Origin of the sequence: Spiroplasma sp. ChiS (genome assembly GCF_002968355.1) — a bacterium.
Classification (GTDB): domain Bacteria; phylum Bacillota_I; class Bacilli_A; order Mycoplasmatales; family Mycoplasmataceae; genus Spiroplasma; species Spiroplasma citri.
The window spans coordinates 1-57671 of sequence record NZ_PUUH01000001.1; the positions used below are offsets into that span (position 1 = coordinate 1).

A 57671-nucleotide genomic window follows, 5' to 3' on the forward strand; every position below is an offset into this window, starting at 1 on the left:
TTCTGTTTTCTAGGAGATTTTATTTGATTTAGAGACATTAAGTTGTACAAAACTGAATAAGAAATTTTTATTTTTTCATTTTCAAGTAATTTTTCTTTAAAATGTATAAAATTAAAATCAATATATTTAGTTTTGTAAAGATTAAGAATATTTTCACAAATTTCTGGTTTTGTTTTGTTATATGCTGTTCTACCACGTGAATGATGGGCAAAGGAAGTCATATTTTGTGTATCATAAATTTTCATTAATTGTTCAATTCTACGAATAGAATGTATAAAATTAAAATCAATATATTTAGTTTTGTAAAGATTAAGAATATTTTCACAAATTTCTGGTTTTGTTTTGTTATATGCTGTTCTACCACGTGAATGATGGGCAAAGGAAGTCATATTTTGTGTATCATAAATTTTCATTAATTGTTCAATTCTACGAATAGACAAATCTAAAATTTTAGCAGCACGTTTTTTTGTTATTTCATTATTAATAACTTTTCCAATAGTTTTATATTTATGTTTTTCTGTCATTGTTAATTTTCTTTCCATAGTTATCACCAAATTAATAATATAAATAATTGCGAAATTTTTGCTAGATAACTATTACGAAATTATCACAAGATAATGATAATTTTTAATAAAAAGAATTGACTTTTGTCTCAAACCAATATAAAATTTATAAGCGTATATTGTGAAAAGTGAGGTTAATAATTAATGGCATTAAAAGAAAAAGAATTTGGGCATTACGCTAAAAGAATTGATTACACAAAAGTAAGTGGGAATTTAGATTTACCAAACTTAATTGAAATTCAAACTGAAACATATGATTGATTCAAAAAAACAGGGATTAGCGAAGTGTTCCGGGAGGTATTTCCGATTGTTGGGCATGAAGGAAATATTGTTTTAGAGATGTTAGATTGAGAATTTAGAGAGTCACGAAGAACAATTTCTCAAGCAAAAGATGAGTCAAAAATTTTTGAAGCACCAATTTATTCAAATTTAAAATTAACAATTAATTCAAAAGATGTAGAAGTTGAAAAAGCAATTGTTAAGGGAGAACCCGAATTAATTAAAGCGTGAATTGAAGAACGTGTTGGACATATGATTACAATTTTAAAAAAAACTACTGATGTTATTTATTATGATATTCATTCTGGCGATGAAATAGCAACATGTACAGTAACAATTAAAGAAAGATTAGATGATAAACTAATTGTTGATATTACAATTGAAAAAGAAGGTGAAGTCTTTTTTGGTGATTTTCCACTAATGACAAGAAAAGGAACTTTTATTGTTAATGGTTCAGAAAAAGTTGTTGTTTCACAATTAGTTCGCTCACCCGGAGCATATTATAAAATTGATTTAAATCGTAAAAATGGAGAAAATGTTTATTATGTTGATTTAATTCCGTCACGAGGAACATGGTTAGAATTTGAATCAGATCATAAAAAAATTAAAGTTGGAAAAGAAGAAAAATTTGAGAATGTTTTTTATGTAAAAATAGATAAATCTAGAAAAGTATCGGTTGCTAATTTCTTAACAGCGTTAGGAATTATTAAAGAATATGCCCTAGATATTTTTGGCGATAATAAATTAGTAAAAAGTACTTACGAATTAGATCCTTATACAGGTGATATTTTATATGACCAAAGTATTGCTGTTCAAGAAATTTATAAAAAAATTCGTTCAGGAGAAACGGCAACACCAGATGGTGCGACAAAATATTTATATGGATTATTATTTGATAAACGTAAATATGATTTAACAAAAGCAGGACGTTTTAAATTAATTCAAAAATTATCAGTTGAAAACCGAATTTATAACAAAATATTAGCTGAAGACATTAAAGATGTAAATGGTAAAGTTGTTTTTACCGAAGGAACTTTAATGGATAAAGAATCTATTAACAAGTTAAAAGGAATTTTAAAAGCAGGTGCTTGTTTACAAGAAGTTAAATTTAGTGATGAAATTATTTGTTCTAATAAAATTCAAAAAATTAAAGTATATGTTGATAATGAAGTTCGTTCTCGTGTGGCAAATATTATTGGAATTGATCCTAATGCAACTGATGAATATGTAACAGTTCCTGATGTCTTGGCAACATTTTCATATTTATTAAATTTAACAGATGGAATTGGGGAAGTTGATGATATTGATCATTTAGGAAATCGTCGTGTCCGAACAATTGGGGAATTATTACAAAATCAATTTCGAATTGGATTACTAAGAATTGAAAAAAATGTTAAAGAAAAAATGTCAACTTCAAATTTATTTAAAATGAAACCTTCAAATATTATTAATAATAAACCATTATCAGCGATTATTGGGGAATTTTTCAATTTATCACAGTTATCACAATTTATGGATCAAACAAATCCTTTAGCTGAATTAACAAATAAACGTCGATTAACAGCCCTAGGGCCAGGAGGACTATCAAGAGAACGTGCTGGATTAGAAGTCCGAGATGTTCACTACTCACATTATGGTCGTATTTGTCCAATTGAAACACCAGAAGGACCAAATATTGGATTAATTAATAACTTAGCAACATATGCCAAAATTAATTCATATGGTTTTATTGAAACACCATATCGCCGTGTTATTGGTTGCAAAGTTACCATGGAAAATGATTATTTAACAGCGGATGAAGAAAAAAATTATGTTGTTGCACAAGCTAATATTCGTTTAAGTGATAAGGGTGAAATTTTAGATGAACAAGTGGTTGCACGTTTCCAAGGAGAAAATATTATTGCCGGACGAAATGATGTTGACTATGTTGATGTTTCACCAAAACAAATTGTTTCAATTGCAACAAGTTGTATTCCATTTTTAGAAAATGATGATGCCAATCGTGCTTTGATGGGAGCCAATATGCAACGACAAGCAATTCCTTTAATTGCGCCAAATTCACCATATGTAGGAACAGGAGTTGAATATGCTGCTGCTCGTGACTCGGGATTAGCAATTGTTTCACAATATGATGGAATTATTGATTTTGTTGATGCAACAAGAATTGTTTTAAAAACAAAAGAAGGGTTAAAAAATTATAATTTAGACACTTTTGTTCGTAGTAACCAAGGGACATCATTAACTCATGTGCCATTAGTGCGTCAAGGACAAAAAGTTGAAAAAGGACAGGTTTTAGCTGATGGGCCATCAATTGATAAAGGGGAACTAGCCTTAGGACAAAATGTGGTAGTTGCTTTTACAACATGAAATGGTTACAACTATGAAGATGCTATTATTGTTTCAGAACGCTTAGTATCAGAAGATGTTTTTACATCAATTCATATTGAAGAATATACAATTGAACGTCGTCAAACAAAACAAGGGCCAGAAGAAATTACGCGTGAGATTCCTAATATTTCTGAAAATGCACGCAAATTTTTAGATGATGATGGATTAGTTATTATTGGGACAGAAGTTAAACCAGGTGATATTTTAGTTGGAAAAGTAACACCAAAAGGACAAACCCAATTATCACCAGAAGATAAATTATTGCAAGCAATTTTTGGTGAGAAATCAAAAAATGTTAAAGATAATTCATTACGAGTTCCAAATGGTGGTGAAGGAATTATTCAAGCAATTAAACGCTTTCCACGAGAAAAATATGAAGTATCAGCTGATGTTTTAGAAGTTATTAAGATTTATATTGTTCAAAAACGAAAAATCCAAGAAGGAGATAAAATGGCTGGTCGTCATGGAAACAAAGGGGTTATTTCGAAAATTTTACCATTGGAAGATATGCCACATATGGAAGATGGAACACCAGTTGATATTATGTTAAATCCATTGGGGGTACCATCACGGATGAATATTGGACAGGTGTTAGAAATTCACTTAGGAATGGCAGCAAAAAAGTTGGGACAAAAAATTTCAACGCCTGTTTTTGATGGAATGATAAATGAAGAATTAATTGAAATTATGGATAAAGCAGGAATGAAAAACTTTGGGAAAGAAGTTTTAATTGATGGTCGAACAGGTGAAAAATTTGATAATCCAGTTTCGGTAGGAGTAATGTATATGTTGAAATTATCACACATGGTTGATGATAAATTACATGCGCGAAATGTCGGACCATATTCATTAATTACGCAACAACCATTAGGAGGAAAAGCTCAAAATGGGGGACAGCGTTTTGGAGAAATGGAAGTATGAGCATTAGAAGCTTATGGTGCAGCCCATACATTGCGTGAAATTTTAACAATTAAGTCTGATGATATTAAAGGAAGAACACGTGCATATGAATCAATTGTTAAAGATAAAAAGATTCCAGAACCAGGGATTCCAGAATCATTTAATGTCCTAACTCGTGAAATCCAAGGGTTAGGATTTAATATTCATATGATTGATGAAAAAGGAAATATTAAAAATATTAAGAGTTATGATGAAGCAGATTATGTTGATGAAGATTTATTAACAGATTGTGATGAATTTGAAGATGAATTTGATATTGATAATTTTATTTTAAGTACTAATCGTGAACCACAAAAAAAAGAACATTTAGAGGACTTTGTTAAAGTTGAAGATAGTTTTGATTTGGTAGATAACTTAGATGATAATGAACTTGATGACATTGACAATGAGATTGATGAAATTAATGATCAAGATGAATTAGATTAAGGGGGAAGAAAAAAATGATTGAAAATAATGAAAAAAATAATCGTATGATTAAAATCGGCTTAGCAAACCCCGATGATATTCGCAGTTGGTCATTTGGGGAAGTAAAAAAACCAGAAACAATTAATTATAAAACATTAAAACCAGAACGTGATGGATTATTTGATGAAAAGATTTTTGGCCCAACCAAGAATTTTGAGTGTGCTTGTGGGAAGTACAAAAAATCAAAAAATAAGGGAAAAATTTGTGAACGTTGTGGTGTAGAAATTACTGAAGCGATTGTTCGTCGTGAACGAATGGGACATATTGAATTAGAAGAACCAGTGACACATATTTGAATGTTAAAAGCAGCACCAAGTCGGATTGCTTTAATTTTAGATATGAAGACAAAAGAACTTGAAGAAGTTGTTTACTTTGTTTCATATATTGTGTTAGATGCTGGTGATGCAAAATCATTAAAACAAAAAATGGTATTAGATTTAGGAAATGCTAAAACATCAGCCCAAACACGTCAACGATTAACAAAAACATTACGTGAAATTTTGGATACACTAGAACCTGACACAATTGCTTATGAAGTGGGAGAAACAATGATTGAAGATTTAAAAAATACTTCGTTACCATTTTCAATGGATGAATGTGCCCAATTCATTAATCGCCATACTAATGCACGCTTTGGAATTGGCGCAGAAGCGGTGGAAGTATTATTAAAAAACTTAAACATTGATGATGAAATTGAAAAAATTAAGCAAGATTTAAAAGATAAAAAAACACAATTGGATCAAAATAAATTAATGAAACGTTTAGAAGTTTTAGATTCGTTAAAAAAATCAGGTTCACGACCAGAATGAATGATCTTACGAGCAGTACCAGTAATTCCGCCTGATATTCGCCCAATTATTCAATTAGATGGTGGTCGTTTTACAACATCAGAGATTAATGATTTATATCGTCGAATTATTATTCGAAATGAACGATTAAAAAAAGTTAAAGCAATGGGAGCACCAAGTGTTATTGTTAATAATGAAAAAAGGATGCTACAAGAAGCCGTTGATGCTTTATTAGATAATGAACGCAAAGCGCGACCAGTAACTGGAAAAGATAAACGCCCATTAAAATCATTAACAAGTATTTTAAAAGGGAAACAAGGTCGTTTCCGTCAAAATTTATTAGGGAAACGAGTTGACTATTCAGGACGTTCAGTTATTGCAATTGGTCCTGACTTAAAAATGTATCAATGTGGATTACCACGTGATATGGCTATTACATTATTTAAACCATTTGTTATTAGCAAATTAGTTAAAGATGGTTTAGCAGCAAATATTAAAGTTGCGGAAAAACTAATTTTAAATCAAGACGATAAAGTATGAGAAGTTTTAGAAGAAGTTATTAAAAGTCGGCCAGTGTTATTAAACCGTGCACCAACTTTACACCGATTAGGAATTCAAGCATTTGAGCCAAAATTAGTAAAGGGGAAAGCAATTAGATTACATCCATTAGTAACAACTGCTTTTAATGCTGATTTTGATGGTGACCAAATGGCGGTTCATGTACCAATTACAGAAGAAGCAGTTGCTGAAGCACGAAGTTTAATGTTAGGAAGTCGAAATATTTTAGGTCCAAAAGATGGTAAGCCAATTGTTACACCAACCCAAGATATGGTTTTAGGGAATTACTATTTAACCTATGAAGAAAAAGGACAATTAGGAGAAGGAACAATCTTTAAAGATTTAAATGAAGCTGTTATTGCATATGAAACTGGAGCTGTCGCTTTGCATGCTTTAGTTCTCATCCCTGTTGCTGGTTTTGTAAATAAAAAATTCAATTCAGAACAAATGAAAGATTATATTATTACAACACCAGGAAAAATTATTTTTAATCAAATTTTTAAAGAAGAGTTTCCATACTTAAATGAACCTAATATTGAAAATTTAACAGCATTACCAGCGCGCTCATTAATTAAAGACAATGTTAACTTGGTTGAATACTTAGCTACTTGAAAAGTTAATTCACCGTTTAAGAAAAAAGATTTATCAAATATTATTGATCGCTACTTTAAACAATATGGAGCTAATAAGACGGCTGAAATGTTAGATAACATGAAAAACCTTGGTTTCAAATATTCAGGGAAATCGGGTGTAACAGTATCAGCAGGCGATGTTAAAGTATACGACAAAAAAAACGAAGAATTTAAAGCGGCAGATCAAAAAGTAAAAGAAATTAATGATTACTTTAAAATGGGAATGTTAACAAGTCGTGAAAAACAACACCGTATTATTAGTGTTTGATCAAAAGTTAAAGATAACATTCAAACTGAACTAGAACATGTTTTACGTGAAGACCCAAAAAATCCAATCTTTATGATGGCCGATTCAGGTGCACGGGGAAATGTCTCAAACTTTACCCAATTAGTTGGGATGCGGGGATTAATGAATAATCCAAAAGGAGATATTATTGAATTACCAATTAAGTCTTCTTTCCGTGAAGGCTTAACAGTGTCAGAATTCTTTATTTCAACCCATGGGGCGCGAAAAGGAATGGCGGATGTTGCTTTAAAAACAGCTGACTCGGGATATTTAACAAGACGATTAGTTGATGTTTCGCAAGAAATTATTATTACAATGAAGGACTGTAATGCTCGTCGTGGTTTTGTTGTATCAGATATTATTGAACAAAAACATGCTAATATTATTGTGCCATTATTTGACCGCTTAGTTGGTCGCTATAATTTAAAAGATATTAAATTAAAAAATGGTGAAGTTATTCTTGCTAATACATTATTGAGCGAAGAAGATAGTAGAAAAATTGTTGATAATGATATTAAGGAAGTTATTATTCGTTCTGTTTTAACTTGTGAAGCAGAAAAAGGTGTTTGTCAACGTTGTTATGGAAAAAACCTTGCAACAGGAATGGAAGTTGAAATTGGTGAAGCAGTTGGTACAATCGCTGCGCAATCAATTGGTGAACCAGGGACACAGTTAACAATGCGAACATTCCATACTGGTGGTGTGGCTGGGGGAACTGATATTACCCAAGGGTTACCACGGATTAAAGAATTATTAGATGTAACCACACCAAAAGGATCAATTGCTGTTATTTCTGAAATTGATGGAAAAATTAGTGACATTCGTGAAGAAGGTGGAATTCATACAATTTATGTTAAATCAGATAGTGATGAACGAAAATATAAAACACAATATAATGCTGTTTTAAGAATCAAAATTGGTGATAAAGTTGTTCGTGGTCAAAAATTGACTGAAGGTTCAATTAAAATTAAAGAATTATTAGAAGTTGCCAAAATTGAAGATGTTCATAATTATATTTTAAAAGAAGTGCAACGAGTTTACCGTTTACAAGGAATTGAAATTTCTGATAAATATATTGAAATTATTATTAAACAAATGTTGAATAAAGTTAAAATTATTGATGCTGGTGATACTGAATTATTACCAGGGGAAATTGTAACGGTTAAACGTTATCGCAATGAAACAATTAACGCTGTTCGTTCAATGAAAAAACCGCCAACGGCAAAACATGTTATTTTTGGAATTAAAAAAGCGCCATTAGAATCTGAATCATTCTTATCATCAGCGTCATTCCAAGATACAACACGAGTATTAGTTAAAGCAATTATTAAAGGCAAAGTTGATTGTTTAGAAGGATTAAAAGAAAACATTATGTTAGGACATTTAATTCCAGCTGGAACAGGGTTAAAAAATCCAAAAGATATTATTACGGCCGGAATTGCAGCGAAAGCTGAAGAATATTAAAAAGACCATATGGTCTTTTTTTCTTGGGAATATTGCGGATAAATATTGACTTAAATTTTTTTTTTATGTAATATTATATATGGATTGTATTCTTTGATACACTCGGGTATGTGAAACAGAAAGGAGAAAGTTTAATGCCAACAATTAATCAATTAGTGCGTAAACCACGTAAAGATAAAGTGTGAAAAACAAAAGCTCCTGCTTTAAACAGAGGGCTAAACTCTTTACAAAAAAAACCTACTAATGTTAAGGCACCACAAAAAAGAGGTGTTTGTACAAGGGTTGCAACAATGACTCCAAAAAAACCGAACTCAGCATTACGAAAATATGCTCGTGTTCGTTTAACAAACGGAATGGAAGTAACAGCATATATTCCTGGTGAAGGACATAACTTACAAGAACATAGTGTTGTATTAATCCGTGGGGGAAGGGTTAAAGACTTACCAGGGGTTCGTTACCATATTATTCGTGGTACTTTAGATACTGCTGGGGTTAATAAACGCCAACAAGGAAGATCATTATATGGAACAAAAAGACCAAAAGCTACAAAAGCTTAATTAAACAGAAAGGAGGATTATTACGATGCGTAAACACCAAGCAGAAAAAAGAGATGTTTTACCAGATCCAATTTATAGTTCAAAATTAGTAACGCGTGCAATTAATAAAATTATGATTGATGGAAAAAGAGGAGTTGCTCAAACAATTTTATATGGAGCATTTGATATTGTTAAAGAAAAAACAAAGACTGAACCGTTAGAAATTTTTAATAAAGCAATTGAAAATATTACTCCACATTTAGAGTTAAAAGTTCGCCGAATTGGAGGATCTAATTACCAAGTTCCAATCGAAGTAAATGAAGAGCGGAAAGTTACATTAGGATTAAGATGATTAATTAATTATGCAAGATTACGTAATGAAAAAAGTATGATTGATCGTTTAGCAAATGAAATTATTGATGCTTCAAATGGAATTGGGGGAGCAGTTAAGAAAAAAGATGATACTCATAAAATGGCGGAAGCTAATAAGGCTTTTGCTCATTATCGTTGATAAAAAATAGAAAGGAAAAGAAAAATGGCAAGAGAATATTCTCTAGAAAATACGAGAAATATTGGAATTATGGCACATATTGATGCTGGAAAAACAACAACAACAGAACGCATCTTGTTCCATACTGGTAAAATTCATAAAATTGGTGAAACCCATGATGGAGCTAGTCAAATGGATTGAATGGCTCAAGAACAAGAACGTGGAATTACAATTACTTCTGCAGCAACAACGGCGTTTTGAAAAAATATGCGTTTAAATATTATTGATACTCCAGGACACGTTGATTTTACTGTTGAAGTAGAAAGATCATTACGAGTATTAGATGGGGCAGTTGCTGTCCTTGATGGGCAATCAGGAGTTGAACCCCAAACAGAAACGGTTTGACGTCAAGCAACAACTTATGGTGTACCACGGATTGTCTTTGTTAATAAAATGGATAAAATTGGAGCTGACTTTTTATACTCAGTAAAAACAATTCATGACCGTTTACAAGCTAATGCCCATCCAGTTCAAATTCCAATTGGAGCTGAAGATCAGTTTACAGGAATTATTGATATCGTTGAACGAAAAGCTTATCATTATGATGGCGCAGCAGCAAACGAAGAAGCAAAAGAAATTCCAATTCCAGATGATTTAAAAGACTTAGTTGAAGAATACCGTATGAAATTGATTGAAGCAGCGGTTAACTTTAATGAAGAGTTAATGTTAAAATACTTGGATGGGAATGATATTTCGATTCCAGAAATTAAAAGTGCAATTCGTGATGCAACATTAACTGGTGATTTTTTCCCAGTCTTTTGTGGAAGTGCTTTTAAAAACAAAGGAGTTAAATTAATGCTGGATGGGGTAATTGATTATTTACCTTCACCACTTGATATTCCATCAATTAAAGGTGTTCTAGAAGATGGAACCGAAGTTGAACGTCATGCTGACGATAGTGAACCATTTTCAGCGTTAGCATTTAAAATTATGACAGACCCATTTGTTGGAAAATTAACATTCTTTCGTGTTTACTCAGGAGTGTTAAAAAAAGGAAGTTCTGTTTTAAACTCAACAAAAGATAAAACAGAGCGCATTGGTCGTTTGCTAAAAATGCATGCTAATAATCGTGAAGAAATTGAAGCAGTGTATGCTGGTGATATTGCAGCAGCAGTTGGTTTAAAATTAACAACAACGGGAGATACACTTTGTGATGAGAAAAACGAAGTCATCTTAGAATCAATGGTTTTCCCAGAACCAGTTATTAACTTAGCTTTAGAACCAAAAACAAAAGCTGACCAAGAAAAAATGAGTTTAGCATTACAAAAATTAGCAGAAGAAGATCCAACTTTCCGAACATGAACAGATGAAGAAACAGGACAGACAATTATTGCTGGAATGGGTGAGTTACACTTGGATATTTTAGTTGACCGAATGAAACGTGAATTTAAAGTGGAAACCAATGTTGGAGCACCGCAAGTCTCATATCGTGAAACATTTAAAGATAGTGCTGAAGTGGAAGGAAAATACATTAAACAATCAGGAGGACGTGGACAATACGGACACGTATGAATCAAGTTTGAACCAAATCATGATAAAGGATTTGAGTTTGTTGATGCAATTGTTGGTGGAAAAATTCCAAAAGAATTCATTGGTTCAGTTAAAAAAGGATTAGAAGAATCAATGCAAACAGGAAAATTAGCAGGATATCCAATGATTGATATTAAATCAACGTTATATGATGGGTCATACCATGATGTCGATTCATCACAAATGGCTTATGAGTTTGCTGCTAGTTTAGCATTAAAAGAAGCAGCTAAAAAATGTAAACCAGTTATTTTAGAACCAATTATGGCTGTTGAAGTTACTGTTCCAGAAGAATACTATGGGGATGTAATGGGAAACTTATCTTCACGTCGTGGTCAAATCGAAGGAAATGATCAACGTGGAAATGCCCAAGTTGTAAAGGCAAAAGTTCCATTATCAGAAATGTTTGGATATGCAACTGACTTACGAAGTTTTACCCAAGGACGTGGAACTTATACAATGTTGTTTTCACATTACCAAGAAGCGCCAAAGTCAATTACTGAAGAAATTATTAAAAAAATAGGAAAATCAACAGACTAATTATTACAAAATGGTTTAATCTACCATTACTAAAAAAAGATTGCAAAGTAAAAAGAATTAATTTACAATAGTTATGACATTTGTCTATTAATTAAAAATATAGGAGGAAAAGATTAAAATGGCAAAACAAAAATTTTATAGAAGTTTACCACACGTAAATGCTGGAACAATTGGTCACGTTGACCATGGTAAAACTACTTTAACAGCAGCTATTACAACTGTATTAGCTAAAAAAGGATTTGCAGAAGCCCAAAAATATGACAATATTGATAAAGCTCCTGAAGAAAAAGAGCGTGGAATTACAATTAATACTTCACACGTTGAATATCGTACTGATAAAAGACACTATGCGCATGTGGACTGTCCAGGACATGCCGATTATGTTAAAAACATGATTACTGGTGCTGCGCAAATGGATGGTGCAATTTTAGTTGTTGCGGCAACAGATGGTCCAATGCCTCAAACAAGAGAGCATATCTTATTATCAAGACAAGTTGGTGTACCAAAAATGGTTGTTTTCTTAAACAAATGTGATATGATGGATGGCGATACTGAAATGATGGATTTAATCGAAATGGAAGTTAGAGATCTATTAAGTGAATATGGTTTTGATGGAGAAAAAACACCAGTTATTAGAGGTTCAGCCTTAAAAGCTCTTGAAGGTGATGCTCAATGAGAAGAAAAAATTATGGAATTAATGGATGCAATTGATAAATGAATTCCTGAACCAGAAAGAGATACTGCAAAACCATTTATGATGCCAGTTGAAGATGTTTTCACAATTACAGGTCGTGGAACAGTGGCAACAGGTCGTGTTGAACGTGGAATTGTTAAAGTTAATGAAGAAGTTGAAATTGTTGGATTAAAAAGCGAAACTAAAAAAGTTGTTGCAACAGGTTTAGAAATGTTTAGAAAATTATTAGATGATGCTAAAGCTGGAGATAATGTTGGGGTTTTATTACGTGGAGTTGATCGTAGTGATGTTGAACGTGGACAAGTTATTGCTAAACCAGGTTCAGTTAAACCACATAAAGAATTTAAAGCACAAGTTTATGTTTTAACAAAAGAAGAAGGTGGACGTCATACACCATTCTTCGGAAACTACCGTCCACAATTTTACTTCCGTACAACTGATGTTACAGGTTCGATTAAATTACCAAGTGGTGTTGAAATGGTTATGCCAGGGGATAATGTTGAGATGACAGTTGCTTTAATTGCCCCAGTTGCAATTGAAGAAGGAACAAAATTCTCAATTCGTGAAGGTGGACGTACAATTGGTGCCGGAACAGTTGTTTCAATTAGTAAATAATAACATTAAAAAATAACTCGCTTTGAGTTATTTTTTTATTAATAGAATTAATCTCGTTTTTATATTTTTTTCTTATATAATATTAAGTAAGTTCTGAAAGGAGTACTAACAATGGGATATAATCCAACAGTTAATAATGCAGAAGTTCCAGCAACAAGTAGTTTTTGAGGAAAATTCTTTGTATACATTTCATTTATTTTAATTATCCCAATTTTCTTATTTATTTTATTAAGAAATAATTTAATTAGAAATAAAGAAAAAATTGAAGAAACAGCTTCTGATATTGATGTTCAATTAAAACGAAGAGTTGATATGTTAACAAAATTAATTGATAGCACAAAACAATATATGAAATATGAAAAAGATACTTTATCAGCAGTTGTAGAACTGCGTAGTCAAGCAAATAAAAACTTAAATGTTAAGGAATTAGATCAAATTAATAATGCTGTTACAAGCCAAGTAGGTAAAATTAATGTATTATTAGAAAATTATCCAGATTTAAAAGCTAATAACAGTGTAATTCAATTACAAGCAGGAATTAGAGATTGTGAAGATAATATTGCAGCTGCACGACGTTTTTATAATTCAGCAGTTCGTGACTTTAATGCTAGTTTAAAAACATGGCCATCAAATGTTACGGCAAGTTCATTAAAATTAAGTACATTCTTATACTTTGAAGCTAATGTTGCTGACCGCCAAGATGTTAAAATAGATTTAGGCCAATAATTATTTTGGTTTAATTCTATTTTTTAATTAATTAAAAAAATATAAAAGGATAAAATAAAAATAATTAAATCAGATTTAGAAACAATTGTTGAACATGATTTTCAATTATTAATGCAAAAACATAAATTAAAAAATCTTAATTTTAAATATTTTAAAAAACAATATATTTTTTTAAATTTTATATTAGTTGTTATTACTTTTTTTTATGATTTTTACTATTAGCAATAATTATGCAAATGCCACTTAGTTTTTTAAAAGGATTATTAGGAATAGGTTTTGTTGGTAAAATTATTTTAATTCTTAGTAGTTTAGTTACTTTAAGTTTAGGAATTTGGTTATTTACAAAGTATTATCAAGCAGCAAAATTACAAAAAATTATTATGCAGGAATTACCATTTGAGAAATTTTATCAAATTGGACTTAATGCTTTGACAAAAAAACAGTATCAAATTGCTACTATTACTCAAAAATTTAATCTTTTTCCACATATGGGAGTGCCCAATACGAAAGATATTAAAGAAGACTATGTCATTAATTTTTATGAAAATAATATTAATTACTCATTTGGAACATTAACACGGCGCGAAGTAATTGGTTGAGGGAAAGATGAAGAAATTATTTATACGCGATATCCATATTTAAAAATTGATGTTAAAGAAATGCCAGGATTAGTTGCTACAATTAAAGCAATGCAAACCTTCTTAAAAATTTTTAAAACAAGAGATAATACAACATTAGAGTCAACAGAATTTGAAAAGATGTTTGCTGTTAACGCAAATGACCAAATTTTAATATGAAAATTATTAACTCCAAAAGTAATAGTTAATTTAATTGAATTAGCAAAAGAAGAAAGAAAAATTCCAACGATGCACTTTGATGATGGATATTTAACAATTGTTTTTGATAATTATTTTGTTAATAGTTTTGATGATCCCAAAGGACGATTACTTGGATTTTATTTTATTGGAACTTATCAAGACATTTTGACAAATATTATTGAGGTTATTCAACAAGATGTTGAATTATTATTGACTGTTTTGCAATGAGTTTTAGTGTATGATTTTAAGCAGTAGATTTTTGTGGTGGAATTGGTTTATTTAAAATAATTAAATTAATGGTATTAAATCCACCAATAATTGCACAACTTCAGAGAGCATATCCTAAGCCAACATATCACAATTGCTTAATTACAAGACTAAAAGTTGTTTTTAAAATTAGTTGGATAGAAATTAAAGTTAAAAAGAAAAAAACAATTGTAATTATTAAAACAAAAAAATAAAAGTATAAACTCAAACGTAATCGATTTTTTTCATTGTCATAATAATAAATTTTTGAAAAAATAAGTCAATTAATTTTTTTAAGATAACTTCTAATACGAATAATTTCCATAACAACAAGAAAAATTGAACAATAAATTAACTTATCTTGTGATGAAATGTTTTTTAATGCTAAGAAAATAATTATAAAAATAATTGTTACAAGACCTAATGCAGCAAAAAGCCATAATAAATGTCAATTAATTTTTTTAAGATAACTTCTAATACGAATAATTTCCATTGTTGTCTCCAATCATTTTATTAGTTGAATGTATCTTACTATAAATTTTAATGATAATATTATTTTTTCATTTTTTATGGTTTAATATAATAGAAAAACTGAGGAGGGCATTTATGTATAAAGTAATTAAAGTGACACCATATTTTTCAGAACGTTTATGAGGAGGACGGAAATTAGCCGACTTTGGTTTTCAATTACCAACAGATGACTTGTATGGTGAAGCGTGAGTGATTAATGCATTAGACAATGGAATGAGTTATATTGCAAATGGTCCAGAAGCAGAAGTATCATTAAAAACATTTTTTGCAAATCATCCGGAATATTTTGGTACGACAGATAAAGAATTTCCTTTATTATCAAAAATTATCACAGCAAATGATTATTTATCCGTTTAAGTTCATCCTGATGATGAATATAGTTTAAAACATAATAAAAAGTTAGGTAAACCCGAATGTTTATATATTCTTGATTGTCTGACTGATTGATGCTAAAATGATTTATGGACATTATGCGCAAACAAAAGTTGAATTAATTCAATTGGTTGAAAAAAAGTCTGGGCACAATTATTTACAGAAGTAAAACTGCAAAAATGTGATTTTTTATATGTTCCTCCTGGCAAAGTTCATGCCATTACCCCAGGCGTAACAGTTTTTGAGTTACAACGTTCATCAGATATAACTTATCGTTTTTATGACTTTGATCGCGCTGATAAAGATGGAAACTTTCGCCCCCTTCATTTACAAGAATATTTTGATGTAACAACAGTTTCTGATACAACTGACCAAGTTATTCATCGAAATGAAGGAATTTTAATTGATAATGAATATTTTACATTACATTTATTAACAAAAACACAAGAACTTGATTTAACTAGTATAAAATGAGGGCAAATAACAGTTGTTGAAGGAAAAATAGCAATTGGAACAACAGAACTTTTGGCAGGAGAATCAGCAATAATTGTAGAATTAGCACAAAAGATAACAATAAATGTTGCTGGTAAAGCATTATTAAGTTATAAAAGATAAATTCAAGTTATGCCATTATTAGCAATTTTAATTTTTACTTCAAATTTAGATATCATTTATATTGTATTAATTATGCAATCAGTGGACAGTTTAAAAGCAATTTGAGCATTAATTATTTTAAAATGAAAAAAATGGGTAAAAAATTTAACAGAAACTAATCATATTACAGAATTTGATAATAAAGTAAAAAAAAATAAAAAGAAATGTGAAAGAAATGTAAAAATTTTGCATTTTTTTATTTTTTGTGTATAATATTATTTTTTATTTTGATACTAAAAAACAGGGAATGTATGATATAATTATTTTGTAATAAAACAGGTATAAAAGTGACTAAACTAAATTTAATAAAACATATTAAGTTTTTTTGAATGGGGTAATCAGAAACAATGGAAAAAATTAGAGTATTAACGCTAGAAAAGAAAGGAATTTTAAAAAAATTCTTGTATCAGAATGAAGAGGTTAAATTAGGTGATGAAATTGCTTTAATTGAAAATGAAAATGGTGAATCTATCATTACAGCCCCAATGGATGGAATTATTGTTAAGCCAATTAAAGAAGGTACTAAAATTAAACCCAATACTGTTATTGCTCATTTGTTAACAACTGAAGATGAAATTGAAAAGTATTATTTTAAACGTCTCGAAGATAACGAATTTACTCGCTTAAATAAAAAAGGGATAAAATTTTCAACAACAAAAAATGGTCAATATGGAACAAAATGAAAAGATGTTGAAGAAGATGATTATTCAGGAATTAGCATTGCGAGCGAAGATACTTTACATCCAACTTTTACGCCATCTTTATTGAATCAACATCAAGTTTACAATAATGAAAACATTATTAATTCAAGTGCTGTATTAATTAATGATCAGCAACCATATGATAATTCAATATTATCGCAAAACTTTAGTCAAAATAGTGCAGAACCTTTATTTGAAGAGAACACTATTAATAATATTCCTTATTTTTCAACAAATATTGAACAAAATCAGCCTATTAATTTTCAACAACAAAATAATATATCATCACAAGAACAACTTTTTGAAGAACCCACTAAAATAAAACAAGAAGAACACAAACGATGAGATGAAACAAAATTATCTTTTGGTCCTAAGAAAGCACGCAGATTATCATTTAAAAATTTAAAAATTGATGATAATGATATTATTAATAATCGGGAAAAAATCCCTTCAATTGATACAATTAAAAATCCAATGAATCAAGAAAGAAAAAGTGAGGCGAAGTCAACAATGGTTAATATTCCTAATTTAAATAGTAATATGTTTCAAGAAAATAACTTTGAATCACAAACAAATAGTTTAAATCATCCGCCATCGCTTCCTAACCAGAATATTGTAACAAATGCTGTTTCAATTGGCCAAGCAGAATTAATTGAAGAAAATCAAGCAAAAGAATATGCAAAATATTTAGTTAACACAACAAAACAACAAGATGAATCACCAATTAACGCAGCAGCATTTTTAGGAGGCCAAAATGAAAATACTAGTTTTCGTAATCTTGTAAATCAACGTCGTGAACAATTACATAATAATAATGATTTTCATGAGTTATCATTAGAAAGTGATAATTCTAAAAATTCAATGGATTTTTTAGCTGAAGATGGTCGTCCTAAAATTTTACGTAATATTATCCAAGGAAGAATGAATGATTTAATTAAAAGAAATGTATCACCAGAAGTACAAACTGGGTATAGTAGTTCTGCTTCTAATTATAATGATAATGTTAATACTTTTAAAACAAGTGAAAAAAAATTATCTGATGAAATTTATATTTCAGCTGATGGTTATACAATTGATCCAAATGAATCAAAAGAAGCGAAAGAAAAAAAACCAGGTTATTTTTCACCATTAAAATCTTATCGTGATCGTTTATATGAAAAATTAAATGATAATGGGCAACGAGAAAAAATTTTAAAAACAAGAAATCAACGAGAGTTAATTAAGAAAAGAATGGAACAAATTGCAAAAGGAAATGTTGAAGTTGATTCTGTTTTAGGAGAAATTAGTAATTATCAACGTCCTTCTTTTGAGAAAATTGAATCACAATATGAAATGTTAGATAATGAATATTATGATAATAATAATTCGCAACAGAAAAAACCAAATGATGATATAATTAAACCATCTTCACTAAACGAAAAACAACAATCATCTAAACAGTTAATTCAGCCTGAAAACCATGATGAAAGTAATCACGGTTCAAGAACAACATTATCATTACAACAAGGTGTAAATGATAATAATGTAATGATTGAATTGGCAATTTTAAAAGAGCGTTTAGCTAATCAAGAACAAAATAATCGTCAAAATGAATTATTACGAGAAATTCAAAGTTTACGTCAAGTAAATAATAATAATAATACAGATGGAACAAGCATTGAAAAAATGATGCAATATATGTTAATGCAACAAATGTTAAAAACAATGAATGAATCAGATCCTGTTTTAAAAGAAATGTTAAAAGAATTTAAATTTAATAATAAGAAGTGGAAGGAACTAAAAACTGAACATAATTGTGAAACACATAATTTACAAGTTAAAAAATTTAATTCCGAAGAAACTACTATTCCTAATACTTATGGAAACTTGGTACAACCATTAAATAACAATTTGAATATTATTAATACTAATAGTCAAATTGAATCACAGGGATTAGAAACAAGAGAAGAAATTAAATTGACAAGATATCCTGCGATTCAATCAATGATTATGTCTCAAGCACATGTGCCACCATTAACAATTAATAGTGAAATTGATATGTCAGCAATTATTGATCAACAACGAAAATTAAAAAATGCTAATGCTGACCATCGTGTTCGTTTTTCAACAATGAGTTTTTTAGTAAAAGCAGTTTCGTTAGTTCTAAGTGAATATCCAAAATTAAATTCATATTATGATTCTAAAACGAATCAAATTGTAATTAAAAATTCGCAACACATTGGTTTAGCAACAGAAACTAGCGAGGGATTAGTCATTCCAGTTATTAAATTTGCTGAACGAATGAGTTTAAAACAAATTGCAATTAACATTCAAGAAACAATTGAACGTTTACGTCAAGGTGAATTATATGATTATGAATTAAAAGGAAGTACTATTACTATTGCCAACTATGGAATCGTTGGAGCAGTTAATGCAACACCAACAATTTTTTATCCTAATTCAGCAGTAATTGGTGTTGGACGTATCGTTCGTAAACCAATTGTTATAAAAGGCGATAAACTAGTAATTCGTTCAATAATGAATCTTGCTTTAACAATTGATCAACGAATTATTGATGCTGCAGAAGCAGGGATTTTCTTAACACGATTAAAAGAAATTTTAGAGTCACCAGAATTAATTACATTATTATAATATTAATTTTATTTTTGTCTAAAAGTTCTCCTAAAAATACTTCATTTAATGGCCGTAATAAAATTCCAATTTTAATAATTAAATTATCTAATTCAATTAATACGCTGTTGTTACGATCAATAATTATAGTAAAAATTAAGTCACCACGATAAATTAATCTAGATATAATATTAATTTTATTTTTGTCTAAAAGTTCTCCTAAAAATACTTCATTTAATGGCCGTAATAAAATTCCAATTTTAATTTGTTCATTAATTTTTTCTAATTGAGCAGAATTTAAAATAATACGTGTAATTGTTGCATATCCATTTTTAATTCAATCTTCGGGTAAACTGTAAATTGGATTAAAATACCGAAGAACTAGAACAATAATATTTGTTATATTTTTTTCAATAATATTTTCTAAGATAGTTTTTCCTGCAATATGTCGTGTTTCGCCGTTATCAGTTTTGTAAATATTTTCACGACGATTTCCAATAACATATGCATACACATTATAATTTGCTTTTTTTATCTTTATACTTTTTTAAGAAGTTAATAACATCTGTTTCTGTTTGAACGTAACTAGCGAAACAAAGAAATTTAACATTACGAATTATTAATTCTTTAGTTAAAATTTTATTTTTCTTAATTATATACATTTTGTTATTCTTTTTCTATTTTTACTCCCTCAGGTACTACAGATTTGTACCTAGTACATTATATAATATAAAATTAATGATAAGATTTATTAACATAATAATCCTTTTTAAACTAATGCATTATTTGTTTTAATGTTCCAAAAAATATGTTTTTAAGATGTACAATTAATTCTATGTCAATATCTAGCTAAAATTTCGCAAATTTATTTAATTGATAATTGTTTCATAGTATATCTTTCAGTTCATGGATGATTTGATTTAGGTTTATGAGCTTTAGATTTTGGTAATGTTTTTTCTGTATTTTTAACTGTTGGAATATATTCTAATAGATTATAAATTTTGTTTTCATACTTAAGATACAATGTTTTATCAAATGCATTAATTATTGTAACATTTGTTTTTGAATTAAAAACTTTTAGTTTTTTATTATCATAAGCTAAGTACTTTTTATTTGCATAACTAATTGATAATCCTTTACCTGTTCTTCTTGTTGAAGTTATTGATAAAAGTAAATTAATTTTGTCACTTTCTGGTGCATCAACGAAAGCAGAATTGTTATAATCAATGGGAAGAGCAAAGTGTTTATTGAATTTAGGCAGAAATTTTTTTAAGAACTTATTTGCTTCTTCAAGAGTAGTTACTTTTGCAAGACTTAATTCATTTTTTAGACGATCTTGTAAAGTACCTCATAACCGTTCAATTCGACCTTTTGTTTGAGGAATTGAAGTAGTTATGATTTCGATACCTAATTCATTACAGCATCTGCTGAATTGAGTAAAAGTGTCTTTTTCTTCGTTTTTACTATTATTTTTTTGATAAGTAAAAATTGTTCGCTTATCTGTATAAAATGTCATAGGAATACCATAGTTTTTTAAAATTTGATATAAAACATTATAAAATAACCATTTAAGGTTTCTTGATAATTAAAATATAATCCAATAACTGTATTTGTTGCATCATCAATAGCACCATGTAAAAATATTTTAGGATGATTTATTCCTAGTCATAAATGTTCACTAGCATCAGCTTGTAATAATTTTCCAAAACATTTGTGGCGTTCTCTTAAAGGATGTGATTTATATTTTTTTCTTAATTTCTGTTTTCTAGGAGATTTTATTTGATTTAGAGACATTAAGTTGTATAAAACTGAATAAGAAATTTTTATTTTTTCATTTTCAAGTAATTTTTCTTTAAAATGTATAAAATTAAAATCAATATATTTAGTTTTGTAAAGATTAGGAATATTTTCACAAATTTCTGGTTTTGTTATATGCTGTTCTACCACGTGAATGATGGGCAAAGGAAGTCATATTTTGTGTATCATAAATTTTCATTAATTGTTCAATTTTACGAATAGACAAATCTAAAATTTTAGCAGCACGTTTTTTTGTTATTTCATTATTAATAAATTTTCCAATAGTTTTATATTTATGTTTTTCTGTCATTGTTAATTTTCTTTCCATAGTTATCACCAAATTAATAATATAAATAATTGCGAAATTTTTGCTAGATAACTATTACGAAATTATCACAAGATAAGAACAATGTACAATTAATTCTATTTACATTTTTTTGTTTTAAGTTATAATGAATAAGGTTATTTATATAATCAAATATGGCGGTTGTGGCGAAGAGGTTAACGCTCCGGATTGTGGCTCCGGCATTCGTGGGTTCAAGTCCCATCAGCCGCCCCATTTTTAACTACAAAAGTAGTTTTTTTATTTTTAAAAGAAAAAATATAATATAACATAATAAAAAAACCCCTATTAAAGTTGTTAAGCAAATAGGGGAGTTTTTTACTTAACTATAAGATATTGTGAAAAGCAATATATGAATTTATAATTTCCAAAATAATTTATTTCCGATAAAAAAATTTCTAATTAGTTAAGGCCTGTCTATTTACTTAATAAATACAACTGATATAATGAAAATGTTGACGTATTTAAAATAGCATTTTATTTTAAAGTAATTAATATCAAAATAAAATTATATATTATGGCAATTTAAATTTAATAATTTTACATAATTTTTTATTGTATTATTTTTATTTATTTTTTTGCTGTAATTTTAAAAAGTAAATTATGGGAGGTAACATTATGGACTCGTTACAAGTTGGAGATAGTGTCTTAGTACATGCTTATAAACATAATGGTTCAGTTTACCGTAGTTGAGAATCGGCGGTTGTTTTATTACTAGAAGAAGAATATATTGTTTTAGTAAATGAAGATGTCACTGTTACAGAATTGAATGGTAGAAAATGAAAAACAAATGAACCAGCAATTTGGATTTTTAATCGGAAAAATTGAAGTAATATTATTTGTATGCTTAAAGATACCGGGATAAATTACTATTGTAATATTGCATCTCCATTTATTATGGAACAAAAAACAATTAAATATATTGATTATGATTTAGACATTAAAGTTTTTGCTGATGGTAGTTATAAAATTTTAGATCTAAAAGAGTTTAATCGAAATCGTATTGCTTGAAAATATAGTCGTGATATTGTTAATGCAATTTGAACAGAAATTGATAATTTAAAATATTTAATTAAAAATAAACTTTTTATTTTTAAACATAGTCGTGCAGAAGCGTTATGACAACAATATTTAGCATTAAAATCTAAATTACTTAAATAAAGTTTTATTGTTTAATTCCTAAATAATAGATATTATAAAAGTGTTTTAGAGAGGAGATTTCTAATGGGGCAATATAATTTTTAAAAAAATTTTTTATGAGGTAGTGCTTTTTCTGGCCCTCAAACAGAAGGGACATTTTTGGAAGATGGAAAATCTGCATCAAATTGAGATCATTGATTTAGTTTAGAAAAATATCGTTTTTTTAATCAACAACGTTGTTTAAATGATTTTTACCATCGTTATCAAGAAGATATTAAAATTGCAAGGGAGTTAAATTTTAATTCATTACGAACATCAATTCAATGAAGTAGATTAATTCCTGATGGAAAAACAATTAATCCAAAAGGAGTTGAATTTTATAATAATGTAATTAATGAAATGTTAAAAAATAACTTTAAACCAATTATTAATTTATTTCATTTTGATATGCCATATTGAGCATAACAAAAAGGTGGCTGACTTTCACGAGAAGTAGTTGATGCTTTTGTTTTTTTATGCAAAAAATTGTTTTGAATTATTTGGTGATCGACTTGAAATGTTTACCACTTTTAATGAACCAATTGTTGAAATTGAAGGTAGTTATTGATATTATTGATATTTTTCAAATGTGGAGTTAATATGCAGCATGGTATGCAAGCTCAATGAAATAGTTTAATTGCCCATTTAAAAGCAGTTAAAGTATATCGACAATTAAAATTAAAACGAAAAATTGGATGCATTTTAAGCATTTCACCATCAATTCCTCGTAGTCAAAATAAGGCTGATTTAGAAGCAGCAAAATGACATGATTTGTTTACAATTAATTGTTTTTTAGACCCAATGGTTAAAAATACTTATCCATAAGAATTAAAAGAAGTTGCTAAGAAATATAATTTTATGTGACAAATTGTTGATGGAGATAAAGAATTAATTCAAGATAAAAACTTAAAAATTGATTTCTTAGGAGTTAATTTTTATCAACCAGCTCAAGTAAAAGACATTGATTTTATTCCAGATTTTACTAACGGAGCAATTACACCACATTATTTTTACCAGCGTTATGAAATGCCAGGGCGTCGAATTAATCCATACCGAGGATGAAAAATTTTTCCAAAGGCAATTTATATAACATTAATGAATTTAAAAGAACATTATAATAACATTCTGGTTTATATTTCAGAAAATGGAATGGGAGTTGAGAACGAAGAACGCTTTTTAGAACAGGGTATTATTAATGATCAATATCGCATTGATTTTGTTAAAGAACATTTGGCTTGAGTTCATCAAGCAATTAAGGATGGTTCAAATTGTTTTGGTTATCATTCTTGGGCTTACATTGACAATTGATCATGAATGAATGCATATAAAAATCGTTATGGATTTGTTCAATTAGATTTAACTAATAACGGTAAAAGGGTTTTAAAAAAATCAGCCGAATTTATTGCTAAAACTGCTAAAACAGGTGTGTTTGAATATGAAGCAGAATTAATTTAAGGATTTAAAATGAAAATTACAGATTCAGAACGGCTAATTGCCTTACGAAAAGAGTATGATGATAATCATAATAAATTTAATCAACAAGTGTATGTTTTGCGGTATAGTGAAGCATCACGAATTTTAAAGTTAATTCGGGTAATTAAAGTTAAAAAACCGTTGAATGAAACCTTTCATATGTTATTAACAATGCTGGCGCATGATATGAATGCTAACCTAACATATGATGATTTAGAAAATAATGCTTTTTACCGAGCAGGAACAAAGGATAAAAAACAAAAAATGAATTTAGCTTGCTTTAACGAGAATGAAGAAGTAACACTTGAATGATTCACATCAGAAGCTTGAATTAGTAAAAATTTTTGTTTTCTTAGTAAAAAAATGGACAAGAAACAAAGATTACTTATTTAGAAATTGTTAAAAGTTTAAAAGCAAAAACAGGTTATTTAGAACAAATTATGCGGAATAATTTTCTTAAAGCTGAAGTTATTCAATTTGATATGCAAATGTATGAGTTAAAACGAAATTTAGACTTATTATCGGCAAATAAAAGATTAAAAGAAAATATATTGTAATATATCTTCTTTTTTAATAAAATGTTATTACTAAATCATATTGTGGTTTAGTTTTTTATTAATTAAAGAACTATTAATTTTAAAATATGTAGCATTTAATCAGTATTAACCATCACGCTTTTACTTGCAAAAAATATCATAAAAAATAATTTATTTATGAAAATAGTTAAAATAAGAAGACAAAATTCACTTAAAACATTAATTAATTGTTAATTAAATAATGGTAAAAAATAATATTAGACAATAAAAGCAACAATAATAATTATTAAAACAGCTAAACTACAAATTGCCCCCGAAATTAAGAGAATATGGTTTTTATAGTATAAATAACGATGAAAACTCTTTTCAATAATACGAATTATTATTCAAGTAATAAAGAATATTCCAGCTGGAATAAAAGCAAAATAAATTATAAAAGATGGTACCATAGTATTTTTACCTTTTTCTTGGAAAATTATATCAGAAGGTGGCATGTTATGAAAAAGATTTTACTAGTATGTTCTGCTGGAATGAGTACTTCAATTTTAGTTAAAAAAATGGAAGAAGCAGCGGAAATAATGAATATTGATGTTCATGTTGAAACAAAAGCGATGGCTGAAGCACAATCTGTATTAGAAAATTATGATGTAATTTTGCTTGGTCCACAAGTAAAATATATTGAAAACAATATTAAAAGTATGACAGAGAAGCCTGTTTCAGTTATTCCAGCTAATGTTTATGCCTTAGGAAAGGGAAAAGAAGCTCTTGAATTAGCTTTACAATTAATTGGGTAATTTTGGGAAAATAAGTATTATTTTTAGAAAGGAATTCTCAAGATAATGAAAAAGAGTAATGATAAATTTAATCCAGAAAAGGGTAAAAAAACCAAGAGTATGGATTTTAAAACTTGATGAAATAATAAAGCATTACCAACAATGTCAAAATTAAGAAACCAACGTCATTTATCAGCAATTCGTGATGCATTTGGAACAATGATTCCATTAATTATTGTAGGAGGGATTGGTTTATTAATTGATGCAATTATCTTTGGGGGAGCTGGTTCTGGGAAAGTATCATTACTAGGGATTTTTGCCAAGGCAGCCGGATATAGTTGAGACTCAATAGGAGGTTTATTTGTTGATACATCAACTAGTTGAGGAAAAGCCTCATCAATTGGAGCTTTAGCTTTTAGGCAAATTTAAATTGCGACAATTGGAGCAATGTCATTGTATTTTGCGTTTTTATTAGGCTATTTCTTAGCTTTATCAAGAAATTATAAATCACCGGTTATTGCTGGTTTAGCCTCATTTGCAGGATTCATTATTGCAAGTATGGGACAAGTTTCCTTCTTTATGGATTCGAAAGGATTATTTACCGCTTTAATTATTGGGATAGCAACAACTGAACTATTTGTTTGGTTTGGAAATATGAAAAAATTAGAAATTCAATTACCCGCGGGTGTTCCACCAGCGGTGGGAAAATCATTTGCCGTATTTTTACCAATGGTTTTTACATTAAGTATTATTGGTATTTTTAATATTTTATTTTTAGCACCAGCCATTGCGTTACCAAATATTGGTTTTGAAGTTAAACAATTAAATACCTTTGTTTCATCAGGAAACTTATGAGATCCAAAATTAGGTGCAAATGTAACACTTAATAGTTTTGCAGATTTCTTATATTCTACATATGGTGTTAATATTTTTGCTAAACTTCCTAATGGTAGTTGAGACTTGGTAACAAAAGGGACTGGATGAACTATAATTTTTGGCCAAGCTGATTTAAAGGCAGTTGAAACTGCAATTAGTAATTTTGGAGTTGGAGATCAAAGTGCAATGGAAGCTTGATTTGCAAGTTTTGATCCAAAAAATGCTGATGGTTTAATGAACCAAACAGGTTGAAATTCATTAGGTCAATTTATTTTAGCCAAAGGTGGTAATTTTGGTGGAACTATTTCAGACAATAAAGGAATTGAATATTTATCAGCAAATATGTTTTTTTCAACTAATGCTGCTGGTGAAGCATTTTTAACAGTTTCTTTACGTTATGTCACAGTCCCAATTGCATTTAATGCATTTGGATTTGGGGCAGCCATTTACCGTTTCTTTACTTCTTGATTCATTGGGTTTGCCACAGGGAATGGTTGTTTAGGATTAGCAGTTCTTTATGTGTTCTTTATTTCATTCTTCTGATTCTTTGGAGTCCATGGTTCAAACATTATGGCCGCTATTTTTGAATCAATTTGATGAATGATTATTGGAGTTAATACTGCACTAATTTCTGCGGGATTATCACCACGAACAAATTTAAATGATCAAGTTGGAATCTTTGGAAAACAATTCTTTGATATTTATATGAATATTGGAGGATCAGGAGCTACATTAGGATTATTAATCATGGTTTTATTTTATCACGTCGTCGTGAATTAAAAGAGGTTTCAAAATATGCTCTACCGGCAGGGTGCTTTAATATTAATGAACCAGTTATTTTTGGATTTCCATTAGTATTAAACCCAACTTATATTGTGCCGTTTATTTTATCGCCAATGACTGCAATGTTAATTGGTTGAGTGGCAACAGGACCATTACATATTGTTAATCTTGTTTATGTAACGGTTCCTTTAACAACACCTTGATTTTTAGGAGCTATTTTAGCAACTGTTGACCCAATGGCCGTTCTGATTGCACTAATTTGTTTTGCTGTTTCAACAGCAATTTGGATTCCATTTATTTTATTAGATATTTATACTTATTATCGTAAATTGAAAAAAACAGATCCTGTTGCATATGAAGAAGAAATGAAATATTTGCATGATAAAGAATATTGTAACAAGGTTAAAGCAGAAGCAAAAACTGAAAAGCAAAAAGCAAAAGAAGAATTAAAAAAAGATCGTGAAGCAAAAAAAAGCATAACAACATGATGCTAAAAAATAAAAAATGCGCTTACTAATAAGTAATTAGTGGTCGGTGCTTTTCAATTTTTAATAAATTATTTTAAGCAAAAATAGTTACGGCTAAAATTAAGAGAATTAAAAAAATGCTTAAACAAACACTGTATGATACAATTAAAGCAATTTTATGTCATGCTGAATAGCGTTGTAATACTTTTGTTCTAAATCTAACAATTGTTCAAACAATAAATGGAATAATAAAGAAAATTACTGCTACTAGAATAATAATTTGTTGTGTTGCCATTTAAATCACCTTTCTTAATTTTAACGAAATATAATAGAGAAAAAAATAATAAAAATCAGAAAGAGGGAAATTATGATTGAAAAGAAATTTATTTTTCCAGCATCAATATGTGCATTTCAAATTGAAGGAGGTCGTAGTTTAGGCGGGCGAACAGAATCAATTTGAGATGAGTTTACAAAACGTAATTTTTCAATCCTGCCATTAGGAAAGGCAGAACGGGAAATTAATTCAATTGAAGTTGCAGCTGATTTTATAGTAAGTATAAAACTGACGCTCGAATTATGAAACGAATGGGATTACAAGGATTAGTTTATAATATGGATTGAACTCGAATTTTTCCAAAAAATAGTACTGATTTTAATCCAGAAGGGATTAAATTTTATGATGATGTTTTTAAAACATTAGTTGAAAATGGTATTAAACCAATTCCAATTTTATATCACTGAGATACGCCAATGTGAGCAGAAATTCAAAGTGGATTTGAGAACCATAATGTAATTGAATGATTCCGAAACTATGTCCGCGTTGTGTTTCAATACTTAGAGAAATAAAGTAATTTATGATTTGTTAATGATAAGAATTCTACTTTTACATTAGATGCTTATTTAAATGATTACTTACCACCAGCAAAAAATGATAAAACAGCATTTGCTAAAGCAATTCATCATTTAAACCTTAGTGCAGCAATTGCGAAAGAAGAATTTGATTTAGCTAAGTCAAAAGGTTATCTTGCTAACGATGCATTGTTAGGAATTGACCATGATTGAGCGCCACCGTATCAATTCCGAGAAGGTGACCAAGCAGCATTTGAAAATATAACGGATGATTTAAAAATTTCTTTTTAGACCCAAACTTAAAAGGAACTTATCCAGATGTTTTTTTTCAATGGTTAAAAGATGAAAAAATTAATTTTATGATTAGTGATGAAGATTTAAACTTATTAAAAAAACATCAATTGGATTTAATTGGTTGAAATTATTATCGCCCATGTTATATTACTGGGGATAATTATGTGGATAATTTAAAAGAATTGCACCAAAAAAGTCATACTTTTTTTGTACCGGGTTTTAAACAAGTATTTCCAAAAGGCATTGAATATACAAAATGAAATTGAATTATTGATCCAAAGATGTTAGCGACTGGAGCGGAAATATTATGAAAAGAATATCAAAAACCCTTAATGATTATTGAAAATGGAATGGGTGATTTTGATGATAAAGCAGCACCATTAATTTTAGATCAAGATCGAATTCGCTATTTAAGTTTACATTTAGCAGAAGTATTTAAAGCATTTGACCGTGGAGTTAATTTAATTGGTTATTCATTATAAATTTATTGTGATATTTTTTCGCCAAGCGGAGGATAGCGAAAAGATTATGGCTTGGTTTTTGTTGATTTTAATAGTAAAATTAAAACGCGAACACCAAAATTATCTTATGTTTGATATAAACAAGTAATTACAACAAATGGTAAAAATCTTGCATATGATGATATTGATGTTTTAACGAATTTATTAAAAACCGAATTAACAACATGAGACTTTTGATATCAATAAGGAGGCTGACATGAAAATTGTATTAATTGCAGCAGGACGAATTACAAAATGATTTTTAGATGATTTACAAAATACAAAATATAAAGATCAAATTACTTTATTTGGAATTTACAATTTAACTTATGTAAAAGCTTTACAATATAAAGATACTTACCAAATTCACAAAGTCTATCAATCATTAGATGAGTTAATTAAAGAAGCTGCAAGTTTTGATTTAGCATATATTGGGACAAGTGATGCAACTCATTATGAAATTGCTAAGCAATTATTATCACATAAAATAAATGTTTTTTGTGAAAAACCATTAACATTATCATACCAAACTGCACAAGAATTGTATGATTTAGCAGCAACAAACAATGTTTTATTATTTGATGGAATTAAAACTGGATTTTCACCAGTTTATCAAATGATGAAAGTAGATTTGGAAGCTGATTTAATTGGAACAATTGAATATTTGAGTGCTAGTCATGCGAAAGTTTCAACAAGTGGTAAAAAGACAGAACCAAAATCAAATGTTAAAAACTTTGTTGGGTTACATTTAGCTGGGGGAATGTATCCTTTATTTATTGGCCTTGATTTATTAGGGCCAGCTCAATTAGTAACACATTTAAATAATGCTTATGCAACCCATAAGGCAATTTCTACTTCTGTTTTAAATATTCGTCATAAAAATCAGGGCATTTCAACAATTATTGCTAGTGATAGTTTATCCATTGATTTATCAGCACAAATTTTAGGAACAAAAGGTTATATTAGAGTGGGGGTAATTTGCAAAAATACAATGCTGATTATCAAAAAGATTCTTGTCATATGGCATATACTTATCAAGTTTATGATTTACAAGGTAATTTAATTAAAACTGTTGATGAACCATTTACAACGGCTGGTGAAGGACTACGGTTTGAGATTAAGCATGTCTATGATTTATGAAAAAATAAAAAAAATGAGTCAAATGTTGTTACGAAAGCAATTTCATTAGAAATTATTAAAATTTTAGAATTAACAAATAATACTAATGATCATCAAATTATTGAATTATAGAGAGGAACAAAATTAATGAATGTTTTAGCAATTGACTTAGGTGGAACTAGTTCTAAGTGTGCTGTTTTTTCAGAAAAAAAAGTTATTCGTTGTGAATTTAAAGTTACAACAAATAAAGCAGCAATTTTACAAACCATAAAAGAAGAAATTGATCAACAATTAGAAAAACATCAAATTGATTGATCAACAATTAGTCAAATTGGTTTTGCAATTCCTGGTTTCTTAGATGAAAAAAATGGAATTGTTGCTTTAGCTGGCAATTTAAATTGACGTAATTTTAATATTAAAGGAGAAGCTGAGAAAATTTTTCAAAAACCAGTTCATATTATTAATGATGCTAATGCAGCTGCATTAGCAGAATATTGAGATCCTATCTATGATAAAAAAGAATCATTAGTTTTATATACATTAGGAACTGGAATTGGTGGAGGAATTGTTTTAAATGGTCAATTGTGAACAGGTGCAAATGGCTTTGCTGGTGAACTTGGTCATGGTGGTTGTTTTCAAACTTTATTTGCCTGTACTTGTGGATTAGAAAACTGCATTGAACCAGTTTCTTCAGCGACAGGTTTAACAAAATTAATTAACCAAACTGCTGATGAAAATCCGGGTAGTTTATTACACCAATTAAAAGAAAAAGAAAAACATGATTTAAAATTAGTTGATATTAAACCATTATTTGATAAAAATGATGAATTAACAATTGCAACAATTACTAGAGGATTAATTCCATTAGCATATCATATTGTAACAATGTTATATATTCTAAATCCAGAAGTAATTATTTTAGCTGGTGGTGTTACTAATTTAGGGGTAAAATTGAAAAATATATTACAAGAGTTAGTAAAAGCACGAATTGGTGATTTTATGTTAAAAACTTTTACAATTGAGATTTCAAATTTACAAGATAAGGCAGGAATGTATGGGACAGGGTATTATGCTCTTTCTAAAATGGATGAAACAAAATAAGAAATGGAGAACATAAAAATGAAAGAAATAAATTTTAAAGAAATATCATTTGGAATTATTACTTATGCTGGTATGGCAAAATCAAATGCATTAATTGCAATTAAGTCTGTAAAAGAAGGAAAAACTACTGATGCTAATAATTTAATTGCAGAAGCAGAACAAAATATTATTGAAGCAGAAAAGCAACATATGACGATTATTCAAGAAGAGGCACAAGGGACTAAACATCAAATTCCCGTGTTATTTATGCATGCCGAAGATCAAATGATGACAGCACAAATGGTTATTGAATTAGCAAAAGAATTTATTGAATTATATGATAAATTACTTGCAAAAAAAGTTTTGGATTAATTGTTATGAGTCTTGGTGTTAGTTTATATCCACATTTGTTTGCAGAAAACTATGATTTAGAGACATATTTAACAAAATGTGCAAAAGCTAAAATTAAGGTTATTTTTACTACCTTGATTAATGTTAAAAAAGTGATCAAAAGTTATTTAATCGCTTTTTACAATTAACAAAAACAACAAATAAACTAGGAATTGATGTTTATGGTGATGTGAATGGTGCTGTTTATGAGGAATTTAAATTAGATAAAAATAATCGTGAACAAGTTATGGATTTTTTTATGACTGAATTAGGATTAAAAGGAATTCGTTTTGATTAAGGAATTAGTGGTGAAGATGTTGCAAAATTAAAACATAATAAAGAAGATATTAAAATAATTTTAAATGCATCAAGTCCAACCCAAGAATTAGCATTTTTATTATCATTAAATGCAAATAAAAATAATTTGGTTGGATGTTGAAATTTTTATCCGCAACGTTATACAGCTAGTTCGTTAATGTATTTTATTGAAAAAAAATCTATTTATAAAAAATTAGGAATTCCATTACAATTTTTTGTTGCTTTACAACGAAATGATGCACAAGGACCTTGACAATATAATGATAAATTACCAAGCATTGAAATGCATCGTTATTTAACACATTGACCGCGTAAAATATTCGGTTGGTATAAATTTACCAAAAACTAAGAAAAAGATAGATATAAAATTCTATCTTTTTTAATTAGGTTAAAATTGTTGTTAACCTTGCTTAGTTTTAAAAAATAACAGCAAAACCAACCAAATAAAACTCTCCTACTTGGAATGTCGTAAAACCAAGCAAGCGAGGATAAACAATACAGGGGTGGCCGTACCGATACGAAATAATGCAGGCAATTCTTTTAGGCAATATAAAAGAGTTATCGTGGTTTGGGGATAAATCTTTAACCTGCAATGGTTAAAGGGTAAGTGTTCCACAATAAAAAAATTTAGAAATCTTACTATTTATAAGGAGGATTTGAAAGTGTCTTTAAAAGAACTCTGTTGAAAAGAGTTAAAAATTAAATTAGCAAATAAGACAGTATTAATTAATAAATGTCAGTGTTATATCAATGAGGACTTTACAAAATTAACCAAAAACAAAAAAGGTGGCTGATATTGTAAAAAGTATGCTCGGCATTGTTTAGCAAGATTAGAATTTATTAACAAACAAAAAATAATTTATAATCTTTGATTTTTGACTTTACAATGCAAAAATAATCACCAAATTATTAAAAAATTAATTTTTAAGAAAAATAAATGATGAATTATTAATATCAAAAATTAGAAAGGAGAAATTATATGGTTGAAAATAATATCAAAAATACAATTAGCGAGTTAATTAACGAGATTAAAACAACAACAGAAAACAATTTAAGCAATTTAGAACAAATTATGGAAGCTTTAATTGATAAAGTTAATAATATTGAAAATATTTTAAATTAAATACGATAAAAAAATTAAACCAACTATTTATTAAAATTAGTTGGTTTTTTATTTTTGATAAATAAAAAAAGAAAGGAGATAAAAATAATGAGGAAAAGTTGTCCTAAATGTAGATCAAAAATAGATGGTGATAATAAACATTTATGATGCACAAATGTTTATTGTATTTTTGCAAAAAACCCATATATTTTTAAAAAGAAAAAATAGATAAATATGTTTGTTTGTGACTCTCATTTTATTTTGTTTTTTATTTAAGTTTTTAGATGATCGCTTAGTTATTTAAAATGTTGTGAAATATTAGAAAATTTGGAGAAAATTTAATATGTTTGATAAAAAGCAATATAAAGAATGAAACATATTATCAAAATATTTAAGTTGATATGAAATATTTAGATATTTTAAAAGAGTTTATGATTATAAAAATGAAAAACAATTAAATCAAACACTTAATAATTATTTAAACAATTTACCAATTTAAGGGGCGTGGTGCAAAAATATATTGTAAAGAAACATTTAATAATATGTTAATTGCTTCAATGTTAAGACTTATAAGACTTAATAGCAGAATTAATGAAGTTAAAATTAATAAAAATAAAGAAAAAATTGAATTTAATATTTTTAAATTAAATCAATCTCAAAATCAATTTTTATCTTTATAAATAAAAAACTTTTTAAAATTAGTAATAACTTTAAAAAGTACTTTTTAGTTTGTCAAAATTCATAATTTTATAAAATTATTTATTCAATTAAAAATATAATTTTTAAAAAAGTTGAATTTTTTATAAATTTTGTTATCATTTATTCATAAGCGAGACATAATTTGTTTCTAATTACTTAATTTTATTAAAAACCTCAAAATAATATATACTACCGGTTAATTAATTTCTCTCTTTCTATCGATAAAAATAATGTAATAAAAATGCTGACAAATTATTTTAAGTAGTATAAAATTTTACTATCATGCAATGATGATTTAAAAAGAATATAAGTATATGTTAAATATTTTCAATACTATTAATTTTAGAGAAAAAGTAAATATTGATGTTAATGAAACAGGAAAAAGATTAATATTAGAAGAATGAGAAAAAATTGTAATGGCCAAAATGGCTATATTATGTAGGGTAAAAGATCTTTTACAGAAAAAACAGAGTATGGTCATATTACCTTTTTTAGAACATTATTTCGTTTTTTTAAATAAAGATACTAATAAATATCAATTTGTTTTCTTATTTTATAAGAAAGTCGGAAGAAAAAAACGAAGTAGAATTAGTATTTTTATTAAAATAGCAATTTTAAAATTAATGGATAGTACTAAAAGACAAAGAGATATTATGGATATGTACCCAAAATTAAATATATCAAAGATGACAATCACAAACATTAATAAGGAAATTGATTTTGCTAAATTATTTAAAGAACAATTAAAAGCAAAAAATGAAAAAATAATTGTTCAAACACCATATTTGTATGCTGGGGTTGACGATTCTTTTAGTAATTTAACAAAATATAGAAAAATAGAAAAAAATATTTTTAGAATAGCATATTTTCATACTGGGTATGATGAAATAAAAAGCACTAAAAATAAAAATGTTCTAAAAGATAAAAAAATTTTTATTATTATGAAATCAGTAAAAAATAAATACTATCTTATTAAAAAATATAAAAAAGAATTTTTACATTTTTTAAATCAAAATTTTAATATTGAAAATTGTAAATTAACGCTAGCAGGTGATGGAGCAAAATGAATCCAAAAATTTGCCAATGAAATTGGTGCAATTTTTATTTTAGATTATTTTTATTTGATGAAAGAATTAAAAACAATATTTCCTTATCGAATAAGAAAACTTACTAAAAATTTAACCGATAATGAAAAAATAAGAAAACAAATTTATTGAGATATGAATAAATTATTTAAAAATGGCGATCCTGATGAAGTAATAAAATATTTAAAAAAATTAATTACAAGAAAAAATATTAAAGAATATCCATTTTTAAAAGATAAAAAAGATAAAATCAATGGTTTCATTAAATATATCAAAAATAATTCTGAGGGTATTAAAGTTTATAAAGAAGATTGATATATGGGGTCTTGTACTGAACCACAAATTTCGCATAATGTAAAATGATTAAAAGAATATGGTGCTAAATCATATAGTGAAAAAGTTTTTAAAAATATGATTGCATTGAAAATGGCAAAAGAAAATGGTGTTAATTTAATTGAGTTTTATTTAATAAATTAAACAAAAAAAATGAAAAAGAATATAATTATTATTTTAAAAATGAAGATAAGCATAATCAGCAATTTTTAATAAATAAAAATGTTGCTCACCAAGCACAATGTTTTGTCTAAAATTTAAAGTAAAAATCAATAATTTAAAATAAATTTATTAAATAATTTGCGAATTATTATTTTTTGTATTGTAAATTATTACTTTTATGTTATAATTAAATTAATTAAAAAAGATAAATTTATCTTTTTCTTAGGAATTTTATTTTAATAGATAAATATTTATTAGAATAAGGTATCACCAACCGAATAATTTACTCCCTCTTTAACATTAGATTTTCAAGTTCGTCATTTTGTGGTCTTAGGTGTAGAAGACATTATTGTATCAAAGCAGTTTTTAAATGATGATGAGTTTACAACTTTGCAAAACATTAATTTACATTTAATTACATTAAACTTAAAAACAGATAGGGGATACTCCTTGATCAAACAATTCATTTTGTTCGCCCAGATTTAGCAGAGTATATGATTCGTAGTACGCTTGCTCGGATTAAATATCAAGATTGTGATTTGCCTGCTCGGCCTTTTAATGGTAAATATTTTGAAAAAGGTGATGTTGTGATTTTAAATAATAAGGCACAAAATTATAAAGGTGAAGTTCAAATTATAACAAAGCGGATTATAAACGATGGTATTCGTAATCTAGTTGGTCAATTAGATGAAAATGAACAAAAAATTGTTGATTGTTTATTACCAAATCGAGAATTTAAATTTAATTTAAGTTAAAAAAGCTGTAGTTAAAACCTATGGCTTTTTGATTTAAAATAACTTTTATAATCAAGTGTTATGAAATAATGCATTAAGAGGAACAAAAATTGACTATCAAACAGAAAAAAATTAATTTAACAGCATTAGGAATTAATAATTTAAATGACTTAAAAACATTCTCGGTAGTTAGTTTGTCTGACCTTGAAATGACAGTTTCTTTAATAATATCTTGTGTTTTTGAATGGATATTAACCCTGGGTTTTTATATTTAAAATTATTTTATAGTTTTGATATTATAAAAAAATGCTCATCTTATTATATTAATCTAAGATTAAAATTAGGTTCAATATTAGGAGCGGTAAAAAAATCATTAAAGATTAAAAAAGAAAATAAGTTTGAAATATTTATTGAATTATTTTTAAAAATCTAAGTAATTCCAAATTAAATCTTGGTATTATCTTTATAATTATGTTAAAATCTAATAAATTAAGGAGGAAACGTAATTAATGTCATTTACTGTAATAAAACACCCGTTAATTTTGGATAAATTAACAAGAATGCGCAAAAAAGAAAGTAATTCAAAGGTCTTTAAAGAAAATTTAGATGAAATTGCGCAATTAATGACGTATGAAATATTTCAAAATATTGAATTAAATGAATTTGAAATTGAAACACCAGTAGCAAAAACAAAGGGATATAAAATTGCAAATGATATTGTTTTATTTCCAATTTTAAGAGCAGGATTGGGGATGGTTAATGGAATTATTAATTTAGTCCCAAATGCTAAAATTGGACATATTGGATTATACCGAGATGAAAAAACCTTAGAACCACATGAATATTTTGCCAAAAAACCAGAAAATATTAATAAAGCAAATGTTTTAGTTTTAGATCCAATGTTAGCAACAGGGGGCAGTGCTAATCTTGCAATTCAAAAAGTTAAAGAATGAGGAGCAACTAATATTAAATTAGTATGTTTGGTAGCTGCACCTGAAGGAAAAAAATGCGTTGAAGAACATCATCCAGATGTTGATATTTATGTTGCTGCATTAGACGAACGCTTGGATGAACATGGTTATATTATTCCTGGCCTAGGTGATGCAGGAGACCGTATTTTTGGAACTAAATAAAAAAAATAAATTAAATTGAAAAAACCATTTTAAAGGTGTAGAATGTAAACTGTCAATAATAAGTTTAATAATCTTTTTGGGAATACTAATAGTATTGACGATGATATATTTGACATTAAAACGAGATTGAACTTTATACACAGGATTAGTCTTGGGGTATTTGTTTTCTCTTATAGGTTTCTTAATCATTTGTTTTTCTGGATGATTGTTAAGTATAAGTCTAAATAAGTACTTTTTTATCTTATTGTACCTAGTTCGCTTAGTTATTTATGCTATACCTATAGTTATTTATGCTGAGAATACTAGTTTTTTTAGTATCTACACAATAATTGTTGGAATTAGTTTATGCCCATTTTCATCGTTATTTGCAAATGTTAAATTTCCCATTCATCAACGCAGAAAGGAAGGAAAAAATGGCAATGAATAGTAGCTTTGGTAAATTTCTTGCAATGAATTTAATCCCTGAACCAAATAAAAGTGGAATGGATGCATGAAGTTATACAATTTTATTACCGCAATTAATAACGATAGTTATTACTACCTTTATTATTATGCTTTTATCAATTGGTTATTATAAACGCTTAAAAAAACTTGGTCCAACCGATGTTCCAACTGGTTTAGTACTTTTTGCTGAAATTACAATTAAGTGAGTTGAAAAACAAGTTGTTGATTTGATGGGACCAAAATATAAATTTTTAACAGTTTATGTTATGTACTTATTATTGTATATTGGGATTGGAAATTTAATGAGTGTTGTTGGGTTTGAATCACTTGCAACGGCTTATACTGTCCCATTATCAATGGGATTGGTTACTTTTCTTGGAATATATTATTTTGGGATTAAATATCAAAAACTAGTATATTTTAAAAAGTTTTTTATCAATCCGTTAGAATTATTAACACAATTTGTTCCTTTGATTTCAATTTCATTCCGTTTATTTGGAAATATTTTGGGAGGAACAGTTATTATTACCTTGTTCACATCTTTAATGAGCTTTATTTGAGGACATATTCCTTATATTGGGCCTGTTGATTTATTAGCTGGTGTATTTTTACCTTTTTTAAGTATTTATTTTGATGTTTTTGATGGTTTAATTCAAGCATATATTTTTGCAATTTTAACAATTGCTTATTGGGCAATGGAAATGAAAACAGAAACGAAAGAAAAAAAAGAAAAGATAATTAAGGTGAAAAAAGAACAAAAAGTTAAAAATGTTAATTTAAATGGCTAAAAAAGGATTAAAATAAAATTATATATTTGTTAAGGAAGAGGAGAATTATAATATGATAAATTTTATGACAATAGATTTGCTATCAAATATGATGACAATATGATTCATGGCTGGAATTGATGATGGATTTACAAAGGGAATGTCATTATTGGGAGCAGGATTAGCTGCCATTGGTTGTTGTGGTTCAGGAATTGGACAAGGGTATACTGGTGGAAAAGCTGTTGAAGCAATTGCTCGAAATCCAGAAGTTGAAAGTAAAGTTCGAACACAATATATTATTGCTGCTGCCATTACTGAATCAGGGTCAATTTATGCATTAGTTATTGCAATTATTTTAGCATTTGTTACTGGTTAATAAAAAGTAAAAATTGGAAAGAAAGAAGGTTTAGATGTCTATGACAATGTGATTAATGTCAAAACCAATTGAACCAGCAGAAATTATTAATCAATTATTTCCTAATTTATGGGTTTTTATTGCTCATGTTATTGCGACAGTTATTTTATTAATTTTGTTATCAAAATGAGTTTATAATCCATTTCGAAAAGCAATGCGTGCTCGTCGCAATAAAATTCGAGAATTAATTCAAGATGCTGCTGAAAAGCAAGCAAAAGCAACAATTGATCAAAAAGAAGCATCAAAATTATTAACAACGGCAAAAGTAGAAGCAAATAGTATTATTGTTGCAGCTCGAACTGAAGCAGAGGCAAAACGTCATCAAGTTTTGGAAACAGCAAAAGCTGAAGTTATGCAGTTAAACGAACAAGCCCATAAAGAAATTCAAAAAGAAAAAGAGCAATATTATGATGATATTCGAAAATCAATTATTAATGTTGCTTTTAATGCAGCTGAGCAATTATTAGGTAAAGAAATTAATAAAGAAAAAAATGAGAAATTAGTAGAAGAGTTCATTAAAGAATTAGAGTAGTAAGATTATGTTAATTAGTGAAAAATTTATTGATAATTATGCTGCTGCTTTAATGGACTTGGCTCTTGAAACAAAAAAAATTGATCATTTCTTAGAAGTTAGCAATATAATTGTGGAATTATTTAAACAGGAACCAGATTATATTAAATTAATGATGAATGCTGACATTCCAAAAGAAGAACGAAAGAATATTTTAGCAAAACCATTTCAAAAAGTTATTGATCCATTAATTTTAAATGCCCTTTTTTTATTAATTGATCGCGAAACTTTTTGCTATGTTAGAAGAATTTTTAAACGGTTAAGAAAACTAATTAATATTAGTTATGATGTTCAATATGGAAATATTTATTCAACACAACCATTAACAAAAAAACAAATTACAACAATTGAAACAAAATTAAGTAAAAAATTTGGTTATCATATTGAGTTAGTTAACAAAATTGATTCATCTTTATTAGGCGGAGTTCGAATTAAAATTAAGCACGAAATTATTGATGGTTCAATTGCAGGACAATTAGAAACAATGCGACAAAAAGCAATACATAATAAATAGAAGATGGGGTGAAAAAGTGGCTTTAAATGTAAATGAGATTTCCGAAATAATTAAAAAGCAAATTAAAGAATATGGTAAAAAAATTGAAATTCATGAAGAAGGAACTGTTGTTACGGTTGGAGATGGAATTGCTTTAATTGATGGTCTTGACAATGCAATGATGAGTGAATTGCTAATTTTTCCGAATGAAATTTATGGTATGGTATTAAACTTAGAAGAAGGAACTGTTGGAGCCGTTTTAATGGGGGATGATACAACTGTTCGTGAAGGTGATCAAGTTCGCCGATCAGGAAAAATTGTTGAAACTCCAGTTGGTGATGCGTTATTAGGGCGTGTTGTTAATGCATTAGGGCAACCAATTGATGGGAAAGGACCATTAAAAGCAAAAAAAACACGCCCTGTTGAGCGAATTGCGCCGGGAGTTATGACTAGAAAATCAGTTGATGAACCAATGGAAACAGGAATTATGACAATTGATGCAATGATTCCAATTGGAAAAGGACAACGAGAATTAATTATTGGTGATCGTCAGACAGGAAAAACAGCAATCGGAATTGATACCATCTTAAATCAAAAAGGGAAAAATGTAAAATGTATTTATGTTGCAATTGGGCAAAAAGCATCGACTGTTGCACAAATTGTGGAAAAATTACGTGCTGCTGGTGCATTAGAATATACGACAGTTGTTTCAGCCACAGCAAGTGAATTAGCACCATTACAATACTTAGCACCATATACAGGTGTTACTATTGGTGAAGAATGAATGGAATCTGGTGAAAATGTCATTATTATTTATGATGATCTTTCAAAACATGCTGTTGCTTATCGAACAATGGCACTATTATTACATCGCCCACCTGGCCGTGAAGCATATCCTGGTGATGTTTTCTATTTACATAGTCGTTTATTAGAACGCGCAGCACGAGTAACAAAAGAATATGGAGGCGGAAGTATTACTGCTTTGCCAATTATTGAAACACAAGCGGGTGATATTTCAGCATATATTCCAACTAATGTTATTTCAATTACTGATGGGCAAATTTTTTTAAATAATGATCAGTTTAATGCTGGGATTCGCCCAGCGGTTGATGCGGGATTATCAGTGTCACGGGTAGGTTCAACAGCACAAATTAAAGCAATAAAACAAGTTGCTGGTTCTTTAAAATTAGAATTAGCACAATATCGTGAACTACAAGCCTTTGCTCAATTTGGTTCTGATTTGGATGATGCGACAAAAGAAGTATTAGAACATGGGAAACGAGTGATTGAAATTTTAAAACAAAAACAATATTCACCTTTTTCACAAATTGACCAAGCAATAATTTTACTAGCAGTTAAGAAAAAAAGAATTCGTTGAATTCCAGTTGGTAAAATTCAAGAATTTAAAGAAGAAATAATTGAACATTTTAATACAAAGGCCAAAAAATATTATACTGAATTAGCAAAAGTGAAAGCCTATAGCGAAACATTAATGACTAATATTGATAATGAAATTATTAGTGTTGTTAAGAAAATTACCAATAAAATTGCTGATTATAAACCAGAAATGTTTGGGCAAATTGAAGAGTGAAACCAATTAGGACAATAAGGTAAAAAGAACCAAATGGCAGTCGGAACAGGTTTAAAAAAACAAATTACTTCAATTACTTCAACATCTAAAATAACACAAGCAATGAAATTGGTAGCAACAGCAAAATTAAAAAAAGTTGGTAAACTAATTTCTAATTCAAAACCATATTTTGCTGAAGTTTATACTGTTTTTAATGACATTATTAGTAAAGCAGATGATTCAATTTATCAAAAAAAAGATGGTACAAAAGTTAGTGAACGTACTTGTTGAATCATTGTTAATTCAAATTTAGGTTTATGCGGTGGTTATAATATTAATATTAATAAGTTAGTGTTACAACAATTAAGAAAAAATGATTGTATTATTGCGATTGGTTCTAAAGCAGAAACATTTTATGCTCATAAATGCTATGAAATTATGCAGACAAGAAAAGATATTGATATTAATTTTTCTTATGATGATGCTCGTGAGTTTGCACAAGAAATTTTATCTGGTTTTAATGGGAATACTTATGATGAAATTAAAATTGCTTATACAAAATTTATTAATAATGTAACTTTTGAACCAACAATTTTACAATTATTGCCAATCATTAAAGCAACGCAGCATGAAGAACCAAAGCACATTAATGTCATTACTGAATTTGAACCAGATCCAACAACAATTTTAGAAAATGCGGTACCAATGTATTTAAATACAATTTTATTTTCATCAATTGTTGAATCACAGGTTTCAGAACAAGCATCACGGCGAGTAGCAATGGAAAATGCAACAGATAATGCAAATGCGATGTTAGAAAAATTATCGTTATTATATAACCGTAAGCGACAAGCAGCAATTACACAGGAAATTACCGAAATTGTTGTTGGAGCTGGCGCACAAGAAAATTAAGAGGTGGTTAAAAAATGGAGAAAAATGGAAAAGTAGTACAAGTGTTAGGACCTGTTGTTGATGTACGATTTACCGAAGAGTATTTGCCTGAATTATATAATGCTATTACGGTTAATAATAATGGAACAAAGTTAGTTTTAGAAGTTGTTCAACATATTGGTGATGACACCGTACGGACAATTGCCCTAGGGCCAACAGAGGGAATGGTTCGGGGGATGGATGTTATTGATACAAAAGCTCCAATTACAGTCCCTGTTGGTGAAGAGGTTTTAGGACGAATGTTTAATGTTCTTGGAGAAGCAATTGATGAAAAACCACAACCAAAAACAAAGTTAATGCGTCCAATTCACCGCGAAGCACCATCATATGAAGAACAACAAACAACAGCGGCGATTTTAGAAACAGGAATTAAAGTTGTTGATTTATTAGTTCCCTTTGCAAAAGGAGGGAAAATTGGTTTGTTTGGTGGTGCTGGAGTTGGAAAAACAGTACTAGTGCAAGAACTAATTAATAATGTGGCAAAAGCACACGGAGGAATTTCTGTTTTTGCTGGTGTCGGTGAACGAACACGAGAAGGTAATGATTTATATTATGAAATGATTGAAGCTGGTGTTATTGATAAAACAGTCTTAGTTTTTGGCCAAATGAATGAAACACCAGGAGCTCGTATGCGAGTTGCCTTAACTGGATTAACAATTGCTGAATATTTCCGTGATGATAAGAACCAAGATGTTTTATTGTTTATTGATAACATTTTCCGTTTTACCCAAGCTGGTTCTGAAGTATCAGCCTTATTAGGACGAATGCCATCAGCAGTTGGTTATCAACCAACTTTAGCAACTGAAATGGGAGCTTTGCAAGAACGAATTACATCAACTAAAAAAGGAAGTATTACTTCTGTACAAGCAGTATATGTACCATCGGATGATTTAACCGACCCAGCGCCAGCAACAACATTTGCTCATTTAGATGCTAAGGTTGTTTTAGACCGGGAAATTGCAGCATTAGGAATTTATCCGGCAGTAGATCCACTAGGAAGTTCATCACGGTTATTAGACCCCTTAGTGGTTGGTGAAGAACATTATGAAGTAGCGCGAGGAGTACAAGAAATTTTACAAAAATTTAAAGAATTGCAATCAATTATTGCAATTTTAGGAATGGATGAATTATCAGATGAAGATAAATTAGCTGTTGCAAGAGCACGAAAAATTCGTAACTTTTTATCACAATCATTTTTTGTAGCTGAAAAGTTTTCTGGAAAAACAGGAAAATATGTCCCTGTGGTAGAAACAATTCGTACTTTTAAAGAAATCTTAACAGGAAAGTATGATGATTTACCAGAACAAGCATTCTTATATGTTGGAACAATTGATGAGGTTGTTAAAGCGGCTGAAGCTTTAAAACATAATTAAAATGGCAAATCAAATTAGTTTAAAAATTATTACACCACAAGGTGTGATTGTTAATTGCTTAGTTGATATTATAACAGTGAAAACAATTACGGGATATATGGGCATCTTATATGGACATATTCCTCTTGTTTCAACAATTGTTCCATCTGAAATGACATATAAAGTTAATAATAAAGAATATAAATTAAGTATTGCTGGTGGAATTTTACAAGTTCAGCAAGAATTTGTTAAAATTCTTGCTGACGAGGTTGAACCGATTAGTTAGATACGAAAATAGAAATCTCTTTTTGAGATTTTTTTGTTTTAATTTTCTTAATTATAAATACAAAATAAAACATGATAAAATAATAATATGTGAGACTACTTATATGATAAACTAAGTAATATTAAAAGAAAGTAGGCAATGCAATGATAGTAAAAATGATTGTGTGTGATATTGATGGAACATTAGTAACTGATAAAGAAAAAAAGATTCCGACTGCAAACATTGAGGTTTTAAAAAAGGCCCAAGCAATGGGTATTTTAGTAACTATTGCTTCAGGGCGGGTTCCTAGTAGTTTATCTGATTATGCAACAACATTAGGAATCCTTGAACATTGTCCATATGTTATTGGTGCTAATGGCGGGGCAGTTTTAAATTTAAAAACAAAAGAATATGTATATGATGAAATAATTTCATATCAAGATACATTATGGGCAATTAATATTGTACGAGAATTTGGTCATGACTTTTATTTAGCACCACTTAATGAACAAGAGGCTTATGTTTCACAAGCAAGTATTATTAAAGATGATCTTTTTTTATTTCGTAATACTGACATTAAAGCAATTGTTTTAGATTGAAACGAAATTCCTCAAATGCGTAAGGTTGTAATTTCTTGCCATGATGAACAAAAACAAAATTGATTACGACAACAAATTGCGGTTAGCAAAACATTAAGAACAGAAGTTACTGGGTATGGGTTTATTGAGATCATTCCTAAAAATGTTAATAAATGACAGGGAATTTTAAAATTAATTGAAGTGCTTAAGCATAAAGAAAATTGTCATCTTGATTCAGATGAAATTATGTGTTTTGGTGATCAAATGAATGACTATGAAATGATTAAAAATTCAAAATATGGAATTGCATTAGCTAATGCTACGCCGCAATTAAAAGAAGTTGCTTTTGCAGTTACGGCAAAAGATAATAATGCTGCAGGAATTGCTGATTATCTTTATAAAACAATATTAAAATAGAAGATGAGGTTGCAATGTTAAAAATTAATGGTAATCAAATTAAATTAATTGTTACTGATGTTGATGGTACATTGATTACTGATAATCAAGAGTTACCAGCCCTTGTTCAAAATAAATTACTTGCATTGCAAGAAAAAGGAATTGCTGTTTCAATTGCATCAGGACGAATGTCCCTTGGTTTTGATAATTACACAAAAGAATTAAAAATTAAGGATTATTGCCAGTATGTTATTGGTGCTAATGGTACTTTAGTGTATGATTCTAAAAATAATGAGCCAGTTTATAGTAATTTAATACCAATTTTGGATTTAGTTGTTGTAATTGAAATTTTATTAAAATATCAATGTGATTTTACAATTTCGTATCAAGATGATAATAATTTATATTGTGCTGGTGAAAAATTATTAGAAATTAAATCAAAACCAGGCGCATTTTTAGATGGAATGAAACAAGCAAAACCATTTTGTCGTGATGACATTAGAATAGTCAATAAAATTGTTGCAAAGCATTCATCTAAGATGATGTTTCAAGAAATGTATACTGTATTAAAACAAGTTTCAAATATTAATGTTGAGCCATTATCTGACTATGGGTGCGATATTGTCCATGTTAATTCAAATAAAGGACAAGCAATTTTAAATTTAATTGATATTTTAAATCAAAGACAAGGCCGAGAAATTAAATTAGAAAATGTTTTATATTTTGGTGATAATTATAATGATCGTTCTGTGTTTGAAATTTTACCTTATGCAATTGCAATGGAACATAGTCCAACTACAATTTTAGATTTAGCATACGATATAGCTAGCAGTAATAATACAGCAGGAATTTATCATTATTTAAATAGCCTTGAAAAAAATAATTAAAATTAATTTAAAATGCAATAATTTTGGTAATTTTATAGTATTATTAATAAGAACATAATTTAATTTAGAGAGGGATGTTTTAATGAACTTATCAAGTATGATGTTTTTAGCAATTGAACCACAAGTAGCCAATACAATTATTTATGTTTTTGAAATAATTGCTTTAATTATATCAATTATTATGATTATTGTTGGTTTATTACAAAACAAAAAAGCACAAACGGGATTAAGTGCTTTAAATGGTGGTAATGATGAATTATTTGCTAATAGTAAAGAACGTGGATTAGATCGAACATTGTCAATTTTTATGTTAGCATTTGGTTCAACATTATTAATTATTACATTATTGATAAATTTATTAACGAAAGTTCTATTGTAATAATTAAGTTTTTAAAAATATCATTAATTGAAAAGAGATTTAAAAATGTCTCTTTTTTCATTTAGGGGGAAAGGTATATGCACGAGCAAATTGTAGCCATTTTAAAAAAACAAACGAAACCAATTGATACGATTGAATTAGCACAGTTATTAAATATTAATAAAATTGATGATAATAAAATGTTGTTAAAGGCTTTAGTTGAATTAGAAAATGATAATATTATTGGAGTAACACAACAACATCGTTTTTACTATTTTGATCCAAAAATTTATTTACGAGGAGTTATTAGTATTAATAAAAAAGGTTTTGGTTTTATAAAAATTAATGAAAACCAAGAAGAATATTATGTTAAACAAGATGATTTAAATAATACCTTAGACCAAGATCAAGTTTTGTTTATTTTAAAAAAACAAAAAAATGATAATAATTCTAAAAAAGCAGAAGCACAAGTAATTAAAGTTTTGAAACGAAATAATGAATATGTCGTTGGGGTTATTAAAAAGAAACGTCATCAACAGAAATATTTAGAAATTTTAAATAATAAATTAACCCAATATCGTGCTGAAATCATTAATTTGACTGAGGCAATTGAAAATACAATTGTCAAGGGAATTATTACAAGTATTAATAGTAAAAACAATTTAATGCAAGTTAAAATCATTGAGATTATTGGTAATACTAATCAAGTCGGTGTTGATGTTTTAGCTATTTTACATGAATTTAATATTCGTACTAAATTTAATGAAGAGGCATTAACTGAGGCGAACCAAATTAACCAAAATGTTGATGTTGCAACGATGTTAGCAAATAAATCACGCCGTGATTTACAAACAGAAATGTTTGTTACAATTGATGGTAATGATTCAAAAGATTTTGATGATGCTATTTTAGTTAAAAAAAATCAAAATGGTAATTATTTATTATTAGTTGCAATTGCTGATGTTGCGCATTATGCTCCACATAATAGTTATCTTGATAAAGAAGCTTTTGAACGAGGGTGTTCAGTTTATTTAATTGATCGGGTTGTCCCAATGTTACCAGAAAAATTAAGTAATGGGATTTGTTCCTTAAATCCTTTTGAGCCACGATTAACATTAATTTGTGAAATGGAAATTGATCAACAGGGACATGTTGTTAATTCTAGTATTTATGAAGCCGTGATTATTTCAAAAGCACGATTAACTTATGATGAGGTTAATAAATTATTTTGCCAGGAAAAAAATCATATTTCAGCCGAAATTGCTCAGATGTTGTTTTTAGCGCAACAGTTATATCAAATTTTAGTTTGAAAAAAAGAACATGATGGGGTTGTTGATTTTGATTTAGATGAACCAAAGTTTATTGTTGATAAAAATGGTAAGATTAAAGACATTGTTGTATGAGAACGTGCTGACGCGGAAAAATTAATTGAGAGTTTTATGATTCGTGCTAATGAAACAGTAGCAGAAACAATTTATTGAATGGATTTACCATTTGTTTATCGAGTCCATGATAAGCCAAAGCCAAAAAAATTGTTTGACTTGTATATCCAATTATCTTATTTAGGTTTAAATATTAAAGGTAAGTTAGAAAATATTCATTCTAAAGATTTACAGCAAATTTTAAATAAGTTAAAGGATAAGGAAAATTTTAAAGTTATTTCAGCGTTAGTGTTACGAAGTATGGAAAAAGCTAAGTATAGTGCTATTAATGATGGCCATTTTGGTTTGGCATCTTGATGTTATACGCACTTTACTTCGCCAATTCGGCGCTATCCCGATTTAGTTGTTCATCGTTTATTAAAAGAGTATTTATTTCAAGGAAAAGTTAAAATTACTGATTTAGAACAAACGCGAGCTTTTGTTAGTCATGCTAGTCAACAGTCATCCCTTGCAGAATTACGTGCAATGGAATGTGAGCGAGAAGTTGATAAAATGAAAGAAGCCGAATATATGGAAGATAAAATTGGATATGAATATAATGGTATTATTGTAGGGGTTACTTCGTTTGGAATTTTTGTTGAATTACCAAATACAATTGAAGGGTTGGTTCATATTACTGATTTAAAAAATGACTATTACGTTTTTGATGAAAAAAGTTTAAAATTAATTGGAGAACGAAAACGGAAAGAATATTTTTTAGGAAAAAAAGTACGAATTAGAGTAAAGAAAGCAAGTAAAAAACTACGACAAATTGATTTTGAACTAGTTGATTAAGGAGTTGATATTAATGTTGACAATTACAGTTAATAAAAAAGCACGGTATAATTATGAAATTATTGAAACCTATGAAGCTGGCATTGTTTTGACAGGCAGTGAGATTAAGTCAATTCGTAATAATGATGTATCAATTAATGAGGCGTTTGTTATTATTCGAAAAAATGAGGCGTTTGTTATTAATATGATAATTGCTCAATATAAATTTTCAACAGCATACGTGCGAGACGCTGACCGTACTAGAAAATTGCTTTTACATAAAAAAGAAATTAAGAAAATTTTGCAACGAATTAAATTAGAACGTTTAACGTTAGTACCGTTAAAGTTATATCTTAAAAATAATTATGCTAAATTAGAAATTGCTTTAGTTCGTGGGAAGAAGAATTATGATAAACGTGAAACAATTAAACAACGGGATAATGAGCGTTTACGCCGGAAGTATTAATTCTTAAACTATGGTATAAATTTTAAATTAATAAGGTTCAACATCATAATCGCCTTTATTTTAAGGCTTTTTATGATATAATTAACTTAATTAATTGATAATAAGGGGTAAACAAATATGAAGTGAGAACCGCAACAAACGATTGAAATATTAAAAGAATATGTTTATAGTAAAAATAGACTTGATGAATATCGTAATCGTGTGGCGTTATCAAATTTACAATTACCACCTTTTTATTTAAAAGAAGATAAAAATCAATCTGTTTCTTCCGTTGTTGTTCGTTTTATTAATGAAAAAGAAATTAAAAAAGCATATGATAAGAATACTTATCAATGAATTATAAATAGTTTAGAAGAAACTATTTTAAGTTCGTTAAAAATGGGTGAAAATGTTATTGGAATTCATCGCCATGAAAATATTTATTTAGCATTATATGAAGATGATGGGGATTTAAATTATTTAATTGAAATTGCTAATTATATTAATACAACTGTTAAAATTATTAATTATACATTATATGAAAAATACCAAGTTGTTCGTGAAGTTAGAATTGGAATTGGAATTGCTAATGATCCATCAATTGAAAAAATTAATGATTTAGAGGATAGTTTTATTGTTCCATTTTATGAAGAAATTAAAGATAGTGTGCAATTAGCAGAAACATATGCGGCAGAAGTTATTATGTTTAATAATTTACCAGTTTGTACTGATGCCTGGGTTTTTATGAATTTAACTGATGAAAATCAAGAACTAATTCGAAAAAATTCACGTCAATATTTTAATTTAAGAACACCTCGCCAACGTTTATTTACGGATTTAGTTGAACCTAATGTTGCGGTGGAACTTGAACGAGGTACATTGCAAGTTGAAGAATAGGATAAAAATAATTAGTTTAAAGTTATTTGGTCTTGTTCTTTTTTTGTTTAACATCATTATTATTTCGGTATAATCATAAGTAGAAAGTGAAGTGGAAGAAAATGCAAGCATTAATTTTTAAAGGAAAAAAGAAGATTGAATAAACCGAAACTAACGAACCAATTATTAAAAAAGCAACAGATATTATTGTAAAAATTGAGGGGTTTACTTTTTCACATGCGGATTATCGCCCATATTTAGGGTATGATAATAGTGTTGTTCCTAACACAATTATGGGACACGAAGGAGTTGGAATTGTGACAGCAATTGGAGATGATGTTACAAAACTTAAAATCGGCGACCGTGTTGCGATTGGATGTGTTACTAACTGTAATATTTGCCAATGATGTGAACAAAAAGCATTTGCTAATTGTACAAATGGTGGTTTTATTTTGGGAACTAAAATCAATGGAACGCATGCTGAATATGTTCGTGTCCCTTATGGGGAGAATAGTGTTATTAAAATTCCAAAAACAATGAATTTAACTGATGCATTAATGTTAAGCGATGTGTTATCAACAGAATATGAAAATGTTATTAAAAAAATTGATTTAAAACAAATTAATAATGTTGCAATTATTGGTGATGAGCCAATTGGTTTAGGCATTTTATTGTTGTTAAATAAATATAATAAAAAAATTGATATTTATGGTCATCATAGTCAAAAATTAAATTATTTTAAAAAATGGGGGCGCATAAAATTTATGATAGTACTTTAACTACTTTTGATATTAAATATGATTTAGTAATTGAATGTGTAGGTAATGACCCAGGTACTTTTGAGCAGGCACAACAAATGATTAATTTTAATGGTACAATTATTACAATTGGTGTTTTCAAAAAACCAGTTGTATTTAACTTACAACAATTATGAAATTAAAATATTAATATTCATACCGGAATTTTAAATTGTTATACTTTAAAAGAACTTGTATTAAAAATTGAAAATAAAGAAATTATTCCAAAGTATTTAGTATCAAAAACTTTTAATAAAAATGAAGTGTTAAAAGCATATGAAACTTTTATGGAAACAGATATTTTTAAAGTTGTTGTCAAATTATAACAAGCAATAGAATAGGGTGAAGGAAAGAAATGGGTTTTTTTCAAAAATTAAAAGCAAAACGTGAAGAAAAGAAACAAATTAAATTAGAAAAGGCGTTACGCAAAACGCGCTTAACTTTTTCTAATGATATTAAAAAATTAGCACATAAGTATAAAAAATATGATGATCAATACTTAGAAGAATTAGAAGAAATTTTAATTGCAAGTGATATGGGAATGAATATGGTTTTACAAATTACTAATCAAATTCGAAAAAAAGTGCGAAAAGGTTGAAGTATTGAAGATACAAATGATTATTTAGTTGAAGTAATTATGGATTTATATAATGATCCAAAAAGTAAACAAAATAAATTAAATATCAAAGACCAACGATTAAATGTTATTTTAATGGTTGGTGTTAACGGTGCAGGTAAGACAACAACTATTGCTAAATTAGCAAAACAATTTCTTGACCAAAAGAAAAGTGTCCTATTAGTTGCTGGTGATACTTTTCGGGCAGGGGCTGTTGAACAGTTAAACCAATGAGCAGAACGTTTGCATGTCAATATTGTTAAACCATTAAAAGAAGGCCAAGATCCAGCTAGTGTTATTTATGATGGATTAGTTCAAGGAAAAAAAGAACAAGTTGATATTATTATCATTGATACAGCTGGGCGTTTACAAAATAAAGTTAATTTAATGAATGAATTAAATAAAATTAATCGTATTATTAAGCGAGAAATTCCTGATGCTCCACATGAAACATTATTAGTAATTGACGGGGTTACTGGTCAAAATGGTATTTCACAAGCAAAGAACTTTTCAGAGGTAACAGATGTTAGCGGTATTGTTTTAACAAAAATGGATGGTACGGCTAAAGGGGGCGTTGTTTTAGCAATTAAAGACCAATTAAATATTCCTGTTAAATTAATTGGTTTAGGTGAGCAACCAGTTGATTTACAAGAATTTGATATTGAACAATATATTTATAATTTGACGAAAGATTTATTTAACAAGAATGAAGTGGAAACAGAATAATGAAAGATTTGGAAAAATCAAATGAGTTAATTCTTTTATATGAATTATATTGGGAATTATTAACAACAAAGCAAAAAGAATATTTTGAGTTATATTTTTTTGATGATTATTCCTTAAGTGAAATTGCTGGTTTAAAAAATGTTTCTCGTAATGCTGTATATGATTCATTGATAAAAATTACAAATGCTTTGCATAAATTTGAAAATAACTTACAATTAGCATATAAGCAGCATCAGCGAGATATTCTTTATCAAGAATTTGAAAATATTAAGGAATGTGCTGGATTAATAAAAAAATTAAAAAAAATTGATAGTGATTAAGGAGAAACTAAAATGAATATTGTAATGATTGGTGATATTTATGCACAAGCCGGACGAATAGCTATTAATAAATATTTGCCACAAATAATAAAAAAATATAAGATTGATTTAATTATTGCAAATGGTGAAAATACTACCCATGGGAAATCGTTATCCAAGCATCATTATAATGAATTAAAAGAATTGGGGATTAATATTATTACTTCCGGGAATCATATTTTTCGTAATCCAGAAGTTTTAAATTATATTGAAGAAGTAAATGATTTATTAAAACCAGCAAATATGAACTCGTTTACGCCAGGAAACGGAACAGTTGTTGTTAAGATTAATAATAAAAAAGTTCGTGTTACTAATTTAATGGGGCGTAGTTTTATGGGCCCAGTTGATAATCCTTATACAATTTTTGAAGAGATTATTAATAATGATAATAGTGATCTTCATTTTATTGATTTTCATGCGGAAGCTAGTGCAGAAAAATTAGCTTTTGCTTGGAACTATGATGGTATTATTACTGGTTTTTTTGGAACACACACCCATGTTCAAACGGCAGATAATCGAATATTGCCCAAAGGAACAGCATATATCACTGATGTTGGGATGTGTGGTAGTTATAATTCAATTATTGGAGCAAATCCAGAGGAAATTATTATTAAAGAAAAAACTGGTTTACCAGTGCGTTTTGAACCAGCAACTGAAAATGATAAATTAATTTTTTCAGCAGTATGATTACAAGTAGATGATAAAACCAATCAAGCAGTGAAAATTGAACGAATTTTAATTCGTCCAGAAAATGAAACTGATTTTTTAGCATAGATAAAGGAGCAACTTAAATGACTAGTTTAATTAAAACGAATGTAATCATTATTGTTATTTGTATTATTCTAGGAATTTTTTTGTGTTGTTATTTTTTTCTACGTTGTTATCGTCTTTTAAATAAGAAAACAAAACGAGGAGAAATTCAATTGCCCGAATATATTGAAAATAGACACTTTATTACTTCTAATCAATATGAATTATCAACATTAGGAACAATTGATAAAACTGGTCAGGATATTATTTTAGCAGTTCATGATTTATATGGTAGTAAGGAAAATTTTGCTGGTTTAATTAATAATGCGACATGAGCTAAGCATAAAGTTTCAGTAATTGCTTTTAATCAACGAAATGTTGGGGATAATGTACCAACTAGGATTAAAAATGTTGGAATTTTAGTTAATGATATTATTGATGTAATTACAGCTTTAAAAAATAAATATGAACAACAAAGAATTGTTTTATTATTAGAAGGATTTTCATGTGGTTTAATTAATTTATTATTAGAACAAAAACCATTAATTGAAAAGGTTATTTTTGTTAATCCAATTACAAATTCAAATGGAATAAGATTTTCAATACTTAGTAAAATTGGAATTGGATTTGGATTTTTATTTAATTTAAACAAAATTCTTAAAATTCATATTGATTATCAACTTTTAAGTCAAAATGAAGCCTATAGTACTTTAAAGATGGAAAAAGAACAAACTTATTTTTTAAATCAAATTTTACAATTCAATTATCTTAATAAAAAGATAGTAAAACAAATTAATAATCTCAAAGTAAAGATTTTAATATTGCAAGCAGAGGCTGATAAATTTTATAATGCAAAACAAGTAGTTTTAATTACTAATCCACTGGTTAAAATAAAAAAAATTGAGACAGCAAAACATTATTTATTTACTAATCAAACTATTAGTGCTGAAATTTTTACTGAAATAATTAATTTAAATTAAAATTAACTAATTTTTAAGTTATAATATATTTGTTGTCAAGTAATAACATAAAAATTATTCAGAAGTGGTTAGTACGCTAAACAATGATCCACTAGCAACCCTATATTTAACTAGAAGGTGCTTTTAGCAGGGCAAAATGATATGCTACCAATAAGATTTATTAGTTATTGAATAGAACTTAACTATTAATTTATATGTAAACATATTGTTATTAATGCCACATTATTCTGATGTGGTTTTATTTATGATTAAGGAGAAGAAAAGATGGGAAAAGAACGAATTTTATTTACATCAGAATCAGTATCAGAAGGGCATCCGGATAAGATTTGTGATCAAATTTCAGATGCTGTTTTAGATGCATGTTTAAAAGAAGACCCCTTATCACGAGTGGCATGTGAATGTTTTATTACAACTAATGGGGTTATTATTGGTGGTGAAATTACGACAAAAGCAAAGGTTGATTATGCCAATGTAGCACGGAAAGTGTTAAAAGAAATTGGGTATAATAATGCAGAATGAGGAATTGATTGACAAAATTGTGAAGTTGAAATACTAGTTAAAACACAATCACCAGATATTTCTATTGGTGTTGATAAAGCCGGAGCTGGTGATCAAGGAATTATGTTTGGTTATGCAACAAATGAATCAGATAATTATATGCCGTTAGCAATTTCAATTGCTCATGCCTTAGTAAAGAGAGCAAGTATGCTACGCAAAAAAAGAATGTTTATTGGGGCACGACCAGATATGAAATCACAAGTAACATTAGATTTAACTAATGTTAAACATATTTATATTGATACAATCTTAATGTCAATTCAACATGATGAAGATATTGATGAAGATAAATTTAAGCATTTTGTTATTACAGAAATTATGGAACCAGTTGTGCAAGAATTTAAAATGAATTTAGATTTTAAAGTTTTAATTAATCCAACTGGTCGATTTGTAATTGGTGGGCCAAAAGGTGATGCTGGATTAACAGGACGAAAAAATATTGTTGATACATATGGTGGATATGCTCGTCATGGTGGTGGTGCTTTTTCGGGGAAAGATGGAACAAAAGTTGATCGTTCAGCAGCGTATATGGCGCGTTATGTCGCAAAAAATATTGTTGCAGCAGGACTAACTGAACGATGTGAGATTCAATTATCTTATGCAATTGGCGTCGCTGAACCAATTTCAATTTTTGTTGAAACATTTGGAACTAATTTTGTAACAAATGATATTATTTTGCAGGCAATTAAAGAAAATTTTGATTTTCGTCCACAAGCAATGATTGAAACATTAGATTTACAAAAACCAATTTATCAACAAACTGCAACTTATGGACATTTTGGTCGTTACCATACTGAACTACCATGAGAAAAATTAGATAAAGTTCAAAGTTTAATAAAATATTTACCAGTTGTTTAATTTTTAGATATAATTAACATAAAGAATAAGAGGAGAAAAACTAATGAAGTATAAGTTAATTGCTCTTGATTTGGATGGTACAACAGCAAGGAGAAATCGAATTTCAAAGCAAAATGTTACAGCCATTAAGTGAGCATTGGCAAATGGAATTAAAGTAATTATTGCAACTGGCCGTAGTATTGGTGCCATTAGAAAAGTAGCAAAAAAATTAGGCATTATTGAAAATAAAATGCCAGTAATTGCTTTTAATGGTGGATTAATTTATGATTTTGCGAAAGAAAAGATTATTCAACAAAATGTTTTTTCTAATGATGAATTAATTAATGTTTTTTATCTTGCTAATGAATGTAAAATTCAATTATGAGCATATTCAGTTAAAAATGAGCATTTAGCTTATGTTAATACTAAGCATAGTTTGATTATTAAATGAATGAGTTTTCACACAAAACGAAAAAGAATATTAGTGGGTGAACCTACTGCTTTGTATGATCAAGCTTACAAGTTTGTTGTTAGTGGTAAAAAAGAGAATGTGTTAAAATTTAAAGCAAAACTTTTAGTAAAATATGAATTTAATATTTTTGATTGGTCATATTTACCAAACCAAAGTTTAAATTTAGAAATTAGTCCAAAAGATAGTGACAAAAAAGATGCTTTAGAATATCTTGCTAAAATATATAATATTCAACCAGCAGAAATTATTGCAATGGGGGATGGTTCAAATGATTATGAAATGTTAAAATGAGTTGGTGTTGGAATTGCAATGGGGAATGCCAAAGCGGATATTAAAACTATTTCTGATGATACAACTGCCCATTATCGTCGCTCAGGAGTAGCAAAAGCAATTAATAAATATTTTAAAAAATAAAAAATATCATCAAAACTATTGATATTTTTTTTGTTTTTTTTATAATTAATGTGGTTGTAATTTAAAAACAAAAAGTTTAGTATAACTAAACAAAATTACTAAAGGAGGGGTGTCTATGCTACTAGGAGAAAAAATTAAACTATTACGTCAAAAAAATAATTTAACAATTGAAGAATTAGCAAATCGTTGTGAATTAACGAAAGGCTTTATTAGTCAACTTGAACGCGATATTTCTTCTCCGAGTATTGAAACACTAAAAAGTATTTTAGAAGTTTTAGGCACCAACTTAGCAGATTTTTTTAAACAAGAAAAAAATAGAAAATTCGTTTATGCAGCAGAAGAACATTATAAAGTTGAACAAAATAATTATCGTATTGAATGATTAGTTCCTAATGCACAAGTAAATGAATTAGAACCAATTTTAATTCAAATTAAACCCCAAGGAGAATCAGAACGCATATTACCATTTGAGGGTCAGATTTTTGGTTATGTTTTAAAAGGGACAGTGTTAGTTTATTCTGGACAAAAAGTACAAAAAGCACATACTCGTGATAGTTTTTATTTATATGGTAATAATCAACACTATTTAAAAAACGAAACAAATGAAATTGTTGAAGTATTATGAATATCAACACCACCAATATTTTAAAAGATTAGAAAAGGAGCAGGAGCTTTGGAAACAAATATTTTAGAGTTACGAAACATTTCAAAACAATATGATGGGAAAGTGGTTTTGAAAGGAATTAACTTAAACATTAAAGAAGGAGAATTTGTCACATTACTAGGACCATCAGGATGTGGGAAAACAACAACATTAAGAATTATTGCTGGATTTGAACAACCTAATAGTGGGGAATTATTATTTTTAGGGAAAGACTATTTAAAAACACCCGTTCATAAACGAGAAGTTAATACTGTTTTTCAAAATTATGCCTTATTTCCGCATTTAACTGTTTTTGATAATATTGCTTATGGATTAAAAGTTAAGCGTAATAAATATGATGTTATTGAAACTGAAGTAAAGAAATTTTTACAATTAGTAGGATTAGAAGGCTTTGAAGATAAATCAGT

Annotated in this window: 65 protein-coding genes, 1 tRNA gene and 4 pseudogenes (1 of these 70 running past the window's edge); 64 read left to right on the forward strand and 6 right to left on the reverse strand. The window is 28.2% G+C overall.

Features of this window, described 5'->3' with window-relative positions:
- Positions 1-542, reverse strand: a pseudogene (locus C6B38_RS00005) (hypothetical protein); the annotation flags it as partial.
- Between the two features lie 165 nt (positions 543-707).
- Between C6B38_RS00005 and rpoB the strand changes: the two are divergent.
- From rpoB to C6B38_RS00045, 8 genes are all read left to right on the forward strand, one after another.
- The gene (gene rpoB / locus C6B38_RS00010; protein WP_105298167.1) at positions 708-4616 is read left to right on the forward strand and encodes a DNA-directed RNA polymerase subunit beta; all 3909 of its coding nucleotides are present in this window, start codon (positions 708-710) and stop codon (positions 4614-4616) included.
- Positions 4617-4630: 14 nt separating this feature from the next.
- Positions 4631-8383, forward strand: a complete 3753-nt coding sequence (rpoC, locus tag C6B38_RS00015; RefSeq protein ID WP_105298168.1) for a DNA-directed RNA polymerase subunit beta' — start codon at positions 4631-4633, stop codon at positions 8381-8383.
- Between the two features lie 134 nt (positions 8384-8517).
- The gene (rpsL, locus tag C6B38_RS00020) at positions 8518-8940 is read left to right on the forward strand and encodes a 30S ribosomal protein S12 (protein WP_071890501.1); all 423 of its coding nucleotides are present in this window, start codon (positions 8518-8520) and stop codon (positions 8938-8940) included.
- 25 nt (positions 8941-8965) lie between these two features.
- Complete coding sequence (gene rpsG / locus C6B38_RS00025) at positions 8966-9433, forward strand: 30S ribosomal protein S7 (protein ID WP_105298169.1); 468 nt, start codon at positions 8966-8968, stop codon at positions 9431-9433.
- A gap of 21 nt (positions 9434-9454) precedes the next feature.
- Positions 9455-11536, forward strand: coding sequence for an elongation factor G (gene fusA, locus C6B38_RS00030; protein ID WP_105298170.1), 2082 nt, complete (start codon positions 9455-9457; stop codon positions 11534-11536).
- Positions 11537-11654: 118 nt separating this feature from the next.
- Entirely contained in the window at positions 11655-12845 is a 1191-nt protein-coding gene (gene tuf / locus C6B38_RS00035; RefSeq protein WP_105298171.1) for an elongation factor Tu, read from the forward strand.
- 111 nt (positions 12846-12956) lie between these two features.
- Positions 12957-13571, forward strand: coding sequence for a LemA family protein (locus C6B38_RS00040; protein ID WP_105298172.1), 615 nt, complete (start codon positions 12957-12959; stop codon positions 13569-13571).
- Between the two features lie 230 nt (positions 13572-13801).
- A complete protein-coding gene (locus tag C6B38_RS00045; RefSeq protein WP_233485413.1) occupies positions 13802-14644 on the forward strand; it encodes a DUF3137 domain-containing protein in 843 nt (280 codons plus the stop codon).
- Here C6B38_RS00045 and C6B38_RS00050 read toward each other — a convergent pair.
- Positions 14634-15128 (reverse strand): hypothetical protein, encoded by a 495-nt coding sequence (locus tag C6B38_RS00050; protein WP_105298173.1) that lies wholly within the window; start codon positions 15126-15128, stop codon positions 14634-14636. The genes C6B38_RS00045 and C6B38_RS00050 overlap by 11 nt on opposite strands.
- 113 nt (positions 15129-15241) lie before the next feature.
- Between C6B38_RS00050 and C6B38_RS10740 the strand changes: the two genes are divergently transcribed.
- The 3 genes from C6B38_RS10740 (at position 15242) to C6B38_RS00065 (ending at position 19524) form a co-directional block, all read left to right on the forward strand.
- On the forward strand, positions 15242-15523 hold the full coding sequence (locus C6B38_RS10740; RefSeq protein WP_233485414.1) for a type I phosphomannose isomerase catalytic subunit: 282 nt from the start codon (positions 15242-15244) through the stop codon (positions 15521-15523).
- Positions 15524-16162: 639 nt separating this feature from the next.
- Positions 16163-16405, forward strand: a complete 243-nt coding sequence (locus C6B38_RS00060) for a hypothetical protein (protein WP_233485415.1) — start codon at positions 16163-16165, stop codon at positions 16403-16405.
- 134 nt (positions 16406-16539) lie between these two features.
- Positions 16540-19524, forward strand: a complete 2985-nt coding sequence (locus tag C6B38_RS00065) for a 2-oxo acid dehydrogenase subunit E2 (protein WP_146693235.1) — start codon at positions 16540-16542, stop codon at positions 19522-19524.
- Here C6B38_RS00065 and C6B38_RS00070 read toward each other — a convergent pair.
- Positions 19511-20017, reverse strand: a complete 507-nt coding sequence (locus C6B38_RS00070) for a YigZ family protein (protein ID WP_233485416.1) — start codon at positions 20015-20017, stop codon at positions 19511-19513. The genes C6B38_RS00065 and C6B38_RS00070 overlap by 14 nt on opposite strands.
- A 351-nt stretch (positions 20018-20368) precedes the next feature.
- A pseudogene (locus C6B38_RS12245) lies at positions 20369-21617 on the reverse strand (ISNCY family transposase).
- Positions 21618-21783: 166 nt separating this feature from the next.
- Between C6B38_RS12245 and C6B38_RS00090 the strand changes: the two are divergent.
- The 6 genes from C6B38_RS00090 (at position 21784) to C6B38_RS00105 (ending at position 24688) form a co-directional block, all read left to right on the forward strand.
- Positions 21784-21859 (forward strand) — tRNA-His (locus C6B38_RS00090).
- A 402-nt stretch (positions 21860-22261) separates the two neighbouring features.
- Positions 22262-22804, forward strand: coding sequence for a DUF402 domain-containing protein (locus tag C6B38_RS00095; protein WP_105298177.1), 543 nt, complete (start codon positions 22262-22264; stop codon positions 22802-22804).
- A 93-nt stretch (positions 22805-22897) separates the two neighbouring features.
- Entirely contained in the window at positions 22898-23248 is a 351-nt protein-coding gene (locus tag C6B38_RS10745) for a family 1 glycosylhydrolase (RefSeq protein WP_255401044.1), read from the forward strand.
- 174 nt (positions 23249-23422) lie between these two features.
- Positions 23423-23647 carry a family 1 glycosylhydrolase gene (locus tag C6B38_RS10750; protein WP_233485418.1) on the forward strand — a complete coding sequence of 75 codons (225 nt, stop codon included), beginning with the start codon at positions 23423-23425 and terminating at the stop codon, positions 23645-23647.
- A 33-nt stretch (positions 23648-23680) separates the two neighbouring features.
- A complete protein-coding gene (locus C6B38_RS10755) occupies positions 23681-24277 on the forward strand; it encodes a family 1 glycosylhydrolase (RefSeq protein WP_233485419.1) in 597 nt (198 codons plus the stop codon).
- A gap of 9 nt (positions 24278-24286) precedes the next feature.
- Positions 24287-24688, forward strand: a complete 402-nt coding sequence (locus tag C6B38_RS00105; protein ID WP_105298178.1) for a hypothetical protein — start codon at positions 24287-24289, stop codon at positions 24686-24688.
- 400 nt (positions 24689-25088) lie between these two features.
- Here the strand turns inward: C6B38_RS00105 and C6B38_RS00110 are convergent, their stop codons facing one another.
- Positions 25089-25325, reverse strand: coding sequence for a hypothetical protein (locus C6B38_RS00110; protein WP_146693237.1), 237 nt, complete (start codon positions 25323-25325; stop codon positions 25089-25091).
- A gap of 3 nt (positions 25326-25328) precedes the next feature.
- Between C6B38_RS00110 and C6B38_RS00115 the strand changes: the two genes are divergently transcribed.
- From C6B38_RS00115 to C6B38_RS10775, 5 genes and pseudogenes are all read left to right on the forward strand, one after another.
- The gene (locus C6B38_RS00115; RefSeq protein ID WP_105298180.1) at positions 25329-25625 is read left to right on the forward strand and encodes a PTS sugar transporter subunit IIB; all 297 of its coding nucleotides are present in this window, start codon (positions 25329-25331) and stop codon (positions 25623-25625) included.
- A gap of 45 nt (positions 25626-25670) precedes the next feature.
- A complete protein-coding gene (locus tag C6B38_RS10760) occupies positions 25671-26033 on the forward strand; it encodes a hypothetical protein (protein WP_233485420.1) in 363 nt (120 codons plus the stop codon).
- Between the two features lie 24 nt (positions 26034-26057).
- A complete protein-coding gene (locus tag C6B38_RS10765) occupies positions 26058-27260 on the forward strand; it encodes a PTS transporter subunit EIIC (protein WP_233485421.1) in 1203 nt (400 codons plus the stop codon).
- Positions 27257-27316 (forward strand): annotated as a pseudogene (locus tag C6B38_RS12215) (hypothetical protein); the annotation flags it as partial. The gene C6B38_RS10765 and the pseudogene C6B38_RS12215, both read left to right, overlap by 4 nt.
- Before the next feature lie 39 nt (positions 27317-27355).
- Entirely contained in the window at positions 27356-27757 is a 402-nt protein-coding gene (locus C6B38_RS10775; RefSeq protein ID WP_233485422.1) for a hypothetical protein, read from the forward strand.
- 67 nt (positions 27758-27824) lie between these two features.
- Here the strand turns inward: C6B38_RS10775 and C6B38_RS00125 are convergent, their stop codons facing one another.
- A complete protein-coding gene (locus C6B38_RS00125) occupies positions 27825-28025 on the reverse strand; it encodes a hypothetical protein (protein WP_105298181.1) in 201 nt (66 codons plus the stop codon).
- 72 nt (positions 28026-28097) lie between these two features.
- Between C6B38_RS00125 and C6B38_RS10780 the strand changes: the two genes are divergently transcribed.
- The 42 genes and pseudogenes from C6B38_RS10780 to potA all read left to right on the forward strand — a co-directional run.
- Entirely contained in the window at positions 28098-28334 is a 237-nt protein-coding gene (locus C6B38_RS10780) for a family 1 glycosylhydrolase (protein ID WP_233485423.1), read from the forward strand.
- Positions 28307-28576 carry a family 1 glycosylhydrolase gene (locus C6B38_RS10785; RefSeq protein WP_233485424.1) on the forward strand — a complete coding sequence of 90 codons (270 nt, stop codon included), beginning with the start codon at positions 28307-28309 and terminating at the stop codon, positions 28574-28576. The genes C6B38_RS10780 and C6B38_RS10785 overlap by 28 nt, the downstream gene beginning before the upstream one ends.
- Before the next feature lie 212 nt (positions 28577-28788).
- The gene (locus C6B38_RS10790) at positions 28789-29355 is read left to right on the forward strand and encodes a family 1 glycosylhydrolase (RefSeq protein ID WP_233485425.1); all 567 of its coding nucleotides are present in this window, start codon (positions 28789-28791) and stop codon (positions 29353-29355) included.
- A gap of 51 nt (positions 29356-29406) precedes the next feature.
- Entirely contained in the window at positions 29407-29580 is a 174-nt protein-coding gene (locus C6B38_RS10795; RefSeq protein ID WP_233485426.1) for a hypothetical protein, read from the forward strand.
- A 10-nt stretch (positions 29581-29590) separates the two neighbouring features.
- Positions 29591-30436, forward strand: coding sequence for a Gfo/Idh/MocA family protein (locus tag C6B38_RS00135; protein ID WP_233485427.1), 846 nt, complete (start codon positions 29591-29593; stop codon positions 30434-30436).
- Complete coding sequence (locus tag C6B38_RS10800) at positions 30394-30624, forward strand: hypothetical protein (protein ID WP_233485428.1); 231 nt, start codon at positions 30394-30396, stop codon at positions 30622-30624. Before C6B38_RS00135 ends, C6B38_RS10800 begins: the two co-directional genes overlap by 43 nt.
- A 15-nt stretch (positions 30625-30639) precedes the next feature.
- Positions 30640-31593, forward strand: a complete 954-nt coding sequence (locus C6B38_RS00140; protein ID WP_105298182.1) for an ROK family protein — start codon at positions 30640-30642, stop codon at positions 31591-31593.
- Between the two features lie 18 nt (positions 31594-31611).
- Entirely contained in the window at positions 31612-31944 is a 333-nt protein-coding gene (locus C6B38_RS00145) for a PTS lactose/cellobiose transporter subunit IIA (RefSeq protein ID WP_105298183.1), read from the forward strand.
- 190 nt (positions 31945-32134) lie between these two features.
- Positions 32135-32629 (forward strand): annotated as a pseudogene (locus C6B38_RS00150) (MupG family TIM beta-alpha barrel fold protein).
- Between the two features lie 313 nt (positions 32630-32942).
- Positions 32943-33245 carry a hypothetical protein gene (locus C6B38_RS00155; protein WP_105298184.1) on the forward strand — a complete coding sequence of 101 codons (303 nt, stop codon included), beginning with the start codon at positions 32943-32945 and terminating at the stop codon, positions 33243-33245.
- 14 nt (positions 33246-33259) lie between these two features.
- On the forward strand, positions 33260-33403 hold the full coding sequence (locus C6B38_RS09460; protein ID WP_162475772.1) for a hypothetical protein: 144 nt from the start codon (positions 33260-33262) through the stop codon (positions 33401-33403).
- 322 nt (positions 33404-33725) lie between these two features.
- Positions 33726-33881 carry a hypothetical protein gene (locus C6B38_RS09465; RefSeq protein ID WP_162475773.1) on the forward strand — a complete coding sequence of 52 codons (156 nt, stop codon included), beginning with the start codon at positions 33726-33728 and terminating at the stop codon, positions 33879-33881.
- A 43-nt stretch (positions 33882-33924) separates the two neighbouring features.
- A complete protein-coding gene (locus C6B38_RS09470; RefSeq protein ID WP_162475774.1) occupies positions 33925-34062 on the forward strand; it encodes a hypothetical protein in 138 nt (45 codons plus the stop codon).
- 333 nt (positions 34063-34395) lie between these two features.
- The gene (locus C6B38_RS00160; protein ID WP_105298185.1) at positions 34396-35643 is read left to right on the forward strand and encodes an Mbov_0401 family ICE element transposase-like protein; all 1248 of its coding nucleotides are present in this window, start codon (positions 34396-34398) and stop codon (positions 35641-35643) included.
- A gap of 512 nt (positions 35644-36155) precedes the next feature.
- Positions 36156-36416: a phospho-sugar glycosidase domain-containing protein gene (locus C6B38_RS10805; RefSeq protein WP_233485429.1), complete on the forward strand. Its 261-nt coding sequence runs from the start codon at positions 36156-36158 to the stop codon at positions 36414-36416.
- A gap of 89 nt (positions 36417-36505) precedes the next feature.
- Positions 36506-36670 carry a hypothetical protein gene (locus C6B38_RS09475; RefSeq protein ID WP_162475775.1) on the forward strand — a complete coding sequence of 55 codons (165 nt, stop codon included), beginning with the start codon at positions 36506-36508 and terminating at the stop codon, positions 36668-36670.
- A 234-nt stretch (positions 36671-36904) separates the two neighbouring features.
- Complete coding sequence (upp, locus tag C6B38_RS00175) at positions 36905-37528, forward strand: uracil phosphoribosyltransferase (protein ID WP_105298187.1); 624 nt, start codon at positions 36905-36907, stop codon at positions 37526-37528.
- On the forward strand, positions 37497-37955 hold the full coding sequence (locus C6B38_RS12250; protein ID WP_443028730.1) for an MG406 family protein: 459 nt from the start codon (positions 37497-37499) through the stop codon (positions 37953-37955). Before upp ends, C6B38_RS12250 begins: the two co-directional genes overlap by 32 nt.
- Complete coding sequence (locus C6B38_RS00180; RefSeq protein ID WP_199558529.1) at positions 37942-38760, forward strand: F0F1 ATP synthase subunit A; 819 nt, start codon at positions 37942-37944, stop codon at positions 38758-38760. Before C6B38_RS12250 ends, C6B38_RS00180 begins: the two co-directional genes overlap by 14 nt.
- A gap of 52 nt (positions 38761-38812) precedes the next feature.
- Positions 38813-39115: an ATP synthase F0 subunit C gene (atpE, locus tag C6B38_RS00185; protein ID WP_105298188.1), complete on the forward strand. Its 303-nt coding sequence runs from the start codon at positions 38813-38815 to the stop codon at positions 39113-39115.
- Positions 39116-39155: 40 nt separating this feature from the next.
- Complete coding sequence (gene atpF, locus C6B38_RS00190; RefSeq protein WP_004028353.1) at positions 39156-39686, forward strand: F0F1 ATP synthase subunit B; 531 nt, start codon at positions 39156-39158, stop codon at positions 39684-39686.
- Positions 39687-39693: 7 nt separating this feature from the next.
- On the forward strand, positions 39694-40239 hold the full coding sequence (locus C6B38_RS00195) for a F0F1 ATP synthase subunit delta (protein ID WP_105298189.1): 546 nt from the start codon (positions 39694-39696) through the stop codon (positions 40237-40239).
- Between the two features lie 16 nt (positions 40240-40255).
- The gene (gene atpA / locus C6B38_RS00200; protein ID WP_105298190.1) at positions 40256-41827 is read left to right on the forward strand and encodes a F0F1 ATP synthase subunit alpha; all 1572 of its coding nucleotides are present in this window, start codon (positions 40256-40258) and stop codon (positions 41825-41827) included.
- Positions 41828-41842: 15 nt separating this feature from the next.
- Complete coding sequence (atpG, locus tag C6B38_RS00205) at positions 41843-42700, forward strand: ATP synthase F1 subunit gamma (protein ID WP_105298191.1); 858 nt, start codon at positions 41843-41845, stop codon at positions 42698-42700.
- Positions 42701-42714: 14 nt separating this feature from the next.
- On the forward strand, positions 42715-44112 hold the full coding sequence (gene atpD, locus C6B38_RS00210) for a F0F1 ATP synthase subunit beta (protein ID WP_105298192.1): 1398 nt from the start codon (positions 42715-42717) through the stop codon (positions 44110-44112).
- A gap of 1 nt (position 44113) precedes the next feature.
- A complete protein-coding gene (locus tag C6B38_RS00215; RefSeq protein WP_105298193.1) occupies positions 44114-44377 on the forward strand; it encodes a FoF1 ATP synthase subunit delta/epsilon in 264 nt (87 codons plus the stop codon).
- Positions 44378-44520: 143 nt separating this feature from the next.
- Positions 44521-45351 (forward strand): Cof-type HAD-IIB family hydrolase, encoded by an 831-nt coding sequence (locus C6B38_RS00220; protein WP_105298194.1) that lies wholly within the window; start codon positions 44521-44523, stop codon positions 45349-45351.
- A 14-nt stretch (positions 45352-45365) separates the two neighbouring features.
- The gene (locus C6B38_RS00225) at positions 45366-46217 is read left to right on the forward strand and encodes an HAD-IIB family hydrolase (RefSeq protein ID WP_105298195.1); all 852 of its coding nucleotides are present in this window, start codon (positions 45366-45368) and stop codon (positions 46215-46217) included.
- An 82-nt stretch (positions 46218-46299) separates the two neighbouring features.
- Positions 46300-46596: a preprotein translocase subunit SecG gene (secG, locus tag C6B38_RS00230; RefSeq protein ID WP_105298196.1), complete on the forward strand. Its 297-nt coding sequence runs from the start codon at positions 46300-46302 to the stop codon at positions 46594-46596.
- A 77-nt stretch (positions 46597-46673) separates the two neighbouring features.
- The gene (rnr, locus tag C6B38_RS00235) at positions 46674-48791 is read left to right on the forward strand and encodes a ribonuclease R (protein ID WP_105298197.1); all 2118 of its coding nucleotides are present in this window, start codon (positions 46674-46676) and stop codon (positions 48789-48791) included.
- A gap of 13 nt (positions 48792-48804) precedes the next feature.
- Entirely contained in the window at positions 48805-49236 is a 432-nt protein-coding gene (gene smpB / locus C6B38_RS00240; protein WP_105298198.1) for an SsrA-binding protein SmpB, read from the forward strand.
- A gap of 117 nt (positions 49237-49353) precedes the next feature.
- Positions 49354-50112: a hypothetical protein gene (locus C6B38_RS00245; protein WP_105298199.1), complete on the forward strand. Its 759-nt coding sequence runs from the start codon at positions 49354-49356 to the stop codon at positions 50110-50112.
- A 194-nt stretch (positions 50113-50306) separates the two neighbouring features.
- Entirely contained in the window at positions 50307-50870 is a 564-nt protein-coding gene (locus C6B38_RS10810; protein ID WP_443028731.1) for an alcohol dehydrogenase catalytic domain-containing protein, read from the forward strand.
- A complete protein-coding gene (locus C6B38_RS10815) occupies positions 50837-51031 on the forward strand; it encodes a zinc-binding dehydrogenase (RefSeq protein ID WP_233485430.1) in 195 nt (64 codons plus the stop codon). The genes C6B38_RS10810 and C6B38_RS10815 overlap by 34 nt, the downstream gene beginning before the upstream one ends.
- 212 nt (positions 51032-51243) lie before the next feature.
- Positions 51244-52230, forward strand: a complete 987-nt coding sequence (gene ftsY, locus C6B38_RS00255; RefSeq protein ID WP_105298200.1) for a signal recognition particle-docking protein FtsY — start codon at positions 51244-51246, stop codon at positions 52228-52230.
- Positions 52230-52550 carry a YlxM family DNA-binding protein gene (gene ylxM, locus C6B38_RS00260; protein ID WP_105298201.1) on the forward strand — a complete coding sequence of 107 codons (321 nt, stop codon included), beginning with the start codon at positions 52230-52232 and terminating at the stop codon, positions 52548-52550. Before ftsY ends, ylxM begins: the two co-directional genes overlap by 1 nt.
- 12 nt (positions 52551-52562) lie before the next feature.
- Positions 52563-53363 (forward strand): TIGR00282 family metallophosphoesterase, encoded by an 801-nt coding sequence (locus C6B38_RS00265; protein ID WP_105298202.1) that lies wholly within the window; start codon positions 52563-52565, stop codon positions 53361-53363.
- A gap of 17 nt (positions 53364-53380) precedes the next feature.
- On the forward strand, positions 53381-54319 hold the full coding sequence (locus C6B38_RS00270) for a hypothetical protein (RefSeq protein WP_105298203.1): 939 nt from the start codon (positions 53381-53383) through the stop codon (positions 54317-54319).
- Between the two features lie 264 nt (positions 54320-54583).
- Entirely contained in the window at positions 54584-55735 is a 1152-nt protein-coding gene (gene metK, locus C6B38_RS00275) for a methionine adenosyltransferase (protein WP_105298204.1), read from the forward strand.
- A gap of 43 nt (positions 55736-55778) precedes the next feature.
- Entirely contained in the window at positions 55779-56600 is an 822-nt protein-coding gene (locus tag C6B38_RS00280) for an HAD family hydrolase (RefSeq protein ID WP_105298205.1), read from the forward strand.
- A 115-nt stretch (positions 56601-56715) separates the two neighbouring features.
- Entirely contained in the window at positions 56716-57249 is a 534-nt protein-coding gene (locus C6B38_RS00285; RefSeq protein ID WP_105298206.1) for a helix-turn-helix domain-containing protein, read from the forward strand.
- Positions 57250-57273: 24 nt separating this feature from the next.
- Positions 57274-57671: the 5' end (the start) of a spermidine/putrescine ABC transporter ATP-binding protein gene (gene potA / locus C6B38_RS00290; RefSeq protein ID WP_105298207.1), read on the forward strand. It continues 655 nt past the right edge of the window; the window shows 398 of its 1053 coding nt (coding positions 1-398); it begins with the start codon at positions 57274-57276; its stop codon lies off the right edge, out of view.